At 63.6% G+C, this 55,153-nt stretch carries 51 protein-coding genes and 2 pseudogenes (1 of these 53 cut by a window edge); 32 read left to right on the top strand and 21 right to left on the bottom strand.

The features are described 5' to 3' along the window. A protein-coding gene (locus J4E58_RS21185) for an acetyl-CoA hydrolase/transferase C-terminal domain-containing protein (protein WP_087087552.1) crosses the window boundary here: on the top strand, positions 1-1,669 show its 3' portion. The gene continues 257 nt to the left of window position 1, outside the view; the window shows 1,669 of its 1,926 coding nt (coding positions 258-1,926); its start codon lies beyond the left edge, outside the window; its stop codon occupies positions 1,667-1,669. Positions 1,670-1,782: 113 nt separating this feature from the next. Here the strand turns inward: J4E58_RS21185 and J4E58_RS21180 are convergent, their stop codons facing one another. Beyond that, complete coding sequence (locus J4E58_RS21180) at positions 1,783-2,352, bottom strand: xanthine phosphoribosyltransferase (protein ID WP_007932417.1); 570 nt, start codon at positions 2,350-2,352, stop codon at positions 1,783-1,785. A gap of 89 nt (positions 2,353-2,441) precedes the next feature. Next, positions 2,442-4,451 carry a DNA helicase Rep gene (gene rep, locus J4E58_RS21175; RefSeq protein WP_007932416.1) on the bottom strand — a complete coding sequence of 670 codons (2,010 nt, stop codon included), beginning with the start codon at positions 4,449-4,451 and terminating at the stop codon, positions 2,442-2,444. A gap of 266 nt (positions 4,452-4,717) precedes the next feature. Here rep and J4E58_RS21170 point away from each other — a divergent pair, with 266 nt between their 5' ends. Then, positions 4,718-6,391, top strand: coding sequence for a bifunctional diguanylate cyclase/phosphodiesterase (locus J4E58_RS21170; protein ID WP_087087554.1), 1,674 nt, complete (start codon positions 4,718-4,720; stop codon positions 6,389-6,391). A gap of 34 nt (positions 6,392-6,425) precedes the next feature. Here the strand turns inward: J4E58_RS21170 and J4E58_RS21165 are convergent, their stop codons facing one another. Further along, positions 6,426-7,835, bottom strand: a complete 1,410-nt coding sequence (locus tag J4E58_RS21165) for a NorM family multidrug efflux MATE transporter (protein WP_172963043.1) — start codon at positions 7,833-7,835, stop codon at positions 6,426-6,428. Between the two features lie 157 nt (positions 7,836-7,992). Between J4E58_RS21165 and J4E58_RS21160 the strand changes: the two genes are divergently transcribed. The 3 genes from J4E58_RS21160 (at position 7,993) to J4E58_RS21150 (ending at position 12,164) form a co-directional block, all read left to right on the top strand. Then, the gene (locus J4E58_RS21160) at positions 7,993-8,913 is read left to right on the top strand and encodes a LysR substrate-binding domain-containing protein (RefSeq protein ID WP_053263096.1); all 921 of its coding nucleotides are present in this window, start codon (positions 7,993-7,995) and stop codon (positions 8,911-8,913) included. A 189-nt stretch (positions 8,914-9,102) separates the two neighbouring features. Then, complete coding sequence (locus tag J4E58_RS21155) at positions 9,103-11,079, top strand: methyl-accepting chemotaxis protein (RefSeq protein ID WP_087087558.1); 1,977 nt, start codon at positions 9,103-9,105, stop codon at positions 11,077-11,079. 113 nt (positions 11,080-11,192) lie between these two features. Then, entirely contained in the window at positions 11,193-12,164 is a 972-nt protein-coding gene (locus J4E58_RS21150) for a Ca2+-dependent phosphoinositide-specific phospholipase C (RefSeq protein WP_087087560.1), read from the top strand. A gap of 4 nt (positions 12,165-12,168) precedes the next feature. Here the strand turns inward: J4E58_RS21150 and J4E58_RS21145 are convergent, their stop codons facing one another. Continuing rightward, positions 12,169-13,095, bottom strand: coding sequence for an ABC transporter six-transmembrane domain-containing protein (locus J4E58_RS21145; RefSeq protein WP_007926634.1), 927 nt, complete (start codon positions 13,093-13,095; stop codon positions 12,169-12,171). A 114-nt stretch (positions 13,096-13,209) separates the two neighbouring features. Between J4E58_RS21145 and J4E58_RS21140 the strand changes: the two genes are divergently transcribed. Beyond that, positions 13,210-13,785 carry a TetR/AcrR family transcriptional regulator gene (locus J4E58_RS21140; RefSeq protein WP_087087564.1) on the top strand — a complete coding sequence of 192 codons (576 nt, stop codon included), beginning with the start codon at positions 13,210-13,212 and terminating at the stop codon, positions 13,783-13,785. 102 nt (positions 13,786-13,887) lie between these two features. Continuing rightward, positions 13,888-15,102 (top strand): aldose 1-epimerase family protein, encoded by a 1,215-nt coding sequence (locus J4E58_RS21135; protein ID WP_087087566.1) that lies wholly within the window; start codon positions 13,888-13,890, stop codon positions 15,100-15,102. A gap of 6 nt (positions 15,103-15,108) precedes the next feature. Here J4E58_RS21135 and J4E58_RS21130 read toward each other — a convergent pair whose 3' ends face one another. After that, entirely contained in the window at positions 15,109-16,602 is a 1,494-nt protein-coding gene (locus J4E58_RS21130) for a YifB family Mg chelatase-like AAA ATPase (protein WP_087087568.1), read from the bottom strand. Between the two features lie 188 nt (positions 16,603-16,790). Further along, positions 16,791-17,051: an accessory factor UbiK family protein gene (locus tag J4E58_RS21125; RefSeq protein WP_087087570.1), complete on the bottom strand. Its 261-nt coding sequence runs from the start codon at positions 17,049-17,051 to the stop codon at positions 16,791-16,793. Positions 17,052-17,467: 416 nt separating this feature from the next. Here J4E58_RS21125 and glnK point away from each other — a divergent pair, with 416 nt between their 5' ends. The 4 genes from glnK (at position 17,468) to sutA (ending at position 20,241) form a co-directional block, all read left to right on the top strand. Then, entirely contained in the window at positions 17,468-17,806 is a 339-nt protein-coding gene (gene glnK, locus J4E58_RS21120; protein ID WP_002555808.1) for a P-II family nitrogen regulator, read from the top strand. Between the two features lie 35 nt (positions 17,807-17,841). Beyond that, complete coding sequence (locus J4E58_RS21115; protein WP_007926649.1) at positions 17,842-19,179, top strand: ammonium transporter; 1,338 nt, start codon at positions 17,842-17,844, stop codon at positions 19,177-19,179. 210 nt (positions 19,180-19,389) lie between these two features. Further along, on the top strand, positions 19,390-19,815 hold the full coding sequence (locus J4E58_RS21110; RefSeq protein ID WP_007926650.1) for a secondary thiamine-phosphate synthase enzyme YjbQ: 426 nt from the start codon (positions 19,390-19,392) through the stop codon (positions 19,813-19,815). Positions 19,816-19,917: 102 nt separating this feature from the next. Further along, positions 19,918-20,241 carry a transcriptional regulator SutA gene (gene sutA / locus J4E58_RS21105; RefSeq protein WP_007926654.1) on the top strand — a complete coding sequence of 108 codons (324 nt, stop codon included), beginning with the start codon at positions 19,918-19,920 and terminating at the stop codon, positions 20,239-20,241. A gap of 95 nt (positions 20,242-20,336) precedes the next feature. On the opposite strand, the gene J4E58_RS21100 is transcribed toward sutA, so the two are convergent. The 6 genes from J4E58_RS21100 to J4E58_RS21075 are packed head-to-tail and all read right to left on the bottom strand — an operon-like array spanning position 20,337 to position 24,923. After that, complete coding sequence (locus J4E58_RS21100) at positions 20,337-21,041, bottom strand: HAD family hydrolase (RefSeq protein WP_087087572.1); 705 nt, start codon at positions 21,039-21,041, stop codon at positions 20,337-20,339. Continuing rightward, positions 21,041-21,937 (bottom strand): tyrosine recombinase XerC, encoded by an 897-nt coding sequence (xerC, locus tag J4E58_RS21095; protein WP_087087575.1) that lies wholly within the window; start codon positions 21,935-21,937, stop codon positions 21,041-21,043. Before xerC ends, J4E58_RS21100 begins: the two co-directional genes overlap by 1 nt. Before the next feature lie 2 nt (positions 21,938-21,939). Continuing rightward, a complete protein-coding gene (locus tag J4E58_RS21090) occupies positions 21,940-22,665 on the bottom strand; it encodes a DUF484 family protein (RefSeq protein ID WP_085532872.1) in 726 nt (241 codons plus the stop codon). A gap of 13 nt (positions 22,666-22,678) precedes the next feature. After that, on the bottom strand, positions 22,679-23,509 hold the full coding sequence (gene dapF / locus J4E58_RS21085; protein WP_087087577.1) for a diaminopimelate epimerase: 831 nt from the start codon (positions 23,507-23,509) through the stop codon (positions 22,679-22,681). A 4-nt stretch (positions 23,510-23,513) separates the two neighbouring features. Further along, complete coding sequence (gene lysA / locus J4E58_RS21080) at positions 23,514-24,761, bottom strand: diaminopimelate decarboxylase (RefSeq protein WP_087087579.1); 1,248 nt, start codon at positions 24,759-24,761, stop codon at positions 23,514-23,516. 9 nt (positions 24,762-24,770) lie between these two features. After that, complete coding sequence (locus J4E58_RS21075) at positions 24,771-24,923, bottom strand: LPS translocon maturation chaperone LptM (protein WP_007926668.1); 153 nt, start codon at positions 24,921-24,923, stop codon at positions 24,771-24,773. 239 nt (positions 24,924-25,162) lie between these two features. Between J4E58_RS21075 and cyaY the strand changes: the two genes are divergently transcribed. The 3 genes from cyaY (at position 25,163) to rnk (ending at position 26,294) form a co-directional block, all read left to right on the top strand. Next, entirely contained in the window at positions 25,163-25,495 is a 333-nt protein-coding gene (gene cyaY / locus J4E58_RS21070) for an iron donor protein CyaY (RefSeq protein ID WP_007926670.1), read from the top strand. 4 nt (positions 25,496-25,499) lie between these two features. Then, on the top strand, positions 25,500-25,733 hold the full coding sequence (locus J4E58_RS21065) for a DUF1289 domain-containing protein (protein ID WP_053263079.1): 234 nt from the start codon (positions 25,500-25,502) through the stop codon (positions 25,731-25,733). 147 nt (positions 25,734-25,880) lie between these two features. Next, a complete protein-coding gene (gene rnk, locus J4E58_RS21060) occupies positions 25,881-26,294 on the top strand; it encodes a nucleoside diphosphate kinase regulator (protein WP_007926672.1) in 414 nt (137 codons plus the stop codon). Between the two features lie 17 nt (positions 26,295-26,311). Here rnk and J4E58_RS21055 read toward each other — a convergent pair whose 3' ends face one another. The 3 genes from J4E58_RS21055 to J4E58_RS21045 form a co-directional block, all read right to left on the bottom strand. Then, positions 26,312-29,161, bottom strand: a complete 2,850-nt coding sequence (locus J4E58_RS21055; RefSeq protein ID WP_087087581.1) for a class I adenylate cyclase — start codon at positions 29,159-29,161, stop codon at positions 26,312-26,314. 176 nt (positions 29,162-29,337) lie between these two features. Further along, positions 29,338-29,583, bottom strand: a complete 246-nt coding sequence (locus J4E58_RS21050; protein WP_007926676.1) for a TIGR02647 family protein — start codon at positions 29,581-29,583, stop codon at positions 29,338-29,340. Positions 29,584-29,769: 186 nt separating this feature from the next. Beyond that, positions 29,770-30,066 (bottom strand): hypothetical protein, encoded by a 297-nt coding sequence (locus J4E58_RS21045; RefSeq protein WP_053263077.1) that lies wholly within the window; start codon positions 30,064-30,066, stop codon positions 29,770-29,772. Between the two features lie 125 nt (positions 30,067-30,191). Here J4E58_RS21045 and J4E58_RS21040 point away from each other — a divergent pair, with 125 nt between their 5' ends. Then, positions 30,192-30,848 carry a glutathione S-transferase family protein gene (locus J4E58_RS21040; RefSeq protein WP_087087583.1) on the top strand — a complete coding sequence of 219 codons (657 nt, stop codon included), beginning with the start codon at positions 30,192-30,194 and terminating at the stop codon, positions 30,846-30,848. 71 nt (positions 30,849-30,919) lie between these two features. Here the strand turns inward: J4E58_RS21040 and argH are convergent, their stop codons facing one another. Then, positions 30,920-32,314, bottom strand: a complete 1,395-nt coding sequence (gene argH, locus J4E58_RS21035) for an argininosuccinate lyase (protein WP_009046147.1) — start codon at positions 32,312-32,314, stop codon at positions 30,920-30,922. A 191-nt stretch (positions 32,315-32,505) separates the two neighbouring features. Between argH and J4E58_RS32335 the strand changes: the two are divergent. The 8 genes and pseudogenes from J4E58_RS32335 to J4E58_RS21000 all read left to right on the top strand — a co-directional run. Beyond that, positions 32,506-32,910 (top strand): annotated as a pseudogene (locus J4E58_RS32335) (sensor histidine kinase); the annotation flags it as partial. Further along, positions 32,907-33,653, top strand: a complete 747-nt coding sequence (locus tag J4E58_RS21030) for a LytTR family DNA-binding domain-containing protein (protein ID WP_016703190.1) — start codon at positions 32,907-32,909, stop codon at positions 33,651-33,653. The pseudogene J4E58_RS32335 and the gene J4E58_RS21030, both read left to right, overlap by 4 nt. Before the next feature lie 140 nt (positions 33,654-33,793). After that, positions 33,794-34,735 (top strand): hydroxymethylbilane synthase, encoded by a 942-nt coding sequence (gene hemC / locus J4E58_RS21025; RefSeq protein WP_007926692.1) that lies wholly within the window; start codon positions 33,794-33,796, stop codon positions 34,733-34,735. Next, on the top strand, positions 34,732-35,499 hold the full coding sequence (locus J4E58_RS21020; protein ID WP_087087585.1) for a uroporphyrinogen-III synthase: 768 nt from the start codon (positions 34,732-34,734) through the stop codon (positions 35,497-35,499). Before hemC ends, J4E58_RS21020 begins: the two co-directional genes overlap by 4 nt. Before the next feature lie 17 nt (positions 35,500-35,516). Further along, positions 35,517-36,656, top strand: coding sequence for a uroporphyrinogen-III C-methyltransferase (locus tag J4E58_RS21015; protein ID WP_087087587.1), 1,140 nt, complete (start codon positions 35,517-35,519; stop codon positions 36,654-36,656). Beyond that, a complete protein-coding gene (locus tag J4E58_RS21010; protein ID WP_087087589.1) occupies positions 36,653-37,891 on the top strand; it encodes a heme biosynthesis protein HemY in 1,239 nt (412 codons plus the stop codon). Before J4E58_RS21015 ends, J4E58_RS21010 begins: the two co-directional genes overlap by 4 nt. Before the next feature lie 164 nt (positions 37,892-38,055). Beyond that, the gene (locus J4E58_RS21005; RefSeq protein ID WP_053263071.1) at positions 38,056-38,577 is read left to right on the top strand and encodes a disulfide bond formation protein B; all 522 of its coding nucleotides are present in this window, start codon (positions 38,056-38,058) and stop codon (positions 38,575-38,577) included. Positions 38,578-38,785: 208 nt separating this feature from the next. After that, positions 38,786-39,244 (top strand): Rsd/AlgQ family anti-sigma factor, encoded by a 459-nt coding sequence (locus tag J4E58_RS21000; RefSeq protein ID WP_007926697.1) that lies wholly within the window; start codon positions 38,786-38,788, stop codon positions 39,242-39,244. 63 nt (positions 39,245-39,307) lie between these two features. Here the strand turns inward: J4E58_RS21000 and J4E58_RS20995 are convergent, their stop codons facing one another. After that, a complete protein-coding gene (locus J4E58_RS20995) occupies positions 39,308-39,973 on the bottom strand; it encodes an FKBP-type peptidyl-prolyl cis-trans isomerase (RefSeq protein ID WP_087087591.1) in 666 nt (221 codons plus the stop codon). 193 nt (positions 39,974-40,166) lie between these two features. Here J4E58_RS20995 and J4E58_RS20990 point away from each other — a divergent pair, with 193 nt between their 5' ends. Beyond that, positions 40,167-41,348 carry an AlgP family protein gene (locus tag J4E58_RS20990; protein WP_087087593.1) on the top strand — a complete coding sequence of 394 codons (1,182 nt, stop codon included), beginning with the start codon at positions 40,167-40,169 and terminating at the stop codon, positions 41,346-41,348. Here the strand turns inward: J4E58_RS20990 and J4E58_RS20985 are convergent. Continuing rightward, the gene (locus J4E58_RS20985; protein WP_087087595.1) at positions 41,345-41,809 is read right to left on the bottom strand and encodes a TIGR02444 family protein; all 465 of its coding nucleotides are present in this window, start codon (positions 41,807-41,809) and stop codon (positions 41,345-41,347) included. The genes J4E58_RS20990 and J4E58_RS20985 overlap by 4 nt on opposite strands. Positions 41,810-41,859: 50 nt before the next feature. Between J4E58_RS20985 and J4E58_RS20980 the strand changes: the two genes are divergently transcribed. From J4E58_RS20980 to J4E58_RS20960, 5 genes are all read left to right on the top strand, one after another. Beyond that, a complete protein-coding gene (locus tag J4E58_RS20980; protein ID WP_053263068.1) occupies positions 41,860-43,770 on the top strand; it encodes an ATP-binding cassette domain-containing protein in 1,911 nt (636 codons plus the stop codon). Next, complete coding sequence (locus tag J4E58_RS20975) at positions 43,770-44,351, top strand: mechanosensitive ion channel family protein (RefSeq protein ID WP_007926705.1); 582 nt, start codon at positions 43,770-43,772, stop codon at positions 44,349-44,351. The genes J4E58_RS20980 and J4E58_RS20975 overlap by 1 nt, the downstream gene beginning before the upstream one ends. 238 nt (positions 44,352-44,589) lie before the next feature. Further along, positions 44,590-45,222 carry a LysE family transporter gene (locus tag J4E58_RS20970; protein WP_007926706.1) on the top strand — a complete coding sequence of 211 codons (633 nt, stop codon included), beginning with the start codon at positions 44,590-44,592 and terminating at the stop codon, positions 45,220-45,222. Positions 45,223-45,482: 260 nt separating this feature from the next. Beyond that, positions 45,483-47,381: an FTR1 family protein gene (locus tag J4E58_RS20965; protein WP_087087597.1), complete on the top strand. Its 1,899-nt coding sequence runs from the start codon at positions 45,483-45,485 to the stop codon at positions 47,379-47,381. Positions 47,382-47,485: 104 nt separating this feature from the next. Beyond that, on the top strand, positions 47,486-47,941 hold the full coding sequence (locus tag J4E58_RS20960) for a YaiI/YqxD family protein (protein WP_087087599.1): 456 nt from the start codon (positions 47,486-47,488) through the stop codon (positions 47,939-47,941). Positions 47,942-47,988: 47 nt separating this feature from the next. On the opposite strand, the gene elbB is transcribed toward J4E58_RS20960, so the two are convergent. Continuing rightward, on the bottom strand, positions 47,989-48,657 hold the full coding sequence (elbB, locus tag J4E58_RS20955; protein ID WP_007926709.1) for an isoprenoid biosynthesis glyoxalase ElbB: 669 nt from the start codon (positions 48,655-48,657) through the stop codon (positions 47,989-47,991). 197 nt (positions 48,658-48,854) lie between these two features. On the opposite strand from elbB, the pseudogene J4E58_RS20950 reads away from it, so the two are divergent. Further along, a pseudogene (locus tag J4E58_RS20950) lies at positions 48,855-49,309 on the top strand (sterol desaturase family protein); the annotation flags it as partial. Here J4E58_RS20950 and J4E58_RS20945 read toward each other — a convergent pair. Next, complete coding sequence (locus J4E58_RS20945) at positions 49,290-49,922, bottom strand: DedA family protein (RefSeq protein ID WP_007926712.1); 633 nt, start codon at positions 49,920-49,922, stop codon at positions 49,290-49,292. The pseudogene J4E58_RS20950 and the gene J4E58_RS20945 sit on opposite strands and share 20 nt — an antisense overlap. Positions 49,923-50,129: 207 nt before the next feature. On the opposite strand from J4E58_RS20945, the gene hemB reads away from it, so the two are divergent. Together hemB and ppk1 are read left to right on the top strand one after the other, a co-directional pair. Beyond that, positions 50,130-51,143, top strand: a complete 1,014-nt coding sequence (hemB, locus tag J4E58_RS20940; protein WP_087087601.1) for a porphobilinogen synthase — start codon at positions 50,130-50,132, stop codon at positions 51,141-51,143. Positions 51,144-51,161: 18 nt separating this feature from the next. Further along, the gene (gene ppk1, locus J4E58_RS20935) at positions 51,162-53,381 is read left to right on the top strand and encodes a polyphosphate kinase 1 (protein WP_009046131.1); all 2,220 of its coding nucleotides are present in this window, start codon (positions 51,162-51,164) and stop codon (positions 53,379-53,381) included. A gap of 101 nt (positions 53,382-53,482) precedes the next feature. Here ppk1 and ppx read toward each other — a convergent pair whose 3' ends face one another. Beyond that, entirely contained in the window at positions 53,483-54,985 is a 1,503-nt protein-coding gene (gene ppx / locus J4E58_RS20930) for an exopolyphosphatase (protein ID WP_009046130.1), read from the bottom strand. Positions 54,986-55,153: the final 168 nt, after the last annotated feature.

Here is a 55,153-nt window from a genome sequence, read left to right as displayed (position 1 = left end):
CGAGCTGGACTTCCTCGCCGACCTGCACCGCAACCAGGTGCCGGCCAATATCCATATCGAACAGTTCTTCATGCAGCCCGGCAGCCTGCTCAACAGCCCGGCGGCGCAGCAGGATTATGTCTGCAGCAACTACAGCCACGCCGCGCGCGACATCAATGCCGCCGGCCTCAATCTGGTCGCGCAACTGGTGGCCCGGGACCCGCAGCAAGCCGACCGCCTGAGCCTGAGTTGCAACCCCGACATCACCCTCGACCTGTTGCCGATGATCGCCGAGCGACGTGCCGCCGGCGAAACCATCCTGCTGCTGGGCCAGGTGCATCGCGACCTGCCTTATATGCCAGGCGACGCCGAAATCGACGCCGCCACCTTCGACCTGTTGATCGACGAAGAGGAGGGCAGCACGCTGTTTTCCACGCCGAACATGCCGGTGGGGTTCCAGGATCACTTTATCGGCCTGCACGCCAGCACCCTGGTGCGCGACGGCGGCACCCTGCAGATCGGCATCGGCTCCATGGGCGACGCATTGACGGCGGCGTTGCTGGCGCGCCAGGCGGACAACGACGGTTATCGGGCGCTGCTGGCGGACCTGGAGATCCAGTGCTGGAAGCCGCTGATCGAGCGCGAAGGCGGGGTGGAGCCTTTCGCCAAGGGCCTGTATGGCTGCAGCGAGATGTTCGTCAACGGCCTGCTGGCCCTGGCCGATGCCGGCATCGTACGGCGCAAGGTCTACCCTTCGGTGGCCCTGCAGCAGCAGGCCAACGCCGGGACCCTGGATGAAAACCAGGCGCTGGGCGGGGTATCGGTACATGGCGGTTTTTTCCTCGGGCCGCGCAGTTTCTACCAGCGCCTCAGGGATCTGCCCAAGAGCAAGCTCGGCGAGTTCAACATGACCGCCATCAGCTACATCAACGAGCTGTACGGCCACGAAGAACTCAAGCGCCTGCAGCGCCTGGACGCGCGCTTTATCAACAGCTCGATCATGGTCACCCTGCTGGGGGCCGGGGTGGCGGATCAGCTGGAAGACGGCCGGGTGCTCAGTGGCGTCGGCGGACAATACAACTTCGTCGCCCAGGGCCATGCGCTGCGAGGCGCGCGCTCGATCCTGATCCTGCGCAGCTGGCGCGAATCCGCGGGCCTGGTCAGCTCCAACATCGTCTGGGAATACGGCCACTGCACCATCCCGCGGCACCTGCGGGACATCGTGGTCACCGAGTACGGCATCGCCGATCTGCGCGGCAAGACCGATGCGAAGGTCATCGAAGCGCTGCTCAATATCAGCGACTCGCGTTTCCAGCCGGGCCTGATCGAACAGGCGCAGAAGGCCGGCAAGCTGCCCAGGGATTTCCGCCTCGATCCGCGTTTTACCGACAACCACCCGCAACGCCTGCTGGCGATCCAGGCGCGGCACCGGCACCTGTTCCCGGAATATCCGCTGGGCAGCGATTTCAGCGCAGAGGAGCGGGATTTGCTGCGGGCGCTGAACTGGCTGAAGAGCAAGTTCAAGCTCAGCGAGATTCTCGAATTGGGCAAGGCGGCGCTGGATGCCCCACCGCCCGAGGCGTTTCTGGCGCATCTGCAGCGGATGCAGTTGGTGAAGCCCGATGGTTGGCGCGAGGAGATCTATCAGCGTTTGCTGCTGGCGGCGCTGCGGGAGACGGCGCAGGCATGAGGTAGACGCCTGGCGGCGTCATCGCGGGCAATCGAGCGTCGACCGGCTGCTCCTACAGAAGCGGGTGGTCTCTGTAGGAGCAAGGCTTGCCCGCGATCAAGAGGCGAAGCCTCTTAGATAAAGGTCACCACGCCATCGGCCAGGGACTTGACCCGGGCCAGGGATTCCACGCGGTAGCCTTGCGCGTCCAGTTCGGCGCGGCCGCCCTGGAACGACTTCTCGATCACGATGCCCAGGCCGGCCACGGTGGCGCCCGCCTGCTTGATGATCGAAATCAGCGCCTGGGACGCCTTACCGTTGGCCAGGAAGTCATCGATGATCAGCACACGGTCGCTGCTGGTCAGGTGGCGCGGGGAAATCGCCACGGTGCTTTCGGTCTGCTTGGTGAACGAGTACACGGTCGCCGACAGCAGATTCTCGGTCAGGGTCAGGGACTGGTGCTTGCGCGCGAAGATCACCGGTACGCCCAGGTTCAGGCCGGTCATGATCGCCGGGGCGATGCCCGAGGCTTCGATGGTGACGATCTTGGTGATGCCCGAGTCCTTGAACAGCGTGGCGAATTCGTCGCCGATCAGCTTCATCAAGGCCGGGTCGATCTGATGGTTCAGAAAGGCGTCGACTTTCAGGACCTGGTCGGAAAGCACGATGCCTTCTTCGCGGATTTTCTTGTGCAGTGCTTCCATGAAGCTTTCCTCTGTTGACGCCTTGTGCGCCTGAGCTCTGATAAAAGGTGTTCGGTTAAATGAATGCTGCGGTTAAAAAGTGCTCGATTCTAGCGCTTTAACATCGCCCGTATATCCGCCAGTGCGTTGTTGCCACGCACGGCTTTGACTTCGGTCGGGGTGTCGTCGTTGCCTTCCCACGCCAGGTCGTCCGGCGGCAGTTCGTCGAGGAAGCGGCTGGGCGCGCAGTCGATGACTTCACCGTACTGCTTGCGCTTGGCGGCGAAGGTGAAGGCCAGGGTCTGGCGCGCGCGGGTGATGCCCACGTAGGCCAGGCGGCGTTCTTCCTCGATGGTGTCGGCTTCGATACTGGAGCGGTGGGGGAGGATTTCCTCCTCCATGCCCATGATGAACACATAGGGGAATTCCAGGCCCTTGGAGGCATGCAGGGTCATCATCTGCACGCCTTCGGCGCCGTCTTCCTCTTCCTGCTGACGCTCCAGCATGTCGCGCAACACCAGTTTGCCGATGGCGTCTTCGACGGTCATTTCGCCGTCTTCGTCTTTTTCCAGGGTGTTCTTCAGCGCTTCGATCAGAAACCACACGTTACCCATGCGGTAGTCGGCGGCCTTGTCGCTGGAGCTGTTGGTGCGCAGCCAGTTCTCGTAGTCGATGTCCATGACCATGCTGCGCAGGGCGGAAATCGGGTCTTCGCCGGCGCACTGCTCGCGCACCTTGTCCATGAAGCGCTTGAAGCGCGCCAGGCGGTCGGTGAAGCGGCTGTCCAGGTGCTCGCCCAGGCCGATTTCGTCGGTGGCGGCGTACATCGAGATCTTGCGTTCGGTGGCGTAGTTGCCGAGTTTTTCCAGGGTGGTGGAGCCGATTTCCCGGCGCGGCACGTTGATCACCCGCAGGAAGGCGTTGTCGTCGTCCGGGTTCACGATCAGGCGGAAGTAGGCCATCAGGTCCTTCACTTCCTGGCGCCCGAAGAAGCTGTTGCCGCCCGACAGGCGATAGGGAATCTGGTGATGCTGCAGCTTCAGCTCGATCAGCTTGGCCTGGTAGTTGCCGCGATAGAGGATCGCGAAATCGCTGTAGGGCCGGTCGGTGCGCAAGTGCAGGCTGAGGATTTCCATCGCCACCCGCTCGGCCTCGGCGTCCTCGTTGCGGCAGCGGATCACGCGGATCTCGTCGCCATGGCCCATCTCGCTCCACAGCTGTTTCTCGAACTCGTGGGGGTTGTTGGAGATCAGCACGTTGGCGCAGCGCAGGATGCGGCTGGTGGAGCGGTAGTTCTGCTCGAGCATCACCACCTTCAAGGACGGGTAGTCTTCCTTGAGCAGCATCAGGTTTTCCGGGCGGGCGCCGCGCCAGGCATAGATCGACTGGTCGTCGTCGCCCACCACGGTGAACTGGTTGCGCTTGCCGATGAGCATTTTCACCAGCAGGTACTGGCTGGCGTTGGTGTCCTGGTATTCGTCCACCAGCAGGTAGCGCACCTTGTTCTGCCACTTCTCCAGGATGTCGGCGTGTTCCTCGAACAGCTTCACCGGCAGCAGGATCAGGTCGTCGAAGTCCACCGCGTTGAACGCCTTGAGCGTGCGCTGGTAGTGGGTGTAGACGATGGCCGCGGTCTGCTCCTTGGGGTTGCGCGCGTTTTCCAGGGCCTGGGCCGGCAGGATCAGGTCGTTCTTCCAGGCGCCGATCATGTTCTTGATCTCGTCGACGCCGTCGTCGCCCGAGTATTCCTTTTGCATGATGTCGGTCATCAGGGCCTTGACGTCGGTCTCGTCGAAGATCGAGAAGCCCGGCTTGTAGCCCAGTCGCACATGCTCCTTGCGGATGATGTTCAGCCCCAGGTTGTGGAAGGTCGACACGGTCAGGCCGCGGCCCTCGCCACTGCGCAGCAGGGTGCCGACCCGTTCCTTCATCTCCCGCGCGGCCTTGTTGGTGAAGGTCATGGCGACGATGTACTGCGCGCGAATGCCGCAGTTCTGGATCAGGTGGGCGATCTTGCGCGTGATTACACTGGTCTTGCCGGAGCCAGCACCGGCGAGCACCAAAAGAGGGCCGCCGACGTAGTTCACGGCTTCTTGCTGCCGGGGATTGAGTCGGGACATGACGAAAAAAGGGGTCTGTAGCGAAATGGGCGGGCATTTTAACAGGATGGACGGATTCTGCTGCTCTCTCCGACTTGTGACGCAGCACGCTATCTAAATTTGCCGGTTTTGATACTTTCCCTCAGGATGCGCGCTGAATATGCGTCTAATGTTCGAGTTAGAGCGGTACAAGAAATTGCGTTTGATAATCAATATCATTTGTCATTGTTTATCTACGCGTCATAATGCCCGCCGCCAACTTCTATTACAGAGTCTAGGGAGCTAGCTTGTCCAAGCCTGTCGAACCCTTGCGCTTGCTGCTGCTGGCCGAAGAGCCGGCGTGGGCAGCGTTGTTGCGCGAGTGTCTCGCTCCGTTGGGAGACTCGGTGGTGCTGATCAGTGCGCCGACCTGGGAATCTGTCAGCCGTCTGTTCGATGAAGACCGCTCTGCGATTCTGTTAACCGTTCCCCAACTGCAACCGGCTCCCGGTCGTTGCAGCCTGCCCACGGTATTGCTGCTGGAGCAGGAGCCGTTGAACACGCCCGCCGGCGCCAGCGACTGGCTGGTGAATAAAAACCTCACTGCCGATACGGTGCGCCGTTGCCTGCGCCATGTGCGCGAGCGCGGGGTGCTGGAAAACACCCTGTTGCGCCTGGCCGAGCAGGACCCGCTGACCGGCATCGCCAACCGCCAGGGCTTCCAGACCCTGTTGGCGGCGCGCCTGGCGGAAAATGAAGGACGCGGGCTGGCCCTGGGGCACCTGGACCTGGACAACTTCCGCCATGCCAACGATGCGCTGGGCCACCAGGCCGGCGACCGGTTGATCCTGCAAGTGGTCTCGCGGCTCAAGAGCCAGCTTGAGGCCGGCGACCAGCTGGCGCGCCTGGGCAGCGACGAATTCGCCCTGCTGATCGATACCCGCCGGGCGCCGCAACGCGCCGAGTGGATGGCCGAACGCATCGCCGAAGTCATGGCCGAGCCGTACTGGATCGATGGCGAAAGCCTGCTGATCGGTTGCAGCCTGGGCATCGCCCACGCGAGGGCGAATGCCGGCGCCGACCCGCTGATGTGGCACGCGCACATCGCCATGCAACAGGCCAAAAGCACCCAGGGCTGTACCTTTCACATCTTCAACGAACGCATCAATCGCAATGCCCGCAGCCTCGCCGACCTGGAAAGCGAACTGCGCCGGGCCTTGCGCCGCGACGAGCTGGAGTTGCACTACCAGCCGCGCCTGAACCTGCATGACGGGCAGATCGTCGGTCTGGAGGCCCTGGTGCGCTGGCGCCACGGCGAGCGCGGGCTGTTGCCGCCGAGCGAGTTCGTGCCCCTGGCCGAGCAGAGCGGCCTGATCGTGCCGCTGGGCTACTGGGTGATTTCCCGGGCGCTGCGCGACATGCAGGCCCTGCGCGAACGCGGCCTGGCGCCGCTGCACATGGCGGTCAACCTGTCGTTCCGCCAGTTCCAGGACAGCCAGCTGCTGTCGACCCTCAGCCGGCTGATTGCCGAGCGTGGTGTCGAGGCGCAATGGCTGGAATTCGAGCTGACCGAAACCGCGGTGATGCGCCGCAGCGACCTGGTCAAGCAGACCATGGACGCGCTGGGGCGGCTGGGGGTGCGGTTTTCCCTGGACGATTTCGGCACCGGGTTCTCGTCCTTCGTGCACCTCAACAGCCTGCCGATTGCCTTGTTGAAGATCGACAAGAGCTTCGTCGGCGGCATGGAGCAGCGCGAAGAGAACCGCAAGCTGGTGCACGCCATGATCAACCTGGCCCACAACCTCCACCTCGAGGTGGTGGCCGAAGGCGTGGAAACCCCCGAGCAACTGACCTTGCTGCGCAGCTTCGGCTGCGACCAGGCGCAGGGCTACCTGATCAGCAAGCCGCTGCCGCTGACGGAACTGGTGGAGTACCTCACCTTCGGCAGGAGCCAGCAGGTCCTGGTCGGCGAGGTCATCTGACGGCAACCTGCCGTAGTGGCAGGAGAACCTGCCGCTACAGGGAATCCCGGGCGGTCTGGAAGTTATCCCGCGCGGCAGGCTCCGCGCTTTCCCGGCGAATCATCCGGCGCATCTTCCATTCGAAAGCCAGGGTCAGGCTGATGGCGGCGCACGCCAGCCCCGATGCCAGGCCCCACCACACACCAGTCGCGCCCCAGCCCAGGGTGAATGCCATCAGCCAGGCCGCCGGCGCACCGATCAGCCAATAGCAGCCCAGACCCACGAGGAAGGTGGTCTTGGCGTCCTTGAGCCCGCGAATCGCGCCCATGGCGATGGTCTGCGTGCCATCGAACAGCTCGAACCAGGCCGCGACCGCCAGCAGGCTGACCGCGAGGTTGATCACGTCGCGAAAGGCTGGGTCGTTATGGTCGAGGAACAGGCCGATCAACTGGTTCGGCAGCAGCCAGAAGACCATGGCGAAACCCAGCATGGCCGCGCCGCCAAAGGCGATCCCGACCCGGCCGGCCATACGCGCGTGCAACAGCTGCCCGGCACCGTAGTGCTGGCCGATGCGCATGGTGATCGCGTAGGAGATCCCGGCCGGCACCATGAAGGCCACGGAAACGATCTGCAGGGCGATCTGGTGCGCCGCCAGCTGGGTGCTGCCCATGGTGCCCATGCATAGCGCGGCGAAGGCGAACAGCCCGACTTCCACCGCGTAGGTGCCGCCGATGGGCAGGCCCAGGCGCCAGAGTTCCCGCAGGTAGTGGCGATTGGGCCGCGCCAGGCCCTGGTGCAGCGGGTAGGCGGCATAGGCCGGGTGGCGCTTGATGTGCCAGGCCAGCGCCAGGGCCATGCAGTTGGCGACGATCGCGGTGACCAGGCCGATCCCCACCAGGCCCAGCTTCGGCAGGCCGAACATGCCGGTGATCAAGGCGTAGTTGAGCAGGAAGTTGGCCACGGTGCCGGCCAGGCTGATGACCATCACCGGCGTGGCGCGGCCGATGGCGCTGGTGAAGCCGCGCAGGGCCATGAAGCTCAGGTAGCCGGGCAGGGCGAACGGCAGGATCAGCAGGAACTGGCCGGCGGACTGCACGTTGGTTTCGGTCTGGCCGAACAGCAGCAACACCGGCTTGAGGTTCCACAGCAGCAGGCCGGCGACCAGCGCCATCAGCCACGCCAGCCAGAGGCCGGCCTGGGTCAGGCGCGCGGCGCCTTCGATGTCGCCGGCGCCCTGGCGAATCGCGACCAGGGTGCCGACCGCTGCGATCACGCCGATGCAGAAGATCGACACGAACGAATAGGTGGCCGCGCCCAGGCCACCGCCGGCCAGGGCTTCCGGGCTGAGGCGGGCCATCATCAGGGTGTCGGTCAGCACCATCAGCATGTGCGCCAACTGTGAGGCGATCAGCGGCCCGGCCAGCCGCAGGATGGCCCAGAGTTCGGTGCGTGCTGGATGCTGCATGGTCATCGGTCTCGATAGGGGAGGAGGGAGTCAAGAGGGTTGATTCTCGGCGCTCTGGGCGACTTTCACAAAGGGATAAAAACGATTGGTGGCATGATTAAAACTCATGCTTGCGGATTCTGGTAAGTTGGCGCCATTGCGCCTGTGGAGTGCTGCCATGCCCCGTCGTCTTCCACCCCTGTATGCCTTGCGCGCCTTTGAAGCCGCGGCGCGATACAGCTCGTTCACCCGCGCGGCCGAGGAGCTGTCGATCACCCAGAGTGCGGTCAGCCGGCATATCCGTACCCTGGAAGACCACTTCGCCTGCCGGCTGTTCCAGCGCAGCGGGCGCAACCTGCAACTGACCGAAGCCGCGCGCCTGCTGCTGCCAGGCATTCGCGAGGGCTTCACTGCTCTCGAGCGCGCCTGCAATACCTTGCGCGCCGAAGACGGCATCCTGCGCATGAAGGCGCCCTCGACCCTGACCATGCGCTGGCTGCTGGCGCGCCTGAGCCGGTTCCGCCATCTGCAACCGGGCAACGAAGTGCAACTGACCAGTGCCTGGATGGACGTCGATTCGGTGGACTTCAACCAGGAGCCCTTCGACTGCGCGGTGCTGCTGAGCAATGGCCACTTTCCGCCGGACTGGGAGGCCAGCTACCTGTTTCCGGAACTGCTGATCCCGGTGGGCGCGCCGAACCTGCTCAACGACCAGCCGTGGGATGTAGCGCGGCTGGCGGCCACCGAGCTGCTGCACCCGACCCCGGATCGCCGCGACTGGCGCAACTGGCTGGAGCGCATGGGCCTGTCCGAGCAGGTCTCGCTCAAGGGCGGGCAGGTCTTCGACACCCTGGAGCTGGGCATGATCGCCGCGGCCCGCGGTTACGGGGTTTCCATGGGCGACCTGCTGATGGTGGCCGAGGATGTGGCCCAGGGACGCCTGAGCCTGCCCTGGCCGACGGCGGTGGCCAGTGGCGAGAATTACTACCTGGTCTGGCCCAAGACCCGGCCTGGAGGTGAACGTTTGCGCCGCCTCAGCGATTTTCTCCAGAACGAGGTCCGCGCCATGCAATTGCCCGACGTAGAGCGTCTCGGCTGAAACGATGAAGGCCCCGTGACCAGGGGCCTGCGCGATACCCGTCCGGCGCGCTCAAGTATTGATCGGTGCCGCCGAATCCTTGGAAGTGGAGCCTTCGTTCTGAAAGGTTTCGACATCTCATTCTTATTAGAACCATTGCCGAGCGTGTGACGCGATCAGGACGATCCGGTCTCTCGGCCAGGAGCTGTCATGCCTCAACCTCGTGCCCGGATCGCCTCGCAGCTTGGTCTCGCACTCGCCGTGGTACTGGCGATCGTGATCAGCGGCAGTACTGTCTTCGCCCTGCGCTCGCTGGACGCCGCCAACCTCGCCACCCGGGAAGAACACCTGGCCAGTGAGGCACGGCTGCTGGCCGACCAGCTCAATACTTTCCACGGCACCCTGCGCGAAAGCACCCAGCGCCTGAGCGGGTTGTTCGAAAAGCGTTTCAGCGGCGGCCTGAGCCTGCACCCGGACCAGCCGGTGACCGTGGCCGGTACCCAGACCCCGGGCCTGCACCTGGGTGATGTTGTGCTGAACAACAATTTCGAGGAGGTCGACGAGTTCAAGCAGATGACCGCCGGCGTGGCGACGGTGTTCGTGCGCAGCGGCGACGACTTCATCCGCGTCAGCACCTCGCTGAGCAAGCAGGACGGCAGCCGCGCCATCGGCACCCTGCTGGACCACGCGCACCCGGCTTACCAGAAACTCATGGCGGGGCAGAGCTACGTCGGCCGCGCGCTGCTCTTCGAGCGCCTGTACATGACCCAATACACGCCGGTGCGGGACAGCGCCGGCCAGGTGATTGCGGTGCTGTTCGTCGGCTTCGACTACACCGACGCGCAGAACGCCCAGTTCGACAACCTCAAGCGCTTCCGCATCGGCCAGACCGGTTCCCTGGCGTTGCTCGACGAACAGCAAAAGTGGCTGGTGCCGCCGGCCGGCGTGCAGGCCCTGGAACCGGCGGGGGCGACCATCGCTGAACTGGCCAGGCAGCCGGGCAAGGGCCACTTCTGGAGCGACAAGAACGAGGACTTCTACAGTGTCGCCGTCCCTTTCGAAGGCGGGCCCTGGTCGGTGGTGGCGAGCATGCCGAAGGCCGAGATTCGCGCGGTGACCTGGAGCGTCGGTCTGCGGCTGGTCATCGGCAGCCTGTTGGCAATGCTGCTGGCGGTGGGCGCCACGGTCTGGCTGCTGCGCAGCAAGCTTGCGCCGCTGGGCGACCTGGTGCGCCAGGCCGATGCCTTGGGTAAAGGCGACCTGAGTGCGCGCCTGAATGTCTCCAGCCAGGATGAGATCGGCCAGTTGGCAGGCAGCTTCAACCAGATGGGCCAGGCCCTGTCGACCATGGTCGAGCACATCCGCAAGGCCGCCGCGGAGGTCAATGGCCGAGCCCAGGCGTTGTCCGGGTTGTCGGGCGGGGCGTACGAGGGCATGGAACAGCAGTCGGGCGAGATCAGCAGCATGGCCGGGGCGGTGGAGGAGTTCAGCGCCACCTCGCTGAACATTGCCGACAACATGGGCAACACCGAGCGCCTGGCCCAGGAAAATGCCCAGCAAACCCGGATCGGCCGCACCTCGATGGAGGAAGCCTCGGCGTCGCTGGAGCAGATCGCCGGCGCCTTGAACAGCACGGCCACGGTGATCAATACCCTGGGCCAGCGCTCCGAGGAAATCGGCGGCATCGTCGGGGTGATCACCGCGATTGCCGACCAGACCAACCTGCTGGCGCTCAACGCCGCCATCGAGGCCGCACGCGCCGGCGAGCAAGGCCGCGGCTTTGCCGTGGTCGCCGACGAGGTACGCAACCTGGCCTCGCGCACCCGCGAAGCCACCGACGAAATCTCGGGGATGATCAACAGCATCCAGCAGGAAACCGGCAACGCCATCGCCACCATGGAGCAGGGCAATGTGTTGATGCAGGAAGGCCTGTCGCGCAACGCCAATGTCGCCTCGGCCCTGGCGCGCATCGATGAGCAGAGCCGCTCGGCCGGCCAGCAGTTCGCCGCGATCACCACCGCGACCCAGGAGCAGAGCAGCACGGCGACCCTGCTCAGCAGCAACCTGCAGAGCATTGCCCTGGCCAACAGCGAACAGCGTGAAGTGGTATCGAACCTGGCGATCACCGCCAAGGAGCTGGAGAAGCTGGCGGCGGACTTGCGCCAGGAGGTCGACCGCTTCCGTTGATAGCGGTTGCGTGGCCGTTGGCCACGGCTGGGGAGGCAGATTGCAAATGCGCGGGGCTGGGCTAAACCATAGGGGCGATTTCCCTACAGGATGCCTTCCCGGCAGGAGCTGACATGTCCCGTCTCACTCGTTTTGCCCTCCGTACCGCCGTGCTGCCCCTGGCATTGGCCAGCCAGATGGCATCCAGCCAGGAGGCCGTGGGATTCATTTCCCCGGCGTCCTGGTACACCGCCTTCAACGCTATCGCCCAGGTGGCATGCCATAACTGCTACGAAAAACAGTACGCCGGCACCTTTACCAGCGTGCTCGACAGCGTGCGCACCCTGGAGCTGGACTTCTGGGACCAACGCGATGCGGTCACCGGAGGTTCGCCCCGCCACTGGTTCGTGCGGCACAACCCCGGCAGCCTGTTCCAGTCCGGCAATGACAACAATTGCACCGGCGACGGCAACGGCACCAACGACCTCGAGGCCTGCCTCAACGACATCAAGCTCTGGAGCGACAGCCATCCCGGGCACTTCCCGATTACCCTGATCCTCGACAAGAAGCAGGGCTGGTCGAAGGAAAGCTCCGGGCGTACGCCGAAAGACTTCGATGACCTGGTCAGCCGGATTTTCCAGGGCAAGCTCTACACCCCGGGCGACCTGGCCCAGCACCTGGGTGTCAGCAGCAGTGCCTTGCAGGGCTCGCTCAAGGGCAAGTCCTGGCCGACCGCCAGCCAACTGCAGGGCAAGGTGCTGCTGGTGCTCAACCACTCGGAGAACCAGAAGCTCTCGCAATACGCCGAGGCCCGCACCACCAGCGCCAAGGTGTTCATTTCCCCGGTCACCAACGGCCAGAACGATGTCAGTGGCGAGGTCAGCGGCATGTCCAGGACGTCGTCCGGCTACGTGGCCATGAACAACATGGGCAAGGGCGACAAGCAGTGGGCCGCGCAAGCCTTTGCCTACAGCCACATCGGTCGGGTGTGGGGCGATGACGGCGTGTCATTCACCCAGCACATCGCCGAGAAGGTCAATCTGTCGGCGTATTACAAATTCGCCGAGGCCAAGGATGGCAACGGCTATCGCATCCGGCCGTTCTGAGGTTTCAGCGGGGCTCGGCCGGTTCGGCGAGCCCCGGGTCCACCCGCTTGCCGATATCCCGCAGGCGCGCGAGTTGGTCGACCATGGTCGGCGCTTCATCCAGGCTGCTGACAAAGGTCCACAGGTAGGTCATCACCGCGTACACATGCCCGGCCTTGACCCCCTCGGTCAGAGCCAACTGGCTGATGGCGATCACGAACAGCAGCGCGGCCGCCGAGCCAAGCAGCAGATAGGCCGCCGCCTCGCGGTCCGACAGCCAGATCCGCAGCCGCGACAGTACCCGGTAGTGCCGTTGCAGGGACGTGGCGCCGACCTTGGCCACCAGGCCGATTTCCTTTTCCAGCCGGTCGTTCAGGCGCTCATGCAGCTCCTGATTGCGCCGGGCGAAGCGCGGCAGCAGGGTGACGCACAGCAGCAAGGCCACCAGGCAGGCCAGGCCGACCCAGGGTTCGATCACCAGCAGCATCACCGCCGCGCCGACAATCGAGACCAGCGCGGTGGCGATGGTCGGAACGTGTTTCTCGAAGAAGTCGACGAACTCCCGGGCCAGCACCACCCGCGCCGCGGCGGTGGAGGTGCTCTGGTTCTGCAGGCGCTGGTTGAGGATCACCGGCACCGCGAGGTCGGCGTAGATCCGCGTGAAGGTGCGGGTATCCACTGCCCGCCGCGCGGCCCCGACCACCCAGAACGCCAGCACCACCAGGGCATAGACCAACGCGCTGCCGGCGTCGCCGCGAATGATCGAGTCCACGGCGAACCCAGCAAACAATGGGTAGGCCAGCAGCAACGCGTTCTCCAGCGCCACCAGCGACAAGGTGCAGAACAGCTTGCCGGGGTAGGCGCGGGCGATGGCTTTCAGGGTCTGGCTGGCGGATTGCTGGCCGATTTTCTTGCTTTCATCGATCAGGATTTGTGGGGTAACGGCTGGCATGAGTGCACCGGAGGGAAGATAAGCGTTATTATTGAGCGACTGCTCAATAGTATTTGAGCGATCGCTCAAACCGCAAGCGCCGTCCATCTACCGGTGCCCAGAGGTAATGCCCGCATGTCCCGTACCGACCGCAAAGACCAGATCATCGCCGCCGCCCTGGAGCTGTTCCACAGCAAGGGTTTCGCCGATGTTTCCACCCGCGACCTGGCGGACCACGCCGGCTTGTCCCGCAGCCACATCTATCACTACTTCAGCGACTGGAAGGAGCTGCGCCGCGAAGCCTTCCTGAGCTTTGCCAACGAGCAGCTTGACGAAGTGCGCGGCTCCCTGGGCGATGCGCCGCCGCTACAGGCCCTACAGGAGTTCCTGCGTTATTGCCTGCCGGACTCTGCCGACGACGGCTGGGCGCTATGGCTGGATGCCTGGGATGAAGCCATGCATGACAGTGTCATGGCCGAGACCTACCTGGCGGTGAACATGCAGTGGCAGGCCTTGCTCGGCGGCATCATCGAGGCCGGGGTGCAGGCGCAGGTGTTCCATTGCGCGTCGTCCGCTCGCGCGGCCCGGCAGATCTTCGCCCAGACCATGGGTTATGGCGACGACCTGCTGCTGCAACCTTCGGCCGAGGCCGCCGCAGCGGCACTGGATGAGGTGCTGGAAGTGGCGGGGCTATTGCTGAAGATTCGCTGAGTTCCTGAGTGGCGTTGTCCCGGCATTGGTGCGGAAATTAAGTTGCTGAAACGATTCATCAGCGCTATAAAAATCCCACAACTCCAATAAAGGCACACGCCCATGACTCCGCTCCGACTGCTGGTCGCTCTTTCCGCGTTCACCGCTGCTTCCCACGCCATGGCCTGGGACTACGTCCTGCTCGATACCGACAAGGCCGCCCAGGATTTCCATATCACCAGCGCGCAGCTGGGAGTAAAAACCGCCAAGCCTTTTTCCGTGACCCTGCGCACCCTGCATGGCGGGCGGCAGGAGGGGGTGAGCATCGTCGATATCGACAACGGTGCGATGAAGCTCTCGGTGGTGCCGACCCGCGGCATGAATGTGCTGCAGGCCTCCGTCGGCAAGGTGCGCATGGGTTGGGATTCGCCGGTCAAGGAGGTGGTCAACCCGGCGTTCATCGAACTCAACGGTCGCGGCGGCCTGGGCTGGCTGGAAGGGTTCAACGAACTGGTGACTCGCTGCGGTTATGAGTGGGTCGGGCACCCGGGGATGGATAACGGTGAGCTGCTGACCCTCCACGGTCGCGCGGCGAACATCCCAGCGAACAAGGTCACCCTGCATATCGACGAGAAGCCGCCGTACGCCATCAGCCTGCGCGGCGAGCTCAAGGAACAGGCGTTCAAGAAGGTCGATTTCTCGGTGGCTACCGAGCTGGTGACCGAGCCGGGCGGCGTCAGTTTCGCCCTCAACGACACCCTGACCAACAACGGCGACTATCCGAAGGAATACCAGGCGCTGTATCACAGCAACTTCAGCACGCCGTTCCTCGAAGAGGGGGCGAAGTTCGCCGCTGCGGTGAAGCAGGTGTCGCCGTTCAATGACAAGGCCAAGGCCGACCTTGCCGATTGGCAGACCTACCGCGGCCCGACCCGGGATTACGACGAGACCGTCTACAACGTGGTGCCGTACGCCGATGCCCAGGGCGACACCCTGACGGTGCTGCACAACAAGGCCGGCAGCCTCGGTGTGGCGGTGGGCTTCAATACCCGGCAGTTGCCGGTGTTCTCCCTGTGGAAAAACACCGATACCCAGGGCCAGGGCTACGTGACCGGCCTGGAGCCGGGCACCAGTTTCTCCTACAACCGTCGCTACCAGCGCCCGCTGGGCCTGGTGCCGACCATCGAGGCCGGGCAGAGCAAGCAATTCCAGATCCGCTACAGCCTGCTGGCCGACAAGGCGGCTGTGGATAAGTCCCTGGCCGAGATCAGCCAGATCCAGAACGGTCGGCAGGCCGAAGTACGGCCGACGCCACTGGTGGACCTGAGCAAGGAGTGATTCTCCTCAACTCGCGGCCGGCCGGTATTGCAGCGCTTCGGCCAGGTGCTCGCGGCTGATCTGCTCGGCCTGCTCGAGGTCCGCCAGGGTACGGGCGACCTTGAGCAGGCGGTGGGCGGCGCGCAGGGACAGGGTCAGGCGTTCGCAGGCGGTTTCCAGCCAGCGCTCGTCGGTTGTGGATAACTGGCAATGCCGGCGCAGGCCCGGCAGATCGAGAAAAGCATTGGCGCAACCCTGGCGCCGTTGTTGCCGCTCCCTGGCGCGGGCCACCAGGGCCGCGGCTTGCGCGGTGTTATCCCCAGCCTGGGGCTTGGGGTTGAGGGCGGTACTTTCCCGGGCCACGGTCAGGTGCAGGTCGATGCGGTCGAGCAGCGGCCCGGAGAGTTTGTTGCGATAACGCTGGATCTGCTCCGGGGTGCAGCGGCAGCGGCCACTGGGCTCGCCAAGATATCCACAGGGGCAAGGGTTCATCGCCGCCACCAGCTGGAAACGCGCCGGAAAATGCACCCGGTCGCGAGCTCGGGCGATGACGATCTGCCCAGACTCCAGCGGCTCGCGCAGCACCTCCAATACCTTGCGATCGAATTCCGGCAACTCATCGAGAAACAGCACACCGTGGTGGGCCAGGGTAATTTCCCCGGGTTGTGGTTTTGAGCCTCCGCCCACCAGGGCTGGCCCTGACGCAGAGTGGTGCGGCTGGCGAAACGGCCGCTGCGGCCAATGGCTCAGCGGAGTGTGGCTGGTGACCGACTGGATGGCGGCCACTTCCAGGGCTTCCTGCTCCTCCAGCGGCGGCAACAGGCCGGGCAGGCGGCTGGCCAGCAAGGTCTTGCCGGTGCCCGGCGGACCACTGAACAGCAGGTTGTGCGCACCGGCCGCGGCTACCAGCAGCGCGCGTTTGGCGGCCAGCTGGCCCTGTACTTCATTCAGGTCGGGGTAGGGGCGGTTCTGGTAGAGCAGGCCGTCCGAAACATAGGGGGCGATCGGCGTATGGCCGTTGAAATGCGCAACGGCTTGCAGCAAGTGCTCGACCGCGATCACCTTCAGTCCCGACGCCAGGCAGGCTTCCTCGGCATTCGCGCGCGGGACCATCAGCGTGCGTCCGGCCTGGCGCGCGGCCAGGGCTGCCGGCAGCACACCGCGCACCGGACGAACCGCGCCGGAAAGCGCCAGCTCGCCCAGGCATTCGACTTCCTCCAGGGCCAGGGTCGGCACCTGCACGCTGGCGGCGAGAATGCCCAGGGCAATGGCCAAATCGAAGCGCCCGCCGTCCTTGGGCAGGTCGGCCGGGGCGAGGTTGAGGGTGATGCGCCGGGCCGGAAAATCGAAGCCGGCATTGAGAATAGCGCTGCGCACCCGGTCCTTGCTTTCCTTGACCGCCGCTTCGGGCAGGCCCACCAGGGTCAGGGCCGGCAGGCCGTTGGCCAGATGGACTTCGACCGACACAGCCGGCGCTTGCACGCCGGTCTGGGCACGGCTGTGGACAATGGCCAGAGACATGACTCGTTCCTTGAGATGCGCTTACCGCTTCCTGCGGTCTTGGAAGGATAGTCAGGTGGCAGGGACTGGATAGGGGGGAATGCAGACAGGATGTGTCGTTTATTGCAGGGCTGACGCGCACAAGCTCACTGCTACAGGTTTGATATGGCCTGGGTAGGAACGAGCTTGTTCACGATGTGTAGGTCAGGTTACTCGGCGGACGGTGTCAGCTTGGCTTCCAGCTCGGCGACCTTCGCCTCCAGGCTTTCCAGGCGGGCCCGGGTGCGGGCCAGGACGACCATCTGGCTGTCGAATTCTTCCCGGCTGACCAAGTCCAGCTTGCTGAAGCCGCTTTGCAGCAGGGCCTTGAACTGGCTTTCGATTTCGGCGCGGGGCAGTGGGGTATCGCCGCTGAACAGGCGGGCGGCATGGCCGCTCAGGGCATCGAGGAGGTCTTTGGGCGCGAGCATGGGGAGTGTCCTGAAAACAATGGCGGGCAGTGTATCACGCACTGTCTATAGTCAATCGGCAGGCGGGGATGCACGCTTTTCGCGCATCGCGCCGGGCAGTGGCGCACTGTTGTTGTGCGTATCCGTGGCGATGATGGCGAAGTGGTTTCTGTCGTGGCGGCCAAGGGACTGAAATCAGTGGGTTTTCGCGAGATGGCAAGGTTTCTGCTTAGTCCCCGATGACCCATGCACTGATGCAGTCGCTGTGACGAATGCAGTGCGGCAGGCGGAGCGGGGAAGTGTTTCGTCAGGAGCGGTTAGCTGGCGTCGGTCTGGTCGAGGAAGGCCGACGATGCGTTACAAAGCCAGGCACTGCGCTTAGACTTGAGTCGGGTTTGTTTTCCTGGGGCAAGTCCACCAATTCGGGAGAAAGTTTCATGAAGCTAGTCACTGCCATCATCAAGCCGTTCAAGTTGGACGACGTGCGCGAGTCGCTGTCCGAGATCGGCGTGCAGGGCATTACCGTTACTGAGGTCAAAGGCTTCGGCCGGCAGAAGGGGCACACCGAGCTGTATCGCGGCGCGGAGTACGTAGTCGACTTCCTGCCCAAGGTGAAGATCGACGTCGCCATCGACGACAAGGATCTTGATCGGGTCATCGAGGCGATAACCAAGGCCGCCAACACCGGCAAGATCGGTGACGGCAAGATCTTCGTGGTCAATCTGGAACAGGCTATTCGCATCCGTACCGGCGAAACCGATACCGACGCCATCTAAGCCGCCCCAAACCCAACGCCCCAGGAGAAAACAATATGACTCTGCGTAAAATCGCAGGGCTAGGAGCCCTGTTGTCCCTCGTAATGCCTGGCCTGGCCATGGCGGCGGACGAAGTGGCAGCCCCAGTCCTCAACTCCGGCGACACCGCCTGGATGCTGACCTCGACGGCCCTGGTGCTGTTCATGACCATTCCCGGCCTGGCGCTGTTCTACGGCGGCATGGTGCGTTCGAAAAACATTCTTTCCGTGATGATGCAGTGCTTCGCCATTACCGGCCTGATCAGCATCCTGTGGGTCATTTATGGCTACAGCATTGCGTTCGACACCACCGGCATGGAGCAGGGCGTCGTCAACTTCAACTCCTTCGTCGGCGGCCTGGGCAAGGCCTTCCTGGCCGGCGTCACCCCGGCGAGCCTGACCGGCCCGGCGGCGCTGTTCCCCGAGGCGGTGTTCATCACCTTCCAGATGACCTTCGCCATCATCACCCCGGCGCTGATCGTCGGTGCCTTCGCCGAGCGGATGAAGTTCTCCGCCATGCTGATCTTCATGGCCATCTGGTTCACCCTGGTCTACGCGCCGATCGCGCACATGGTCTGGTCCGGCAACGGCGGCTTGATGTGGGACTGGGGCGTGCTGGACTTCGCCGGCGGCACCGTGGTGCACATCAACGCCGGTATCGCCGGCCTGGTGGCCTGCCTGGTGCTGGGCAAGCGTAAAGGCTTCCCGACCACCCCGATGGCGCCGCACAACCTGGGTTACACCCTGATGGGCGCGGCCATGCTGTGGATCGGCTGGTTCGGCTTCAACGCCGGTTCCGCCGCCGCCGCCAACGGCACCGCCGGCATGGCGATGCTGGTAACCCAGATCGCCACCGCCGCCGCGGCGCTGGGCTGGATGTTCGCCGAATGGCTGACCCACGGTAAGCCAAGCGCCCTGGGCATCGCCTCGGGTGTGGTTGCCGGCCTGGTGGCGATCACGCCTGCCGCTGGCACCGTAGGCCCGATGGGCGCCCTGGTGATCGGCCTGGCAGCGGGCGTGGTGTGCTTCTTCTGCGCCACCACCCTGAAACGCAAGTTGGGCTACGACGACTCCCTGGACGCCTTCGGCGTGCACGGTATCGGCGGTATCCTCGGCGCGATCCTCACCGGCGTGTTCGCCGCGCCATCGCTGGGCGGCTTCGGCACCGTGACCGACATCGCCGCGCAAGTGTGGATCCAGTGCAAAGGCGTGGGCTTCACGGTGATCTACACCGCGATCGTGACCTTCATCATCCTCAAGGTGCTGGATGTGGTCATCGGGCTGCGTGTCACCGAGGAAGAAGAGTCGGTCGGCCTCGACCTGGCGCAACACAACGAGCGCGGTTACAACCTGTAATCCCGCCAGAAAAAATGCCCGGCTTGCCGGGCATTTTTTTGTCTGCGTTTTGTCATTGAGAGATGGCTGAAAGGTTTTTTCCAGAGCTTGTCAGCCAGTTTGATGACTGCTTTTTTTTCGGGTCAATGACTTACAGCATTGGAGGAATATTCGGCACTTTGTTTTTTCCCAGAGCGCGCTAGAATGCGCGCCGAATGTGCGGAGAACTGTATGTGGCAACAGACTCTGATTACCCTGCGGGCAAGGCCCCGGGGCTTTCATCTGGTAACGGACGAGTTACTCGCCGGCCTGCCTGAACTGAAGGCATGTCGGGTCGGTCTGTTGCATTTGTGGCTGCAGCATACCTCGGCCTCGTTGACCATCAACGAGAATGCCGACCCTGCGGTTCGTCGTGACTTCGAGCGTTTCTTCAACTCCCTGGTGCCTCAAGGCATGGCCGGGTATGAACATGACGACGAAGGGCCCGATGATCTGCCGGCGCACTTCAAGGCCAGTTTGCTAGGCTGTCAATTGAGCTTGCCGGTATCGGCGGGTCGCTTGGCGTTAGGCAGCTGGCAAGGCGTTTATCTGGGCGAGCATCGCGATCATGGCGGTGCCCGCAAAGTCCTTGCCACCTTGCACGGTGATAAGGCATAAGCCGCTGGTTATCAGTGGATGTTGATTTTTTTCCAGCGGCCTTCGACAGTCGGCTCAGCTGGGCTATAACTAATCTGCTTTTCGCAAGTCATGAGGTAGAACATGAGCGACGATGATCTGGAAAACGACGACCTCGAAGTAGGCGACGAAGACGAAACCGAAGAAGGTCTTGAAGCGGCCGCCGACGATGTGGCGGAAGACGATGGCAGTGATGTTCCTGCCCCGACCGCCAAAGGCAAGGCCAAGGCTGCCGTCTCGGTAGACGAGTTGCCGAGTGTCGAAGCCAAGAACAAAGAGCGTGATGCACTGGCGCGTGCCATGGAGGAGTTCCTGGCCCGTGGCGGTAAAGTGCAGGAAGTCGAGGCCAATGTGGTTGCCGACCCGCCCAAGAAGCCTGATAACAAGTACGGTAGCCGGCCTATCTAAGCGCCCGCCACTTGCTTGCTGAAAAAGCCCGCCGTCGCTGCGGGCTTTTTCATGGGCGTTTGTTGGGTGATGACACTGTGTTGCGGTGAGCGCTATCAGGCGCCGCTGTGCCAGCGCGCCAGCAGTTTTGGCAGCTCGGTCAGGCTGCGGATTTCCGCGTCTGGCAGCCGCTCGGCCTCCCAGGCCTTGCCGGCCGGGTTGAACCAGATGGCCCGCAAGCCGGCCTGCTGCGCCCCGGCGATGTCGTCGCCCGGGTGGTCGCCGATGTGCACGGCGGTGTCCGGCGTGGCTTCGCCCCGTTGCAGGGCCTCGTGAAACAGCCGTGCATCGGGCTTGGCGATGCCGATGTCTTCGGCGCACAGGGCGAACTTGAAATAATCCGCCAGCCCCAGGCGGCGCACATCGGCGTTGCCATTGGTGACCACGCCCAGCGCGAAGTGGTTGGCCAGCGCTTCCAGGGTCGGCTGCACCTCGGGAAAGATATCCAGCTGGTGCCGCGCATGCAGGAACACTTCAAAACTCTGGTCGGCCAGGGCATTGGCCTGGCCCTGGTCGTAGCCGGCTTCCTCCAGTGCATGAAACAGCACCCGTCGGCGCAGCGCGCTGATGCGGTACTTGAGCCCCGGCTCGTGGTTCAGCACCCGCTCACGGATAGTCCAGAGATGCTCCACCGGTACGCCGCCCAGTTGCGGAGCGTGGTCGGTCAGCCACTGGCGCAGCACGGCTTCGGCGCTGACGATCACGGGTGCGGTATCCCACAGCGTGTCGTCGAGGTCGAAGGTGATCAGCTTGATCGTCATTACTCACCGCCTTTGTTGCGTTTGGCCCGTGGGTGGGCGCTGTCGTAGACCGCTGCCAGGTGCTGGAAGTCCAGGTGGGTATAGATCTGGGTGGTCTTGATATCCGAGTGCCCCAGCAGTTCCTGTACCGCGCGCAGGTCCTGGGAGGATTCCAGCAGGTGGCTGGCGAAGGAGTGTCGCAGCATGTGCGGATGCAGGTTCTGTCCCAGCTCGCGCTCGCCGGCGGCCTTGACCCGCAGCTGGATCGCCCGGGGGCCCAGGCGCCGGCCCTGCTGGCTGACGAATACCGCGTCGTCCGGCGGATTGCTCAGCGCCCGCAGCGGTAGCCACAGCTGCAGCGCCTCGCGGGCCTTCTTGCCAATCGGCAGGACCCGGGTCTTGCTGCCTTTGCCGTGGACCTGCACCAGGCCATCGGCCAGGTCCAATTGTTCGAGGTCGAGGCTGGTCAGCTCCGACAGGCGCAGCCCGGAGGAATAGAACAGCTCGAGAATCGCCTGGTCGCGGTGCGCGAGGAAATCATCCTCCACCGCGCCATCGAGCAATTGCAGCGCGCGATCGGTGTCCAGGGTCTTGGGCAGGCGGCGCTCGCCCTTGGGTGGCGCCAGTCCGTTGGCCGGGTCGTGATTGCACAGGCCTTCGCGGTTCAGGTAGTGGTACAGGCCGCGTACGGCGGAGAGCAGGCGCGCCAGGCTGCGAGAGGATTGGCCCTGCTGGTGCAGGCGCGCAATCATGCTGCGCAGGCCCTGGATGTCCAGGTCGGACCAGCTGCAAACCTGCTGCTTGGCGCAGAAGGCCAGCACTTTTTCCAGATCGCGGCGGTAGGCTTGCAGCGTATGGGGCGACACTTGGCGCTCACTGCGCAGGTGCTCGCAGTAGGCGTCCAGTTGTCGTTCCATGGTCAGCGAACCGAGCGTAGCGAGTGAGTGAAGCGCGGCAGCACGCGGCCCATGACTTCGGCGATATAGCTGAGGAACAGCGTCCCCACCGAGCTTTTGTAGTGCTGCGGGTCGCGACTGGCGATGGCCAGCACGCCGTGAATGCCCTGATGGGCGATGGCGACCACGGCGCTCGAGCCGATCTGCAGGCGCTGCTCTTCGCCGAACAGGAAGTCCAGCTCATGCTCGCGCAGGCTGCCGCTGACGCTCTTGCCTTCGGTCAGCAAGCCGCCGATGGCGGTCTGGGCATCGGCCGCGGTGACCCAGCGGCCCACCGGCATGGCACTGTCACTGAACAGGATCAGGCTCACGAAAGGCACCTGGAAGTCCTGGCGCAGGCTGTCTTCGACGCTCATCACCACGTCTTCCAGGCTGTTGGCATCCATCAGCGCGAGAATCAGGCGGCGGGTCTTCTCGAAGAGCCGGTCGTTGTCCCGGGCCACGTCCATCAACTGCGAAAGCCGGTGGCGCATCTCGATGTTGCGCTCGCGCAGGATCTTCATCTGCCGCTCCACCAGCGAGATGGTGTCACCGCGCTGATGGGGAATGCGCAACGCCGGGAGCAGTTCTTCATGCTCGACGAAGAAGTCCGGATGAGCCTCCAGGTACGCGGCGATCGCCGCCGCCTCGAGGTTTTCGGCAGGAGATTCGTCGGGCTTTTCGGCTGGAACCTGAGGCTGATCAGTCATGGTTTTCGCTCATTCAAAGACGCACCTGTCCTTCGTATACGCGCACTGCCGGGCCGGTCATCTTCACCGGTTGGCCAGGGCCTGCCCATTCGATGGACAGGCGCCCGCCCGGCAGGTCGATCAATAGCGGCGAATCCATCCACCCCTGGCTGATCGCGGCCACTGCGGCAGCGCAGGCGCCGGTACCGCAGGCCTGGGTTTCCCCGGCGCCACGTTCCCAGACCCGCAGCTGCGCGCGCTGACGGTCGATGACCTGGATGAAGCCGACATTGACCCGGGCCGGGAAGCGCGGGTGATGTTCGATCTTCGGCCCCAGCTCATGCACCGGCGCGCTGTTGATGTCGTTGACCCGCAGTACCGCATGGGGGTTGCCCATGGACACCGCGGCCAATTCGACGGTCTGGCCATCGACTTCGACCTGGTAACTCAGGGCCTGGGCCGGTGCCACGAACGGAATCTGCTCGGGCGCCAGGCGCGGCGCGCCCATGTCGACGCTGATCTGACCGTCATTGCGCACATCCAGTTCGATGATGCCGCTTTTGGTCTCGACGCGGATCTGGCGCTTGGTTGTCAGGCGCTTGTCCAGCACGAAACGGGCGAAACAGCGCGCACCGTTGCCGCATTGCTCCACTTCGGAGCCGTCGGAATTGAAGATCCGGTAGCGGAAATCCACGTCCGGGTTGCTCGGCGCCTCGACGATCAGCAACTGGTCGAAACCGACTCCGGTATTGCGATCGCCCCATTGCTTGGCATGTTTGGGCAGGATGTGCGCGTGCTGGCTGACCAGGTCGAGGACCATGAAGTCATTGCCCAGGCCGTGCATCTTGGTAAAACGCAGCAGCATGGTTTTACTCCGGCAGCAGGCTTTCGCCAGCAAACAACTCGGCTACCGTCTCGCGGCGACGCACTTCAACAGCCTGTTCACCATCGACCAGCACTTCAGCAGCGCGACCGCGGGTGTTGTAGTTGGAGCTCATGACGAAACCGTAGGCACCGGCCGAATGCACGGCCAGCAGGTCGCCCTCTTCCAGGGCCAGCTGACGTTCCTTGGCCAGGAAGTCGCCGGTTTCGCAGATCGGGCCGACGATGTCGTAGGTACGTGCCTGGCCATCGCGCGGGCGTACGGCGCTGACGTCCATCCAGGCCTGGTACAGGGCCGGACGGATCAGGTCGTTCATCGCCGCGTCGACGATGGCGAAGTCCTTGTGTTCGGTGTGCTTGAGGTACTCGACCCGGGTCAGCAGTACCCCGGCGTTGGCGACGATGAAACGGCCGGGTTCGAAGACCAGTTCCAGGTCGCGGCCGTCGAGGCGTTCGCGCACGGCCTTGACGTAGTCGGCGGCCAGCGGTGGCTCTTCATCGCGATAACGCACGCCCAGGCCGCCACCGAGGTCGATGTGGCGCAGGTAGATGCCGCACTCGCCCAGGCGGTCGACCAGGTCCAGCAGACGGTCGAGGGCATCGATGAAGGGGGCCAGGGTGGTCAGTTGCGAACCGATATGGCAATCGACGCCGACCACTTCCAGGTTCGGTAGCTGTGCCGCGCGGATGTACACGTCTTCGGCATCGGCGATGGCGATACCGAACTTGTTTTCCTTCAGGCCGGTGGAAATGTACGGGTGGGTGCCAGCATCGACATCCGGGTTGACCCGCAGCGAAACCGGCGCGCGAACCTTGAGTTCGGCGGCGACCTGTTGCAGGCGTTCCAGCTCGTCGCTGGACTCGACGTTGAAGCAGTGCACGCCGACTTCCAGGGCGCGACGCATGTCGTCACGGGTCTTGCCGACACCGGAGAAGACAATCTTGTCGGCCGCGCCGCCAGCGGCCAGGACGCGTTCCAGCTCGCCCCGGGAGACGATGTCGAAACCGGCGCCCAGACGCGCCAGGACATTCAGTACACCCAGGTTGGAGTTGGCCTTTACCGCGAAGCAGACCAGGTGCGGCATGCCGGCGAGGGCATCGGCGTACGCGCGGTACTGCGCTTCGATATGCGCTCGGGAATAGACGTAGGTCGGCGTGCCAAAGTGCTCGGCAATGGCGGACAACGCTACACCTTCCGCGAACAGCTGCCCGCCGCGGTAGTTAAAAGCGTCCATGGGGTTCCCTTAGTTGGTGTCGTGCTTGTGCGACTGCGAGTGACCTTGGTCTTCAGGGGATTTGCTGTCATCGGGAAGATACAGCGGGCCTTTTTGACCGCAGGCAGTGACAAGGCAGGCAACCGCGACGAGCGCAGCAAGGGAAGAGATCAGGCGCTTCATGGCGAAATCCTTGAGAATGCGTTAATTGCGCCCGAGTATACCGGCCACCCGACGGCTTGCCTATGCGCTGGAACACCCGTCCGGCGGGCCTTTGCCCCGGGCACGGGCGCTGGGCGCGGCGGTTGCGGGGATATTTTCCCTGCTGCCCGCGCCCTTGATCGGTATCCTTTGCATTCGCCCGGATGCGCCCGTATCTTGCGGCGCTTGAGCGTGAGTAGACACTTTTCGAGGTTCCCGCAATGAGTTTGACTGAAGCCCGTTTCCACGACCTGGTCGATGCCACCCAGCAGACGCTGGAGGACATTTTCGAGGAGAGTGACCTGGATATCGATCTGGAGAGCTCCGCCGGTGTGCTCACCGTCAAGTTCGAAAACGGCAGCCAGGTGATCTTCAGCCGCCAGGAGCCGCTGCGCCAGCTGTGGCTGGCCGCGCGCTCCGGTGGTTTCCACTTCGACTACGACGAAGAAAGCGAGCGCTGGATGTGCGACAAGAGCGAAGAGCAGCTGGGCGAAATGCTCGAGCGCATCGTCCTCGAGCAGGCCGATATCAAGCTCGAGTTCGAAGGGCTCTGAGACTGTGACGCCAACCGCCCCGGCGCGCCCGCCCAAGCCGCTGTACAGCAATGTCAGCCCGGCCGTGGCCTCGCCCTGCATCAGCCTGTGCCGGCTGGATGAGGAAAAAGTCTGCAAGGGCTGTTTCCGGCATGTGGAAGACATTCGCGAATGGCGCTCGGCGGACGATGAGCGACGGCGCGTCATCTGTCGCCAGGCGCTGGAGCGCAAGCGGGCGGCGGCGCCCGGTATGGGCTAGCCCGGGCACAAAAGCCCGGCGGCTTGTTTATTTGTGCTGCTGTGGTAGTGTCCGGTTACGCCTCGCCACATCGAGGCCAGTGAAAACCCCGTCTTATCTGGACGGGGTTTTGCTTTTTTGTGCCGAAAAAAGGAGTCTGCCTGGATCATGAGCACCGCACCTTCCATCATTCTCACCCGCCTCGACGTGCAGCGTCTGGAGCGCCTGATCGACAGCCTGGACGACACGCTGCCTGGCGTCATTGCGTTGCAGACCGAGCTGGATCGCGCCGAAACCCTGGTGGGCCACGATGAAGTCCCGCCTGGTGTCGTGACCATGAATTCGCGTGTGCATTGCCGCGAAGAGGGCAGCGGCAAGGACTATCACCTGACCCTGGTGTATCCGCAGGACGCCAACGCCGACGAGGGCCGGATCTCTATCCTGGCGCCGGTGGGCAGCGCCTTGCTCGGTTTGCAGGTCGGGCAGTACATCGACTGGCCGGCGCCCGGCGGCAAGACCCTGAAGCTGACCCTGCTGGAAGTGGAATACCAACCCGAAGCGGCTGGCGACTTTCACCTCTGAAGGGCGCCGCTGACCGGCTAGACCTGCTCGAGCGCGTCGTTCAAGGCGCGCTCCAGGTCGGCTTTGTAGCGCAGGTAGAGATTGCTTGAGCCATGGTGGTCACCGAGCAGGCCAGACAGGTCCAGGTCGGTGATATAGCAGCGATAGCGCTCGGTTTCGCGACGCTGGCCGACAATCTCCTGGGCGACCGCGGCGAACAACTGGTCGCCATGCTCCAGCTCGGAAAACTCCCGTTGATTGCAATACAGAGTGACCTGCACCTGCCCCGGTGCGGCTTTGCCGATGATGCCCTGCACGTCATAAAAGGCTTTGTTCGCTGGTGTCTGGGGTGCCGGGCGTGGCTCGATTCGACGGGCTCTTGTGCTGCCTGAGGGCAATATCTGGTAATACAAAATATCCAGCGGCACCAGAGCCTGGGAGGCCTCCATCGGCAGTTGGGCATCGCGCCGGTAGAGGATCGACTGCAGGAAGCGTTGCAGGGGGACCAACAGGCTCTGTTCGTCGTGGTAGGGCAGGCGTTGCTGCCAGAGCGCATCGAATTCATCCAGCACGTACAGCTCGGCCTGAGCCTCGACGACACGGTAGAACACCTGGATGCAGTCGGGCTGGCCCATCGGCAGGATCAGCGCCAGGTCGTGTTCTTCCAGGGCCATCGGGTCCAGGTGCAGCGGGCTGTAGCTCGACTGCTCTTCGCCGAGGTAGTCGATCAGCGCCGGCAGGCTTGCCAGCGCCACATGATTGACCTGGCCCGGCACCAACTCCAGCACGTGGTAATGCTGCTGGACCTGGATCAGGTAGCGTTGGTTGAGCTGGCTGAGCAACAGGTTCTGCGCCGTGTCGAACAGCTCTTCGACCCGTTGGGCGATGAACTGCGCGCGGTTGTGGCAGAAGCAGCGCACTCGCAGCTTCGGTTGCTCAGGGCCGCGCGGCAGGTTGTTGAGGTAGTCGCGCAGGCAGTCGAGCAGGGCATGGGCGCCGTCGTAACGGCCGACTAATACCTCGTTCCAGCTGTTGAGCGTCACCTGGTCGAGGGTCAGCACCAGGTTCTCCCGCACCCCGGCGTAGCTCAAAGAGTCGGTGCGCTCGGTGGTCATCAGGATGTTCAGGTCGCGGTGATGCTTGAGCGGGTCGCGGCCGACATTCACCAGGATCAGCACTTCGCTGGGCACGCTGCTGTGCAGCAGGCGTTCTTCGCTGACGGTGCCCAGGGGCAGGGCGATGGTCTGTTGCAGGCTGCCCAGCAGATTGAACAGCTCGAACTCGCTCAAGTCGCTGCTGCCCGGGTGCAGCGCCAGGCGCGTGCTGCTGTCGATCACGCCGTTGCGATGGCACCAGGTCAGCAGCTCCAGCAGTTCGCGGCTGCGCTTGATCGGCGCGAAGTGTTCCCACTCCAGGGCATTCAGGCTGCCGTTGTACAGGCCCCAGTGAGTTTGCCCCGGTTCTTTCTTGTTGGGCGACTGCACCAGGGTCAGGGTGTCTTCGGCCAGGTCCGGGGCTATGCCGGGGTTGATGAATTCGATCTTGCCGGCCTTGCGTTCAAAGGCTGCGTACAGGCGGCGGCCGAGGATATTCAGGTCGCGCTTGTTGACCAGGCCGAGGGTCTGCTCGGTACGGGCGAACTGGGTCAGGAAGCGGTAGCTGTAGTTCAGCTCATTGACCAGGGCCCGGCGTTCGGCGCTGACCTGGCGGACTTTCCACTGGCTGCGGCTGTCGAGCATTGCCAGCTGGCGTTGATCCCAGCCCCATTCGTGGGCCAGCCGTTCGAGCAGCGAGCGCTGCCAGCTCGGGTTGCGCGCGCCGTTGTTGCCGGTGAGCTTGCGGTTGACCTTCAGGTACAGGCTGCGCCGTACCAGCTCCAGGCGCTCCGGTTCGCCACGGGCCTTGAGGTATTCCTCGATGCGCCGGTAGACCACGATGTACGGATCCAGCTCGTCGAGGTCCAGGCGATTGGCGAACACCGCCTGTTTGAAGCGCAGGCTCAGGCATTCCACCCGCGGGTGTTCGCTGGCGTAGACCTCGGTCAGCAGCAGCTTGAGCACCGACTTGTACGGCGACTCGATGCCCTTGAACAACTGCCAGAGCCCGGCGCCGATGAATTCGCCCGGCGGAATATGGGCCAGATGGCCAAGGTCGAGGTTTTCGTCGGCAGGGATGAAACGCTTGGACAGCAGCGTATGGGTGTACTGCTGGTAGCGGGCTTCTTCGTACACCGGCACCAGCCACCACAGTGGCGTACGCCCGGCCAGCCAGATGGCCGTGCGATAGAACTCGTCCAGCAGCAGATAGTGCTGAGTGGTGCCGCAATCGTCCGAGCTCAGCTGGGTGTCGCGATCGCCACGGACAAAGCGGCTCGGGTCGATCAGGAAGAAGTGCGCCTCGGCACCCTGGCTGGCGGCCCAGGTTTCCAGCAGCAGGCATTTCTTGCGCAGTTCGGCGAGTTCGTTTTCGCCGAGATCGGGCGCATGGCAGACCCACACATCCATATCGCTCTGGTCAGCCTGGGCCAGGGTGCCCAGGCTGCCCATCAGGAACAGGCCATGGATAGGTCGCGGTGCATTGCCGGGCCGGACCTTGTAGGAAAACGAGCGGGTCAGGCGCTGGGCTTCGTTGAGCGTTGAGGTGTCGGGTTCGTAGTTCGACAGCCCGGCGGGTGTGCCGCCCGACACATAACCCGGCAATAACGGGTGGTTGACGTGAAAGAACAGCGGCAACAGGTTGAGCACCAGTTGCTGGCGCGGCGATAACCCCTCCATGGCCCGATCCAGACGCCCTTCGTTGAGCTTCAGAAAGCGCGCACGCAGCTGGCTGAGAACCTTGCGATCGATTCCCTCGTCCAGATCTGGGCGGATTTCATGGGTGCGGGTCATTCAAACAGGCTCGCGAAGCTTGAACGTGGGAGGTCTTATAGGTGGAGGAGTTTACAGCCAGTCGAGGGCGAGCTTTAAGCTGAATTTTATTTTTGACGTCAGATTTCCAGCGGACAACTGGAGCTTGCCCGCGGAATCCGACAGGCGGGGATTCCGAGGGCCGTAGGGGAAAGCGTTCAGGCGGCTTCTTTGACCGTCAGAATGGTCAGCAGGCCTTGGGCATGCTCGGCGGCATCGCGGCCCAGGCTGGTCAGGTAACCACCATCGGGTTGGGTAATGAGCTCTTTTTCGAATAGGCGTCGTGCGGCGGCGATAGCTTGGGGGGCAGCGGTCTGATGGATTTTCAGGCCTTCCTGGGAACTGTCCAGGTTGAAGAGTGCAAGGATTTCCAGTTCGGCAACCAACTCAGGGGTATACGACATAAGGACTCCAGACTTTCTAGGAATTAGGCGACAGCGTCCTTAAGGTGACCGCAGTTGGGCAGCCTGTCTAGTGTCCGCTGCGGACTTTTACGCCCCTGGGCGGCGGTATTTGGCCGCAGGGCGCGTACCAGTGTAGTCAAGGCTCGCCATCGCGCCGGCCAGGGGCGGACGCGAGGCGTGGCGGGCTTATTTCTTCTCGGGCGGCAGCTCGGGCAGGGCGCGCAGCGCGGCTTCGTACCATTGGGTGTCGAACGCGCGGTCTTCTTCGAGGATCGCGTCGATTTCCACTGCCAGGACGTGAGCCATGAGGTTGAGGATTTCGTCACGCTCATAGCCGACCAGGGTCAGCTTGTTGAAGGTGGCCTTGGCCGCGGGCGGGTTGTCGCTTTCGATCTGGTTTTCGATCGCTTCGATCAGGGTGTTTTCGGCGAACGCTTCTTCGTCGCTGTCGTCGTTGCTGATACCGGGGGTTGGCTCGCTCATGGCAGGCTCCTCAAGGAAAGGTCGCCAGTTTACCCGTATTCAGGAGTCTGATGCTGCTGGCCAGTCGGCTGTCGAGGATCTATAAGAGTGGCTGCCAACCCCGCACCCGGCCTGGAGGCTATGTGATGCTCAAGCTTTATGGATTCGCCGTCAGCAATTACTACAACATGGTGAAACTGGCATTGCTGGAAAAAGATCTGCCTTTCGAAGAAGTGCCGTTCTACGCCGGGCAAAGCCCTGAGGCGTTGGCCATCAGCCCACGCGGCAAGGTGCCGGTGCTAAGGGTGGCGCAGGGCTTTATCAATGAAACCAGCGTGATCCTCGAATACCTTGAAAGCCAGCCTGGGCCGGCGCTGCTGCCCAGTGACCCGTTCGCGCGTGTCCAGGTGCTGGCGCTGGCCAAGGAGATCGAGCTTTACATCGAGTTGCCGGCGCGGGCCTGTTATGGCGAGGCGTTCTTCGGTATGGCGGTCCCCGAGGCTATCAAGGAGAAGTCCCGCAACGAGCTGGTGCAGGGGTTCGCCTCGTTGGCCAGGCACGGCAAGTTCGCCCCTTATGTGGCGGGCAGCAGCCTGAGCGTGGCGGACCTGTATTTCCTGTACAGCGTGAGCCTGGCCTGCGCGGTAGGGCAGAAGCTGTTCGGTGTGGATTATCTGGCCGAGATACCGGCAGCCAAGGCCTTGATGGCACGCCTGGAGCAGATGCCCAATGTGCAGCGGGTCGCGGCGGACAAGGACGCGGCGATGCCGCAGTTCCTGGCGATGATCGCCAGCAAGAAGTAGGAAGGTTTCAGGTCACTGACTGCGGGCAAGCCGCGCTCTTAAGCTGGAGCGTGGCTTGCCCGCACTAGCTTTTAGCGGCTGCTCAGCAACGCCTGGCCGCGAACCACCGCCGCCTTGACTTGAGCCGGGGCCGTGCCGCCGATGTGGTCACGGGCGTTGACCGAGCCTTCCAGGGTCAGCACGGCAAACACGTCCTGGTCGATCTGGTCGCTGAACTTGCGCAGTTCCTCCAGGCTCATTTCCGCCAGGTCCTTGCCGGTCTCCACGCCATACTTCACGGCGTGGCCGACGATCTCGTGGCAATCGCGGAATGGCAGGCCACGGCGCACCAGGTAGTCCGCCAGGTCGGTGGCGGTGGAGAAACCGCGCAGTGCCGCTTCGCGCATCATCGCGTGCTTGGGCTTGATCGCCGGGATCATGTCGGCGAAGGCCCGCAGCGAGTCGCGCAGGGTGTCGGCGGCGTCGAACAGCGGTTCCTTGTCTTCCTGGTTGTCCTTGTTGTAGGCCAGGGGCTGGCCCTTCATCAGGGTCAGCAGGCCCATCAGGGCACCGAACACGCGGCCGCTCTTGCCACGAACCAGCTCCGGAACGTCCGGGTTTTTCTTTTGCGGCATGATCGAGCTGCCGGTGCAGAAGCGGTCGGGCAGATCGATGAACTGGAACTGCGCGCTGGTCCACAGCACCAGCTCTTCGGAGAAGCGCGAAAGGTGCATCATGGCCACGCTGGCGGCGGCGCAGAACTCAATGGCGAAATCGCGATCAGACACATTGTCCAACGAGTTGCCACCGACGGCGTCGAAGCCCAGCAGTTGGCAGGTCAGCTCGCGGTCGATCGGGTAGGTGGTGCCGGCCAGCGCGGCGCTGCCCAGCGGCATGCGGTTGGTGCGCTTGCGGCAATCGACCAGGCGCTCGTAGTCGCGGCTGAGCATCTCGAACCAGGCCAGCATGTGATGACCGAAGGTCACAGGCTGCGCGGTTTGCAGGTGAGTGAAGCCCGGCATGATGGTGCCGGCTTCGCGCTCGGCCTGTTCCAGCAGGCCTTTTTGCAAGCGGGTGATTTCCGCCAGGATCAGATCGATTTCGTCGCGCAGCCATAGACGGATATCGGTGGCCACCTGGTCGTTGCGGCTGCGGCCGGTGTGCAGCTTCTTGCCGGTGACGCCGATGCGGTCGGTCAGGCGTGCTTCGATGTTCATGTGCACGTCTTCCAGGTCGACGCGCCAGTCGAAGGTGCCGGCTTCGATTTCGCCCTGGATGGTTTTCAGGCCGTCGATGATGCTGTCGCGTTCGGCATCGGTCAGTACGCCGACCTTGGCCAGCATGGTGGCGTGGGCGATCGAGCCCATGATGTCGTGACGATAGAGGCGCTGGTCGAAAGTGACGGAGGCGGTGAAGCGGGCGACGAAGGCGTCGACGGGCTCACTGAAGCGGCCGCCCCAGGACTGATTGGTCTTGTCAGTGCTCATGAATTCGCTCGTGATCGGCTGGAAGGGAAATGAGGTGAAAAGTTGCCGCGGATAATAACAGGGTTGCCAATCCTGTAGCTGGCGCCGGTCGGCAGGTTTTTATTTCTGCCATGGAGGGCGTGGGCGCTTGTAGCCGACCTCGAGCGCGCAGAGACTAGGCGAGCGAAGGCGGGGTGCGAGGAGTGATGTAACGATATTTATCGATAGAGCAATATCGTCTTGGCAACCGTCTACAGTTGGACTGAAGGAACAGCGCAATCCCGGATGTTTCATCGAGTCTGGTCGCTGATCACGCAACCGTTGTCGCATGCGCTCCGGTCCCGCCGCCACCTCGCGATTCGCGAGGGAGGCGGTCGGGGTGGAAGCCGACTATAAGAAAGGGGGTGTTTGTGTCCTGTATCAGCAGTCCCCATGACCATGTCGTGCAGTGGCGGGCCTTGAACGGCATCGAGCAGGCCCGGGTAAATAATGGTGCCCGTCGTGGGGCACTTTTTGGCCCTCGCACTAGTCTTAGCGTGGATCGCCGTGACGGACGTCACTTCACCTGTCTACGCTATCCTTGTGCGAGACTCACGCAGGAATCCAGCGCAATATGAATGTCCTGATCGTTGATGACGAACCCCTAGCCCGCGAGCGACTGAGCCGCATGGTCAGTGAGCTTGAGGGATACAGTGTCCTGGAGCCCAGCGCCACCAATGGCGAAGAGGCATTGGCCCTGATCGACAGCCTGAAGCCGGATATCGTGCTTCTCGACATCCGCATGCCGGGTCTCGATGGCCTGCAGGTTGCCGCCCGTTTGTGTGAGCGCGAAGCGCCGCCAGCCGTGGTGTTTTGTGCCGCCCCTGATGAATTCGCCCTCGAGGCTTTTGATGTCAGCGAGGTAGGTCACCTGCTCAAACCGGTGCGTTCCGAGCATCTGCTCGAGGCGCTGAAAAAGGCCGACCGCCCCAACCGGGTCCAGCTGGCGGCCCTGACTCGGCCCGCCGCGGAAAGCGGCAGCGGCCCTCGCAGCCATATCAGTGCGCGGACCCGCAAAGGCATCGAGCTGATCCCGCTGGATCAGGTCGTCTATTTCATTGCCGACCACAAATACGTGACCTTGCGCCATGAAAGCGGCGAAGTCCTGCTGGACGAACCCCTCAAGGCGCTGGAGGACGAGTTTGGTGAGCGTTTCGTGCGCATCCATCGCAACGCCCTGGTGGCCCGTGAACGCATCGAACGCCTGCAGCGTACGCCGCTGGGGCATTTCCAGCTGTTCCTCAAAGGCCTCAATGGCGATGCGTTGATCGTCAGCCGACGGCATGTGGCCGGCGTGCGCAAGATGATGCAGCAGCTCTAGATCCGGGCGGCCGGGCGGGTCATGCGCCCCGCCCACAATGTTCCTGCAGCCAGGGAGGGGCTGTAGTTCCTGATACAAGTCAAAGCTGATTTGGCTGAGCTGTTATCATCTGCCGTATTTTCATCAGTACGGATTGATCCATGTCCTCTCGCGAAATCCGCATCGCTACCCGCAAAAGTGCCTTGGCCTTGTGGCAAGCCGAATACGTCAAAGCTCGTCTGGAAGCCGCTCACCCAGGGTTGATCGTGACGCTGGTGCCCATGGTCAGTCGCGGCGACAAGCTGCTCGACTCGCCGTTGTCGAAAATCGGCGGCAAGGGACTGTTCGTCAAGGAGCTGGAAACCGCGCTGCTGGAAAACGAAGCGGATATCGCCGTGCATTCGATGAAAGACGTGCCCATGGACTTCCCTGAAGGCCTGGGCCTGTTCTGCATCTGCGAGCGTGAAGACCCGCGCGATGCCTTTGTCTCCAATACCTATTCCAGTCTCGACGACCTGCCCGTGGGCAGCGTGGTGGGCACCTCCAGCCTGCGTCGCCAGGCGCAGTTGCTGGCTCGTCGTCCGGACCTGCAGATCCGCTTCCTGCGCGGCAACGTCAATACTCGCCTGGCCAAGCTCGACGCCGGTGAGTACGACGCCATCATCCTGGCCGCTGCGGGCTTGATCCGTCTTGGCTTCGAAGATCGCATCAGCTCTTCGATCAGCGTCGACGACAGCCTTCCGGCTGGCGGCCAGGGCGCGGTGGGCATCGAATGCCGCACGGCCGACAGCGAGATCCATAAGCTGCTGGCGCCACTGCATCATGTCGATACCGCGGATCGAGTCACCGCCGAGCGGGCCCTCAACAAGCATCTGAATGGCGGCTGCCAGGTACCGATCGCCTGCTATGCGGTACTCGAAGGCGATCAGCTGTGGCTGCGTGGCCTGGTCGGTGAACCGAGCGGCGGTGTGCTGCTCAGCGCCGAGGCCCGTGCTCCACGTAGCGCTGCGGCGGCCCTCGGCGTGCAGGTCGCGGAGGATCTGCTGGCCCAGGGCGCCGACGATATTCTGCGCGCGGTCTATGGCGAGGCTGGCGAAGAGTGAGCGACTGGCGTGTGCTGCTGACCCGGCCCACGGACGAGTCGGCGCTGCTGGCTGAGGTTCTGGGCGAAGCGGGGGTGTTCAGCAGCAGCCTGCCATTGCTGGAAATCCAAGCCCTGCCTGTTGGCGATACCCAACGCGCCAGGATGCTTGAGTTGCACCGGTACTGCGCGGTGATCGTGGTCAGCAAGCCGGCCGCGCGAATGGCTGTGCAACTGCTCGAGCAGTTCTGGCCGCAGCCGCCGAGCCAGTGCTGGTTCAGTGTGGGCGCCGGCACGGCGCAGATTCTGGCCGATCACGGCCTGGATGTTTTTTTCCCCGAGCAAGGCGATGACAGCGAAGCCTTGCTTGAACTTCCCCAGTTGCGCGAGGCTATTGCACGGCCCGACCCGCGGGTGCTGATTGTGCGCGGGGAGGGTGGCCGCGAGCTGCTGGCTGAGCGTTTGCGCGGCCAAGGTGCTAGTGTCGATTATCTGGAGCTGTACCGCCGCGACCTGCCGCGCTATGCCGACGGGGTCCTGATGCAACGCATTCGAGCTGAACGCTTGAATGGGCTGGTGGTCAGCAGTGGGCAGGGTTTCGAGCACTTGCAGCAGTTGGCCGGCGAGGCCTGGCCACAGGTGGCGCGGCTGCCGTTGTTTGTACCGAGCCCCCGAGTTGCCGAGATAGCGCGTGCCGCCGGGGCCGAGAAAGTTGTGGATTGTCGTGGCGCCAGCGCCGCGGCCTTGCTAACGGCGCTACGGGAGCAACCCGTGCCCGTTCTCTAAACGCAAAGGATGGATACGTGAGCGAAACAGCCTTGCCTAAAGATGATGTCCAGCCGGTAATCGATGCACCGGCTGAACCCGCAATCCCTGCTCCGCAGCGCCGTGGCAACGGGTTGGCGATCCTCGCCCTGCTGCTGGGGGCGGCCGGCGTCGCTGCCGGCGGCTGGGGTGTCTGGCAGGTGCGCAGCCTGCAGGCCAACAATCAACAGCAGCTGGGGCAGTTGCAGGCCCTGGGTGACGAGGCGCAGAGCCTGAAGCTCAACGAGCAGCGCCTGACGGCGCGTCTGGAGCAGTTGCCGGCGGCCGATGAGCTGGAAGAGCGCCGTCGTCTGGTCGCGCAGTTGCAGGGCGACCAGCAGCGACTCAGTCAGAAGCTGGAGAGCGTGCTGGGTGCCAGCCGCAAGGACTGGCGTCTGGCCGAGGCGGAACATCTGTTGCGTCTGGCCAGCCTGCGTCTTTCGGCCTTGCAGGACATCAGCAGCGCCCAGGCCCTGGTGCAGGGGGCTGACGAGATCCTGCGCGAGCAGAACGATCCCGGTTCTTTCGCCGCGCGCGAACAGCTGGCCAAGAGCCTTGCGGCGCTGCGCAGTACCGAACAACCGGATCGCACCGGGCTGTTCCTGCAACTGGGCGCACTGCGCGATCAGGTGACCGAGCTCACCGAGCTGGCCCCCGAGTACCGCGACCGTGGCGATTCGTTGCTGGGCCTGACCGCCGACGGTGACGGCGCCAGCCGCTGGGCGCAATGGTGGGACCAGATCTCGCGTTACATTCGTATCGACTTCAACGCGGACAAGAATGTGCGGCCGCTGCTCGCCGGGCAAAGCCTGACGCAGGTGCGCCTGGCCTTGAGCCTGGCCCTGGAGCAGGCGCAATGGGCGGCCCTGAACGGCCAGGCGCCGGTGTACACCCAGGCCCTGGCGGAAGCTCGCGACGTGTTGAAGGGCAACTTCAATCAGGACAATCCGCAGAGCAAACTCATGCTCGAGCGCGTGTCCGAACTGAGCAAACAGCCGGTCACCGTGCAGACGCCGGACTTGGCCAAGACCCTGAGCGCCGTTCAGGCCTACCTTGAGCGACGCAACCTGAGCGCTGAAGAGTCGGTGAAACCACTGGCCAAACCTGCTGCGAATGCCCCGCAGGAGACCAGCCCATGAAGCGCCTGTACGTGATTCTGTTCCTGGTGATCGCCGCCTCGGGATTGCTGGGGTTGGCGATTGCCGAGCATTCCGGGTACATCCTGATTGCCTACGACAGCTTCCGCTATGAGTCGAGCCTATGGGCGACCCTGGCACTGATCGCGGTGATCTGGCTGGTGATCTGGGGTATCAAGGCACTGATCGAACTGGTGATGGCCTCCAGCGGCGTGGTCAATCCCTGGTCGCGGCGCAACCGCAGCCGTCGCGTGCAGATTGCCATCGAACAAGGCCAGATGGATCTTGCCGAAGGCCGCTGGGCCAGCGCCCAGAAGCACTTGCTTCGTGCCGCAGAAGCCGAGCGTCAGCCTCTCCTTTACTACCTCGGCGCGGCGCGGGCGGCGAACGAGCTGGGAAATTACGAGCAGTGCGACAGCCTGCTGGAGCGTGCCCTCGAGCGCCAGCCCCAGGCTGAGTTGGCGGTGGCCTTGAGTCATGCCCAACTGCAGACCGATCGCGGTGATACCGAAGGCGCCCTGAGTACCCTGCAAGCCATGCACGAGCGTCATCCGCATAGTGTCCAGGTGCTGCGGCAGTTGCAGCGTCTGCATCAACAGCGGGGCGACTGGTCGGCGGTGATTCGCCTGTTGCCCGAGCTGCGCAAGGACAAGGTCCTGCCCGCTAATGAACTGGCCGAGCTGGAACGTCGGGCCTGGGGCGAGAACCTGACCCTTGCGGCACATCGCGAAGAGGACGGTACGGTCGGCCTGCAATCGCTCAACCGCGCTTGGCAGCAACTGACCGCGGCTCAGCGTCAGGAACCGCAGCTGGTGCTGGCCTACGCCGAGCAACTGCGGCAATTGGGCGCCGGGGCCGAGGCCGAAGAAGTGCTGCGCGTCGCTCTCAAGCGCAAGTACGACAGCCATCTGGCGCGGCTTTACGGCTTGCTGCGGGGCAGTGACCCGGCGCGGCAACTGCAGTTCGCCGAGCAGTGCCTCAAAGACCACCCGAACGACCCGAGCCTGCTGCTGACCCTGGGCCGCCTGTGCCTGCAAACCAGTCTCTGGGGCAAGGCGCGGGACTACCTGGAAAGCAGCCTGCGCCTGCAGCGCAACCCTGAAGCTTGTGCCGAGCTGGCCCGGTTGCTGGCGCAGCTGGGCGATACCGAGCGCAGCAACCAGCTGTTCCAGGAAGGTCTGGGGCTGTTGGACGAGCGCCTCCTGGCATCGCCGCTGCCGGTGCCCGCCAGGGTATAAACCCGCAAGGCTGGGCCGTCCCCGGAGGGGCGGCCCGTCCAGCGACTCCCCCCCGATCTGGCCTCTGTGCCGGTTTGCCGCGCTCGATCTTGTCATGGCGCGCCTTGAAAGGGCCGAGCGCTTTCTCTACCGTGGCAGCCTGTTTCTTCCGTTGTGGATACACCATGTCGCTGGCCGGCTCACGCTTGCTGTTCTCCCTTGTGTTTTTTACCGGTGCCTTGGCCCTGTGGGCTTCGTTTCACCTGGAGTTCGGGGTTGGGCTCGAGCCTTGCCTGTTGTGGGTGGCGCAACGTTTCTTCGCGTTGCTGTTGACCTCGATCAGCCTGGTCGCGGCCCTGCAGGGGCCACAATACCCGGCGAGTGCCCTGTACTGGATGCTGGAGCTGCTCTGCAGCCTGGCGGGTGTCGTTACGGCAGGGCGCCATGTGCTATTGCAGAACATTCCTTCGGATCAGTTGCTGGCGTGCTTGCCGGACATGCCGTTCATGCTCGGCAACCTGTCCTGGGGGCGTGCCTTGCAGCTGGTTTTCACCGGGACCGCGCAGTGCGCGGAGGTCACCTGGACGTTGCTGGACATGAGTGCCGCGGAGTGGAGCCTGCTGTTTTTCATCGCTGTGATGATTTTGAGCGCCTATCGTCTGGCGCGGCTTCTACCATGGGGCCGGCGCAGGGCGGCCGCGACCTGAGTCGTCGATTTGCGATGGGGCGCAAGATTAAACACTTGTATGAACTTTATCTCCTGCGTACCTTGAAGCGGCTGTCGAGCGGGCATAATCTGGCCCGCACGTGTCACCGCAATTACGTTGCTCGATGCTGTTCTGCCTGGCCGGATGCTGATGTTCAGTCCAGTGGCGGATTCAGAGCGGCATGACCCATAAGGGAAGAGAGATCGCCATGCTCGAAAGTTGTCAGAATGCTCAGGAACGCTGGGGTGGAGTGCATCTGCTGATCGATCGCTGGTTGCAGGAGCGTCACGAACTGGTTCGGGCCTATGATGCTCTCGGCGCGGAGCCTGAGACGCTGGCTGAAAATCGACAGCCGCTGCAGGAGTTCTGCGCAATCCTGGTGGACTACGTCTCCGCCGGCCACTTTGAAATCTACGAGCAGTTGACCGGCGAGGCCAAGGCCTTCAATGACCAGCGCGGGCTCGAACTGGCCGAAACCATTTATCCACGGATCGATGTCATCACTGAAAAGTTGCTGGCGTTCAACGATCTGTGCGACGAAGGAAAATGCGTGGCGGAGAAATTCAAGGAGCTGGGTGGTCTGCTGCATGAACGCTTCGAGTTGGAAGATTGCCTGATCGAAGTGCTGCACAACGCTCACAAGGAAGAGGCCGCCGTTCAGGCCTGACTTGCAGCGAAAGCTTTACCGAAACGGTGCGCATTGCGCACCGTTTTTCGTTTCTGCGCCCCCCTAACCGGTAGCCCCCAGCAGCTCGATTTCAAACACCAGGGGGGTGTAAGGCGCGATCAGGTCGCCCGCGCCGTCGGCGCCGTAAGCCTGGGCCGAAGGAATCACCAGGTGCCACTTCGCCCCCGTCGGCATCTGCTGTAAGGCGCTGCGCCATCCGGCAATCACACTGTCCAGGCGAAACCACTGCGGCTGCTGATTCTGATCGAACACCGTGCCATCAGGCAGGCGTCCGGTGTAGCGAACCTGTACCGAACCATTGGCTCCCGGCCGTACTCCGTTGCCGGGTGCCAGCTCGGTCAACAGGATGCCGTTCTCCAGTTCGCGTACGCCCGGCTTGGACTTTTCGGCCGAGAGAAAACGCTGTTCGTTTTCCAGCGCCACTTCGATTCGCGGCTTGTCCGCTTGCTCGCCGACCTGTGCTTCATGCTGGGCGAGGATCTGTTCGATACGCTCGTCCTTGAGTGCCAGGGGCTTGCCTTGGTAGGCCTGTTTCAAGCCCTCCACCAATGCCTGGATCTGCAGGTCCGGCACCTCCTGGCGCAGGCGTTCACCGAGGCTGGCGCCCAGGCTGTAGGCGAGATCGTGAGCATCGTTTTTCTGCGAATCTTCGGCGGCCTGAGCCAGTGGCAACAACACACATAAGGATAAAAAAAGGTAACGCGACATGGGCGTTCTCCGGCCTGAGACGAGGTGGATTATGCCAGTGTGGATGTGGCGGCTGGTGAGTAACTTTCTTGTGCGCGAAGAACATTTTCGATCCTCTGCAACGCATGGCATTCGATACTGTCAACATGCCCTAGCGGCGGTAGCAGCAGAGGTCTAGTATGAGCCGCAACTCACGTCAGCCAGGAGGTAAACCATGTCGGCCAATAAGAAGCCTGTAAATACTCCGTTGCATTTGCTCCAACAGCTTTCGAGCAGCCTGCTCGAACATTTGGAAAACGCTTGTTCCCAAGCCTTGGCTGATGCTGAAAAACTGCTCGCCAAACTGGAAAAGCAACGCGGTAAGGCACAGGAAAAACTGCACAAATCGCGCACCAAATTGCAGGACGCCGCGGCGGCCGGCAAGGCCAAGGCACAAGCCAAAGCCAAGGACGCAGTGAAAGAACTTGAAGACCTGCTCGATGCACTCAAGGCACGTCAATCCGAAACCCGCGCCTACATTCTGCAACTCAAGCGCGACGCTCAGGAAAGCCTGAAACTGGCCCAGGGCGTCGGTCGTGTGAAAGAAGCCGCAGCCAAGGTGCTGAGCACTCGCTCCGCCAAACCGGCCGCCGCTCCAGCACAGAAAGCCGCAGCCAAGCCGGCGGCAAAAGCACCGGCAAAAGCTGCCAGCAAACCGGCTGCCAAACCTGCCGCCAAGCCAGTGGCAAAAACCGCCGCAGCCAAACCTGCAGCTGCCAAGCCAGCGGCTAAACCGGCTGCTGCAAAAGCACCTGCGAAACCTGCTGCCAAACCCGTTGCGAAAACGGCGGCTGCCAAACCGGCTGCAGCGAAACCCGCTGCCAAGCCAGCAGCAAAACCAGCGGCCAAACCCGCCGCCAAGCCAGCGGCCAAACCCGCCGCCAAGCCAGCGGCTAAAACCGCAGCGGCCAAGCCTGCAGCGGCCAAGCCAGCGGCTAAACCGGTAGCGGCAAAAACGGCTGCGAAGCCGGCCGCCAAACCGGCTGCGGCCAAAGCTCCGGTGAAGGCAGCAGCGAAACCCGCGGCCAAACCGGCAGCTAAACCTGCAGCAGCCAAGCCAGCGGCTTCCACTGCCGCCAAGCCAGCAGCCGCTAAACCGGCTGCAGCAAAACCAGCCGCCAAGCCTGCGGTGAAACCTGCTGCCAAGCCGGCTGCAAAACCAGCCGCGAAGAAGCCAGTCGCCGCCAAGCCTGCTGCTGCCAAACCGGCCACCGCTCCAGCGGCCGCCAAACCAGCCACCCCGGCAACTCCGGCAGCCAAGCCGGCGGCACCGGTCTCTTCGCCAGCTCCAGCGGCGACTGCTGCGCCAGCTCCGACTGCCGCTCCCGCCAGCACCACGCCAACCAGCGCTTCCTAAGCGCCGGTCACCGCGACGCGCAGCGCCTGCAGCGCGTCGCGGTTGAGGTTGGCGGCTTCGGCCGCCAGTCCTTCCAGCCAGTCCGTCAGATCCTGCGCTTCACCCTCCGACCATTCTCCCGCCAGCGCCTCCAGGCGCAGCAGCAGTTGCCGCTCGGCCTCCAGTTCCAATGCCTTGACCTGTTCGCGCAAGATCGCCAGTTCCGGATCCGCGCTCGCGGCCGGGCGCCATTGCGTGCGCAGCTCGCGCAGCGGCCTGACGACTTCGTCGTGCCAGGGCTGGCCCAGGGTTCGCAGCTGTTGCAGGCGCTGCGAAGTGCAGGCCACCCCGCGTGCGCCGAGCCAGGCCGCGCAGAGTAGAAGGCAGACATTGGCCCCGGCCGCCTGAAGGTTCAGGCAGGCTTCTTCGACGCCCGGGCGGGCGTAGGTCTTGAGGGTGAAGCTCCACAGGTCAGAGGACATAGTGCTACTCGCGCCAGTTGCGAACGAAGCTGGTAGACTCCGCCGCCATTATGATTCGACTTCAGAACCTGACTTTACAGCGTGGTCCGCAACGTCTGCTAGAAGACGCCGAGCTGACCCTGCACGCCGGCCAGAAAGCCGGCCTGATCGGTGCCAACGGCGCCGGCAAATCCAGCCTGTTCGCCTTGCTGCGTGGCGAGTTGCACCCGGATTCGGGCGACTGCTTCCTGCCCGCCGACTGGCGCATCGCCCATATGCGCCAGGAGGTCGATACCCTCGAGCGGCTGGCGGTCGACTACGTGCTCGATGGCGACCTGCGCCTGCGTCAGGTGCAGCGTGAGCTGGCCGCCGCCGAAGCGGCCCATGACGGTGCGGCCCTGGCGCGCCTGCATGCCGAGCTGGACAGCGCCGACGGTTATACCGCCGACGCCCGGGCGCGCAAGCTGCTGGCCGGCCTGGGTTTCAGCAACGAGCAGATGGACCGCCAGGTCGGCGACTTCTCCGGTGGCTGGCGGATGCGCCTGAACCTGGCGCAGGCGCTGATGTGCCCGTCGGACCTGCTGTTGCTCGACGAACCGACCAACCACTTGGACCTCGATGCGATCCTCTGGCTGGAGGACTGGCTCAAGGGCTACCCCGGCACCTTGCTGCTGATTTCCCACGACCGCGATTTCCTCGATGCCGTGGTCGACCATGTGGCTCACGTCGATCAGCGCAAGATCACCCTTTATCGCGGTGGCTACAGCGCCTTCGAGCGCGCCCGTGCCGAACGTCTGGCGCAACAGCAGCAAGCCTACGAGAAGCAGCAGGCGCAACGCGCGCACATGGAAAAGTACATTGCGCGCTTCAAGGCCCAGGCCACCAAGGCCCGCCAGGCCCAGAGCCGGATCAAGGCGCTGGAGCGGATGGAAGAGCTGTCCGCCGCCCACGTCGACTCGCCGTTCGACTTCGTTTTCCGCGAGTCGGAAAAGATCTCCAGCCCGCTGCTCGATCTGTCCGATGCCCGCCTGGGTTACGGCGAGAAGACCGTACTGGAGAAGGTCAAGCTGCAACTGACCCCGGGTGCGCGCATCGGTCTGCTCGGCCCCAACGGTGCGGGCAAGTCGACCCTGATCAAGAACCTCTCCGGCGAGCTGTCGCCGCTGGGCGGTCGCCTGACTCGCGGCGAGAATACCGTGGTTGGTTATTTCGCCCAGCATCAGTTGGACTCGCTCGATGCCAAGGCCAGCCCGTTGCTGCATTTGCAGCGCCTGGCGCCGACCGAGCGCGAGCAGACCCTGCGCGACTTCCTCGGTGGTTTCGACTTCCGCGGCGCGCGTATCGACGAGCCGGTGCTGAATTTCTCCGGTGGCGAAAAGGCGCGCCTGGCCCTGGCCCTGATTGCCTGGGACCGCCCGAACCTGCTGCTGCTCGACGAACCGACCAACCACCTGGACCTGGAGATGCGCCTGGCCCTGACCATGGCCCTGCAAGAGTTCAGCGGCGCGGTGCTGGTGGTCTCCCACGACCGTCACCTGCTGAAAAGCACCACCGACAACTTCTACCTGGTGGCCGACGGCAAGGTCGAAGAGTTCGACGGCGACCTGGACGACTACGCGCGCTGGCTGGTGGACTACCGCCAGCGCAACGCGCCGGTCAGCACGACCACGGTCAATCCGGACAAAACCGACAAGAAGGCCCAGCGCCAGGCCGCCGCGGCCCTGCGCCAGCAGCTGGCCCCGCACAAGCGCGAAGCCGACAAGCTGGAAACCGAGCTGGGCAAGGTCCACGAGCGGCTGGCGAAAATCGAAGCCAGCCTCGGCGACAGTGGTATCTACGAAGCCGCGCGCAAGGACGAGTTGCGTGATCTGCTGGCCGAGCAGGCCAGGCTGAAGGTGCGCGAAGGCGAACTGGAAGAGGCCTGGATGGAAGCCCTGGAACTGCTGGAAAGCATGCAGGCGGAACTGGAAGCCTTGTCCTGATGGAAGCGTTCAAGTTGCCTGTGCCTATCACGTGGGTCGAGCCGCTGTGGGTCACCGTGCAAATCCTGCTGATCCTGCTGGCTGGCTACGTCACCCAGCGGTTTGTCGCCCGCTGCCTGACCCGCCTGGGTGAACGTTACCCGTTCCCGCCGCAGTTGCTGATGCCGCTGCGCGGCGGCTTGCGCTGGCTGATCATGGGCAGCGCGCTGATCTTCGTCCTGGAGCGGCTCGGGGTGTCGGCGACGGTGCTCTGGACTGCCCTGTCCGGTTTTGTCGCCGTGGCTGCGGTGGCCTTCTTCGCCATGTGGAGCGTGCTGTCCAACCTGCTCTGCGCCATCCTGATCTTCACCGTGGGCCCGTTCCGCATCGGCGATGTGGTCGAACTGGTGGATACCCTCGACAAACCTGGCATCAAGGGCCGGGTGGTGGCAATCAACCTGCTGTACACCTCGTTGATCGAGGCCGAGGAAGCCGGCACCGGCGGCGTCATGGTGCAAGTGCCCAACAGTCTGTTCTTCCAGCGTTCGGTGCGCCGCTGGCGCGGTAGCGATGCGCTGTCGATAGGCTCCGGCGAGAAATAGTCCTGCTGCGCCGTCTCTGTAGCCGCTGCCGAGCATCGCAAGGCTGCGATCGGCTGCGATGCAGACGTGCTCTTGAGATCGCAGGAAGCTCCTGCGTGTCGAGCGCGACCCCGGCCTATCGCAGCCTTCGGCAGTGGCTACAGTCGGTCGGCGATGCCTGTCCGACAAAAATCTATGGTCATCCGCCCGCCGGCGCATTAGCTTAGGCGTCTACGACGAATTCGAGCCGAGGTGTGCGATGGTTCTTGAGACATGGCTGGCGTTTTTTGCCGCCTGCTGGGTGATCAGCCTTTCCCCGGGGGCCGGCGCGATTGCGTCAATGTCCTGCGGTCTGCAATACGGTTTCTGGCGCGGTTACTGGAACGCCCTGGGCCTGCAACTGGGCCTGGCCATGCAGATTGCGATTGTCGCGGCCGGCGTGGGGGCGATTCTCGCGGCATCTTCGACCGCCTTTTACGCGATCAAATGGTTCGGCGTGGCTTACCTGGTCTACCTCGCGGTCAAACAGTGGCGCGCGCTGCCCAGCGACCTGAGCGACGACGCCGCGATCCGGCCGATCGGCAAACCCCTGGCGCTGGTGTTCCGCGGGTTCCTGGTCAACATCAGCAACCCCAAGGCGCTGGTGTTCATGCTGGCGGTCCTGCCGCAGTTCATCGATCCCCACGCACCGCTGGTGAAGCAGTACCTGATCCTCGGCGCGACCATGATTGCCGTCGACCTGATCGTCATGGCCGGCTACACCGGCCTGGCCTCCAAGGTCCTGCGCCTGCTGCGCACGCCTACCCAGCAACGGCGCATGAACCGCACCTTCGCCGGTCTGTTCCTTGGCGCCGCCGGGTTGCTGGCGACCATTCGCAAAGCGCCGGTCTAAGAGGCTGGTCACATAAAAAAGGCGCCCATCGAGGGCGCCTTTTTTGTGCGTGCGCCTCAGGGAAACCGCGAGCATTAACCCGTCCCGGCCGCGCCCGGATTTATTTCATCTTTGTTCAGGAAACCCCGGACCCCAGGTGATTCAAGGCTTTGGCCCGGCATCAGGAACCACGGCGCCTGGGTGTCTGTATGACAGAGCTTGAGTGAAACTCATTGGAAGTGAACAATGTGTTACTTCGTATTTCCATTTGAGATTCGTTCATGACTGCCCCCTCCCGTTTCCTGGCGTGGCTCGTGCTGCCGGTATTGGCCCTGTGCAGCGTCAACCTGCTGGCGGACACCGTAGAAGGCGCGCCCAAGGCGCTGCACCTGCTCGACTACATTGGCGCGGACTACCCACCGACGGTCGAGGCGGGCAAGGTCATTGACGACTCCGAGTACCGTGAACAGGTCGAGTTTCTCGGCGTGTTGCAGGGGCTGGTCGCCGATTTGCCGGCCAAGCCGGAGAAGGCCGAGCTGGAGCAGGGCATCGCTAGCCTGAACGACGCGGTCAAGGCCAAGGCGGACGGCGCTCTCGTCGCCCGCCAGGCGCGGCAGCTGGGCGCCAAGCTGGCGGTGGCCTATGAGGTCAGCCAGGCGCCGATCATCACTCCAGACCCGAGCCGTGGCGCGCCTTTGTATGCCCAGCATTGTTCGGTGTGTCACGGCGACACCGGTGCCGGCGATGGCCCGGCTGGGGTCGGCCTGACGCCGCCACCGGCCAACCTGCGGGATGCGGCGCGCACGGATCACCTGAGCCTCTACGCGATCTACAACACCCTTGGCCTGGGCGTCGAAGGCACCGACATGCCGTCGTTCGCCGATCAGCTGGATGACCGCCAGCGCTGGGACCTGGCGACCTATATCGCCGGCTTCACCGCCGACCCGACCGCGGCGAAGGGTGACAAGAGCTACAACCTCGCCGACCTGGCCCGCCAGACCCCAAGCGAAGTGCAGGTCGCCGAAGGGCCGCAGGCCGCGGCCACCTTCCGTGCCCAGCGCGCCCAGCCGCCACAGGTCAAGCGCGGCCCGGCGCAACTGCTCGACTACACCGCCTCGACCCTGGACAAGAGCCTGGCCGCCTACCGCGCCGGTGACCGCGAACAGGCCTACGACCTGTCGGTGGCGGCGTACCTGGAAGGCTTCGAGCTGGTGGAAAGCTCCCTCGACAACGTCGATGCCAATGTGCGCAAGGACACCGAGAAAGCCCTGATGGCCTACCGTCAGGCGCTGCAGGACGGCTTGCCGGCAGAGCAGGCCGGGCAGCGCCTGGATGCCGCCAAGGCCAAGCTGAAAGAGTCGGCGGGCCTGCTGGGCAGCGACGGCCTGAGCTGGTCCCTGAGCTACATTTCCGGCCTGCTGATCCTACTGCGCGAAGGCCTGGAAGCGATTCTGGTGCTGGCGGCGATCCTGGCCTTCTTGCGCAATACCGGCCAGCAATCGGCGGTACGCAGCGTCAACGTCGGTTGGGGGCTGGCGTTGCTGGCCGGCCTGGCGACCTGGGCGCTGGCGGCGTATGTGATCGACGTCAGCGGCTCCCAGCGCGAGTTGCTGGAAGGCGCCACGGCCTTGTTCGCCAGTGTCATGGTGCTGTGGCTCGGCGTGTGGATGCACGACCGCCGGCACGCGGCGGCCTGGCAGGACTACATCAAGAGCAGCCTGGTGGGCGGCGGCGGCCGTTTCGGTTTTGCGGTGCTGGCGTTCTTCTCGGTCTATCGCGAGCTGTTCGAAGTGATCCTGTTCTACGAAACCCTGTGGTTGCAGGCCGGCCCGGCAGGCCACAACGCAGTGCTGGCCGGCGGCGCCACGGCGCTGGTGCTGCTGGTCGGCCTGGCCTGGGTGATCCTGCGCGGTTCGGCCAAGCTGCCGCTGGCGCTGTTCTTCGGCATCAACGCGGCGTTGCTGTGCGCCTTGTCGGTGGTGTTTGCCGGGCATGGTGTCAAGGCGCTGCAGGAGGCCGGAATCTTCGGTACGCGGCCGGTGGCGTTCTTCGACTTCGACTGGCTGGGCATTCACGCCGATGCCTACTCGCTGACGGCCCAGGCGGTGGCGATCGTGGCGATCATCGTGCTCTACAGTCGCAGCCGCATCGCCGAGAAACGGCGGACCCAGGTTTCCTGAGGCATCCGTTTCGCTCATTATCGCGGGCAAGCCTTGCGCCTACGGTTCATCGAGAACTGTAGGCGCGAGGCTTGCCCGCGATGCTTTTCAGGAGGAGTCACGCAATGCGTGTGTGGATCGATGCCGACGCCTGCCCCAAGGCGGCGAAGGATCAGGTGGTGAGGTTTGCCCTCAAGCGCCAGTTTGAGCTGGTGCTGGTGGCGGGGCAGCCGCAGATCAAGCCGGCCTTTGCCTGCGTCAAGCTGATCGTGGTGCCCAGCGGCCCGGATGCGGCTGACGATTATCTGGTGGAACACGCGATGCCGGGCGAACTGGTGATCTGCAGCGATGTGCCCCTGGCCGACCGGCTGGTGAAGAAGGGCGTCGCCGCCCTCGACCCGCGGGGCAAGGAGTTCGATGCGCAGAACATGGGCGAGCGGCTGGCGGTGCGTAACCTGTTTACCGATCTGCGCGAGCAGGGGCAGGTCGGTGGCGGGCAAGGCGCTTATGGGGATCGCGAGAAGCAGGCCTTCGCCAATGCCCTGGACCGGATCCTGACGCGGCTGGCGCGTCAGGCCTGACAATTCCCGCGAGGCGAGGGCGTTTGCCGCTCGCCACGGCTTTTGGGTTATTCGTCGTTTTCGTGGGTCAGTTCCAGCACCCGATCCACCAGCTTATTGATTCCGGCCGCGGCTTCGCTGATGGACTGCGCGAGCATGTAGGCCGGGGTGCTGACCAGCTTGCGCGCCTTGTCCTCGATGATGTCGCCGACGGTGCACTCTGCATGGGTCGCGCCCATCTTGCTGACGGCGGCCGCGGTGTCGGCGTCGTTGCCGATGGTGCAGGTGACGCCCGGGCCATAGATCTTCGCCGCCAATGCCGGCGAGATGCAGATCAGACCCACCGGCTTGCCGGCTTCGGCGAAGGCTTCGGTCAGCGCCAGGACATCCGGCTGGACCGTGCAGCCGGCCCCTTCCACGGCGAAGTTGGAAAGGTTTTTCGCCGCGCCAAAACCGCCAGGCACGATCAGTGCGTCGAAGTCTTCGGCGTTGGCCTCGCGGATGTCTTTGACCTGGCCGCGGGCGATGCGCGCCGATTCCACCAGGACATTGCGCGATTCGGGCATCTCTTCGCCGGTCAGGTGGTTGATCACATGCAGCTGGGCGATGTTCGGGGCGAAGCACTGCACCTGGGCGCCACGCTGGTCCAGGCGCAGCAGGGTGATGACGCTTTCATGGATCTCGGCACCGTCGTAGACGCCACAGCCGGAAAGGATCACTGCAACTTTTTTGCTCATGGTTTTTTCTCCAGATTCATGGCGTTAAATGTCCACTAATTTGTCGCCCGTTGCCATAGGGTTATCCCGCCGCCCGACCTAATCTTCGATCAGGATTGCGATCAGGTCGTGTGATGAATTTCATTCTGTATGCGGCGCAGTTCTTCTTCGTGCTGATAGTCCTCGAGCTGCTGGCCGACCGCTGGCGGGGGAACAACTATCGGGTCGCGGACGCTCTCTACATGGATCGCAACTACGGCGGCGTGTTCATTATTTGGGACCGGCTGTTCGGCACCTTTCAGGAGGCGGACGACAACGAGCCGGTGGTCTTCGGCGTCACCACGCCCCTGGCCAGCTGGAACCCGGTGTGGGCCAATCTGCAGTTTGCTGACGATGCGCGGTGTACGCGGCTCTTGGCAGCTACCTGATGCTGGGCTGGAGCGCCGTGGCCTTTGGTCTGTTCGTATTGGGGGTGGTGCTGGAGAATCGCCCGTGGGCGCTGAAGAGGGAGCCGCTGCGGCTGGCGTCGAACCTGCCGCTGGTGTGGCTGGCGCCTCTGGTCGGGCTGTGGCCGGCCAGCGCCTTGGGCTGGGTCGGCCTGATCAGTTACAGCCTGCTCAGTGGCATTGCGTTTTACTGCTGCCGGGGTCGTCTTACTCGACTGGCGTCTTAGACTTGCAGCAATCGCTCTGCTCGTTCTGCTTGACCTGTTCGGCTTCGTAGATCGCCTTGGCCAGTCGCGCATTCTTGAAGCGGCGGCGCAGCCACAGGGCAAAACCCAGGACCAGCAAGGCGCCGAGTACCCACAGTTCGTACTTCTTGATGCTGCCCAGCATGCCTTCGAGCACGGCGCCGAAGTGATAGGCCGCGGCGGCCAGGGCGGCGGCCCAGATCGCCGCGCCAATGCCGTTGAGCAACAGATAACGTCCCGGCGGATATCCCGACAGGCCGATGGCCACCGGCATCACGGTACGCAGGCCGTAAACGAAGCGGAAACTCAGCACCCAGATGTCCGGATGCTTGCGGATATGCTCCAGCGCCCGATCGCCCATCAATTGCCAGCGCGGCTTGCGCGCCAGCAGCTTGCGCCCGTGCTTGCGTCCCAGGAAGTACCACAGCTGGTCGCCGGCATAGCTGCCGAAGAACGCCACGACCACCACCAGGTTGATGTCCATGTATCCGCGAAACGCGAGGAAGCCGGCCAGGACCAGGATGGTCTCGCCTTCGAAGAATGTGCCGAGAAAGAGGGCGAAGTAGCCGAATTCCTGAAGAAATTGTTGGAGCATTGTCTGGATGCTGGCGAAATGAACGCGCAGCCTAACCCTTCGGGCCCATGGAGGAAAGTATCCAAATGTGTCTCGACGTGAACAAATGCTGGCTGGACAATAGCTGCGACTACCGGTCACAGGGTTAAGCACAACTGTCATCCGTTCGTCATAATGGGCGCTTATAACTGTCACGCTCGCCCGCCTGTGCGGGCTCAGGAGTCTGTCGTGAGCTTTACCCCAGCCAACCGTTTGTTTCCCGCCACTCGCCTGCGTCGCAATCGCCGTGATGATTTTTCTCGTCGCCTGGTGCGTGAAAACGTCCTGACCACCGATGACCTGATCCTGCCGGTATTCGTGCTCGACGGTGAGAATCGTCGGGAAGCGGTGGCCTCGATGCCGGGCGTCGAACGCCTGACCATCGACCTGCTGCTGGAGGAAGCGGCGAAGTGGGTCGAGCTGGGGATTCCCGCGCTGGCGCTGTTCCCGGTGACCCCGGCGCAGCTCAAGTCGCTGGACGCCGCCGAAGCCTGGAACCCGGAAGGCATTGCCCAGCGCGCCACCCGCGCGCTGCGTGAGCGTTTCCCTGAACTGGGGGTGATCACCGACGTGGCGCTCGACCCGTTCACCACCCACGGTCAGGACGGCATCCTCGACGAAGAAGGCTATGTGCAGAACGACATCACCGTCGATGCACTGGTCAAGCAAGCCCTGTCCCATGCCGAAGCCGGCGCCCAGGTGGTCGCGCCTTCGGACATGATGGACGGCCGCATCCAGGCGATCCGCGAAGCCCTGGAGCTGGCCGGGCACGTCAACGTGCGGATCATGGCCTATTCGGCCAAGTACGCCAGCGCCTATTACGGTCCGTTCCGCGATGCGGTCGGCTCGGCGCTGAACCTGGGCAAGGCCAACAAGGCCTCCTACCAGATGGACCCGGCCAACAGCCACGAAGCCCTGCATGAAGTGGCCGCCGACCTCGCCGAAGGCGCGGACATGGTCATGGTCAAGCCGGGCATGCCGTATCTGGACATCCTTTTGCGGGTCAAGGATGAATTCAAGGTGCCGACTTTTGTCTATCAGGTCAGCGGCGAATACGCCATGCACATGGCGGCGATCCAGAATGGCTGGTTGAGCGAAGGGGTTATTCTCGAATCCTTGACCGCCTTTAAACGCGCGGGTGCCGATGGCATCCTGACTTACTTTGCCGTTCGTGCTGCTCAATTGTTACGAGAGCAAAAATAGCCCTCCCAGGAACACGCGATGAATACCGAAGGACTCACTGAAGTTGCCGTAAAAGAAGCTCAACCCGTGGTCGAGCAGGTCGTTGAAACACCACCGGAGCTGGAAGCCCCGCCGGTGCAAGCGGACGCACCGCATGTGGCGATGCCGACCCTGGTCATCCCGAGCCTGGATGACAGCAGCCTGTATATCCATCGCGAGCTGTCGCAACTGCAGTTCAACATCCGCGTGCTGGAACAGGCGCTGGATGAGTCCTATCCGTTGCTGGAGCGCCTGAAGTTCCTACTGATCTTCTCCAGCAACCTGGACGAGTTCTTCGAGATCCGCGTCGCCGGCCTGAAGAAGCAGATCACCTTCGCCCGTGAACAGGCCGGTGCCGATGGCCTGCAGCCGCACCAGGCCCTGGCGCGCATCAGCGACCTGGTGCACGGTCACGTCGACCGCCAGTACGCGATCCTCAACGACATCCTGTTGCCGGAGCTGGAGAAGCATCAGGTCCGCTTCATCCGTCGCCGTTACTGGACCACCAAGCTCAAGACCTGGGTCCGTCGTTACTTTCGCGACGAGATCGCGCCGATCATCACCCCGATCGGCCTCGACCCGACGCACCCGTTCCCGCTGCTGGTGAACAAGAGCCTGAACTTCATCGTCGAACTCGAAGGGATCGACGCCTTCGGTCGCGACTCCGGCCTGGCGATCATCCCGGCGCCGCGCCTGCTGCCGCGGATCATCAAGGTGCCGGAAGAAGTCGGCGGCCCTGGCGACAACTATGTGTTCCTCTCGTCGATGATCCACGCCCACGCCGATGACCTGTTCCAGGGCATGAAGGTAAAGGGCTGCTATCAGTTCCGCCTGACCCGAAACGCCGACCTGGCGGTGGACACCGAGGACGTCGAAGACCTGGCCCGCGCCCTGCGCGGCGAGCTGTTCTCCCGTCGTTACGGCGATGCGGTGCGTCTGGAAGTGGCCGACACCTGCCCGAAGCACCTGTCCGACTACCTGCTCAAGCAGTTCAACCTGAGCGAGACCGAGCTGTACCAGGTCAACGGTCCGGTGAACCTGACGCGCCTGTTCAGTATCACCGGCCTGGACAGCCACCCGGAGCTGCAATACACGCCGTTCACCCCGCAGATTCCCAAGCTGTTGCAGAACAGCGAGAACATCTTCAGCGTGATCAGCAAGCAGGACATCCTGCTGCTGCACCCGTTCGAGTCCTTCACCCCGGTGGTCGACCTGCTGCGTCAGGCGGCCAAGGATCCGCACGTGCTGGCGGTGCGCCAGACCCTGTACCGCTCCGGCGCCAACTCGGAAATCGTCGATGCGCTGGTGGATGCGGCGCGTAACGGCAAGGAAGTCACCGCGGTGATCGAGCTGCGCGCGCGCTTCGACGAAGAGTCCAATCTGCAACTGGCCAGCCGCCTGCAAGCGGCCGGCGCGGTGGTGATCTACGGCGTGGTCGGCTTCAAGACCCACGCCAAGATGATGTTGATCCTGCGGCGCGAAGCCGGCGAGATCGTGCGCTACGCCCACCTGGGCACCGGCAACTACCACGCTGGCAACGCCCGCCTGTATACCGACTACAGCCTGCTGACCTCCGACGACGCCTTGTGCGAAGACGTCGGCAAGCTCTTCAGCCAGTTGATCGGCATGGGCAAGACCCTGCGCATGAAGAAACTGCTGCACGCGCCCTTCACCCTGAAGAAGGGCATGCTCGACATGATTGCCCGGGAGACCCAGTTCGCCCTGGACGGCAAGCCGGCGCACATCATCGCCAAGTTCAACTCGCTGACCGATCCGAAGATCATCCGCGCGCTGTACAAGGCCAGCCAGTCGGGCGTGCGCATCGACCTGGTGGTGCGGGGCATGTGCTGCCTGCGTCCGGGGATCGCCGGCGTGTCGCACAATATCCATGTGCGCTCGATCATCGGCCGCTTCCTGGAGCACACCCGGGTGTTCTACTTCCTCAATGGCGGCGAGGAGCAGATGTTCCTCTCCAGCGCCGACTGGATGGAGCGCAACCTCGACAAGCGCGTCGAGACTTGCTTCCCGGTCGAGGGCAAGAAGCTGATCCTGCGGGTCAAGAAGGAGCTGGAAAGTTATCTCACCGATAACACCCACAGCTGGAGCCTGCAGTCGGACGGTCGCTACATCCGCAACACCCCGACCGGCAACCAGAACCCGCGCAGCGCCCAGGCCACACTGCTGGAGCGCCTGAGCAACCCGGTGCTGGCGGTGCGCTGAGCCCGGGGCTTATTCAGCCCATGAAAAAGCCGGCTTGCCGGCGATGGTGCCCTTTAGAAGGAGCCCATCGCCGGCAAGCCGGCTTTTTTGTGCGGGGCGTTTCAGTGCACGTTGAGGGTGATCCCGACCCGGGTCAGCCATTCCGCTTCCAGGGCGAAGTCGGCCTGGGTCAGCTGGTTCTCGTCGAGCCAGTTTGCCGGGAACATCACCTCCAGGCTGTCGCCAGCGGCGTGCAGCTTCACCTGGGGCATTTCCTGGGTGCCGCGGATGTGGTGGAACAGGATGGCGAAACGCAGCAGCACGCACAGGCGGATCAGCTTGCTGCCTTCCTCGCCGAATTCGGCGAACTTGTCCTTGGGAATGTTGCGGCGGTGACCGCGTACCAGTAGCGCGAGCATTTGCTGGTCTTCGCGGGAGAAGCCGGCGAGGTCGGAGTGCTCGATCAGGTAGGCGCCGTGCTTGTGATAGTGGTAGTGGGCGATATCCAGGCCCACTTCATGGACCTTGGCGGCCCAGCCCAGCAGTTCGCGCCAGACGCCGTCCTCCAGGTCCCAGTCCTCGGCCACCTGGTCGAAGGCGTGGAGCGCCTTGCGCTCGACCCGGGCGGCCTGTTCCAGGTCGACGTGATAACGCTCCATCAGCGAGCCCAGGGTGCGCTCGCGCACGTCTTCGTGGTGATGGCGGCCCAGCAGGTCGTAGAGCACGCCTTCGCGCAGGGCGCCTTCGCAATGGTCCATGCGCTGCAGTTCGAGGGCGTCGAAGATGGCTTCGAGAATCGCCAGGCCGGCGGGGAAGATCGCCCGGCGATCCGGCTTGATGCCTTCGAAGTCGATTTTCTCGGCATCGCCCAGCTTGAACAGCCGACGCTTGAGCCAGGCCAGGCCTTCGGCGTTGACTTCGCCACTGCCGTGGCCGCCGGCCTTGAGCGCCAGGCCAATGGCGCGGATGGTGCCCGAGGAGCCGATGGCTTCATCCCAGGTCAGGCGATGCAGGGCGTGTTCGATGCTCATGATTTCCAGGCGCGCCGCGGTGTAGGCCTGGGCGTAGCGCGCCGGGGTGATCTTGCCGTCGCGGAAATAGCGCTGGGTGAAGCTGACGCAGCCCATCTGCAGGCTTTCGCGCAGCAGCGGCTCGAAGCGCTGGCCGATGATGAATTCGGTACTGCCGCCGCCGATGTCGGCGACCAGGCGCTTGCCCGGGGTATCGGCGAGGGTATGGGACACGCCCAGGTAGATGAGGCGGGCTTCTTCACGACCGGAGATGACTTCCACCGGGTGGCCGAGGATTTCCTCGGCGCGGCGGATGAATTCGCCGCGGTTGCGGGCTTCGCGCAGGGCGTTGGTGCCGACGATGCGCACCGCGCCCAGGGGCATGCCGTTGATCAGTTGGGCGAAGCGCTTCAGGCAATCGAGCCCGCGTTGCATGGATTCTTCGTTGAGTTGACGGTCTTCGTCGATCCCGGCGGCCAGCTGAACCTTTTCACCGAGCCGCTCGAGAATGCGGATTTCATTATGGTGAGCCTTGGCCACGACCATGTGAAAGCTGTTGGAGCCCAGGTCGATGGCGGCGATCAGGGACAGATTCTTGGCTTGGGTTTGCGGCATGGTTTGGGGGTCTCGGTCGATAACCTTGCCATCCTGCCACGATCAATCGCTCGCGCCAACGCGCAGCAGTGGCCGAAGGCGCGATCCTTGATGCAAGGCAGGCAAAAGCGCCGAACCCTGCGGGTTCGATCGCGAGCGAGCTCGCTCCTACAGGGGAATGCGGGCCAC

Origin of the sequence: Pseudomonas sp. FW305-25 (genome assembly GCF_017351415.1) — a bacterium.
Classification (GTDB): domain Bacteria; phylum Pseudomonadota; class Gammaproteobacteria; order Pseudomonadales; family Pseudomonadaceae; genus Aquipseudomonas; species Aquipseudomonas chlororaphis.
The sequence above is the reverse complement of the archived record's forward strand: the minus strand, read 5'-3'. Positions and strand labels throughout refer to the sequence as shown.

What these genes read in the sequence shown, in the direction of transcription:
- J4E58_RS20970 (WP_007926706.1), top strand. Translation starts at nt 44,590, where the DNA reads ATGGTTCTTGAGACATGGCTGGCGTTTTTTGCCGCCTGCTGGGTGATC.
- J4E58_RS20960 (WP_087087599.1), top strand. Translation starts at nt 47,486, where the DNA reads ATGCGTGTGTGGATCGATGCCGACGCCTGCCCCAAGGCGGCGAAGGAT.
- xerC (WP_087087575.1), bottom strand. Translation starts at nt 21,937, where the DNA reads ATGGAACGACAACTGGACGCCTACTGCGAGCACCTGCGCAGTGAGCGC.
- J4E58_RS21075 (WP_007926668.1), bottom strand. Translation starts at nt 24,923, where the DNA reads ATGAAGCGCCTGATCTCTTCCCTTGCTGCGCTCGTCGCGGTTGCCTGC.
- ppx (WP_009046130.1), bottom strand. Translation starts at nt 54,985, where the DNA reads ATGCCGCAAACCCAAGCCAAGAATCTGTCCCTGATCGCCGCCATCGAC.
- J4E58_RS21110 (WP_007926650.1), top strand. Translation starts at nt 19,390, where the DNA reads ATGTGGCAACAGACTCTGATTACCCTGCGGGCAAGGCCCCGGGGCTTT.
- J4E58_RS21140 (WP_087087564.1), top strand. Translation starts at nt 13,210, where the DNA reads ATGTCCCGTACCGACCGCAAAGACCAGATCATCGCCGCCGCCCTGGAG.
- rep (WP_007932416.1), bottom strand. Translation starts at nt 4,451, where the DNA reads ATGTCCCGACTCAATCCCCGGCAGCAAGAAGCCGTGAACTACGTCGGC.
- J4E58_RS21145 (WP_007926634.1), bottom strand. Translation starts at nt 13,095, where the DNA reads ATGCCAGCCGTTACCCCACAAATCCTGATCGATGAAAGCAAGAAAATC.
- J4E58_RS20945 (WP_007926712.1), bottom strand. Translation starts at nt 49,922, where the DNA reads ATGCTCCAACAATTTCTTCAGGAATTCGGCTACTTCGCCCTCTTTCTC.
- J4E58_RS21100 (WP_087087572.1), bottom strand. Translation starts at nt 21,041, where the DNA reads ATGACGATCAAGCTGATCACCTTCGACCTCGACGACACGCTGTGGGAT.
- lysA (WP_087087579.1), bottom strand. Translation starts at nt 24,761, where the DNA reads ATGGACGCTTTTAACTACCGCGGCGGGCAGCTGTTCGCGGAAGGTGTA.
- J4E58_RS20975 (WP_007926705.1), top strand. Translation starts at nt 43,770, where the DNA reads ATGGAAGCGTTCAAGTTGCCTGTGCCTATCACGTGGGTCGAGCCGCTG.
- J4E58_RS21010 (WP_087087589.1), top strand. Translation starts at nt 36,653, where the DNA reads ATGAAGCGCCTGTACGTGATTCTGTTCCTGGTGATCGCCGCCTCGGGA.
- elbB (WP_007926709.1), bottom strand. Translation starts at nt 48,657, where the DNA reads ATGAGCAAAAAAGTTGCAGTGATCCTTTCCGGCTGTGGCGTCTACGAC.
- sutA (WP_007926654.1), top strand. Translation starts at nt 19,918, where the DNA reads ATGAGCGACGATGATCTGGAAAACGACGACCTCGAAGTAGGCGACGAA.
- J4E58_RS20980 (WP_053263068.1), top strand. Translation starts at nt 41,860, where the DNA reads ATGATTCGACTTCAGAACCTGACTTTACAGCGTGGTCCGCAACGTCTG.
- J4E58_RS20990 (WP_087087593.1), top strand. Translation starts at nt 40,167, where the DNA reads ATGTCGGCCAATAAGAAGCCTGTAAATACTCCGTTGCATTTGCTCCAA.
- rnk (WP_007926672.1), top strand. Translation starts at nt 25,881, where the DNA reads ATGAGCACCGCACCTTCCATCATTCTCACCCGCCTCGACGTGCAGCGT.
- ppk1 (WP_009046131.1), top strand. Translation starts at nt 51,162, where the DNA reads ATGAATACCGAAGGACTCACTGAAGTTGCCGTAAAAGAAGCTCAACCC.
- J4E58_RS20995 (WP_087087591.1), bottom strand. Translation starts at nt 39,973, where the DNA reads ATGTCGCGTTACCTTTTTTTATCCTTATGTGTGTTGTTGCCACTGGCT.
- J4E58_RS21030 (WP_016703190.1), top strand. Translation starts at nt 32,907, where the DNA reads ATGAATGTCCTGATCGTTGATGACGAACCCCTAGCCCGCGAGCGACTG.
- J4E58_RS21180 (WP_007932417.1), bottom strand. Translation starts at nt 2,352, where the DNA reads ATGGAAGCACTGCACAAGAAAATCCGCGAAGAAGGCATCGTGCTTTCC.
- dapF (WP_087087577.1), bottom strand. Translation starts at nt 23,509, where the DNA reads ATGCTGCTGCGTTTTACCAAGATGCACGGCCTGGGCAATGACTTCATG.
- J4E58_RS21125 (WP_087087570.1), bottom strand. Translation starts at nt 17,051, where the DNA reads ATGCTCGCGCCCAAAGACCTCCTCGATGCCCTGAGCGGCCATGCCGCC.
- J4E58_RS20985 (WP_087087595.1), bottom strand. Translation starts at nt 41,809, where the DNA reads ATGTCCTCTGACCTGTGGAGCTTCACCCTCAAGACCTACGCCCGCCCG.
- J4E58_RS21160 (WP_053263096.1), top strand. Translation starts at nt 7,993, where the DNA reads ATGCCCCGTCGTCTTCCACCCCTGTATGCCTTGCGCGCCTTTGAAGCC.
- J4E58_RS21130 (WP_087087568.1), bottom strand. Translation starts at nt 16,602, where the DNA reads ATGTCTCTGGCCATTGTCCACAGCCGTGCCCAGACCGGCGTGCAAGCG.
- glnK (WP_002555808.1), top strand. Translation starts at nt 17,468, where the DNA reads ATGAAGCTAGTCACTGCCATCATCAAGCCGTTCAAGTTGGACGACGTG.
- argH (WP_009046147.1), bottom strand. Translation starts at nt 32,314, where the DNA reads ATGAGCACTGACAAGACCAATCAGTCCTGGGGCGGCCGCTTCAGTGAG.
- J4E58_RS21005 (WP_053263071.1), top strand. Translation starts at nt 38,056, where the DNA reads ATGTCGCTGGCCGGCTCACGCTTGCTGTTCTCCCTTGTGTTTTTTACC.
- J4E58_RS21040 (WP_087087583.1), top strand. Translation starts at nt 30,192, where the DNA reads ATGCTCAAGCTTTATGGATTCGCCGTCAGCAATTACTACAACATGGTG.
- J4E58_RS21135 (WP_087087566.1), top strand. Translation starts at nt 13,888, where the DNA reads ATGACTCCGCTCCGACTGCTGGTCGCTCTTTCCGCGTTCACCGCTGCT.
- J4E58_RS21155 (WP_087087558.1), top strand. Translation starts at nt 9,103, where the DNA reads ATGCCTCAACCTCGTGCCCGGATCGCCTCGCAGCTTGGTCTCGCACTC.
- J4E58_RS21000 (WP_007926697.1), top strand. Translation starts at nt 38,786, where the DNA reads ATGCTCGAAAGTTGTCAGAATGCTCAGGAACGCTGGGGTGGAGTGCAT.
- hemC (WP_007926692.1), top strand. Translation starts at nt 33,794, where the DNA reads ATGTCCTCTCGCGAAATCCGCATCGCTACCCGCAAAAGTGCCTTGGCC.
- J4E58_RS21050 (WP_007926676.1), bottom strand. Translation starts at nt 29,583, where the DNA reads ATGTCGTATACCCCTGAGTTGGTTGCCGAACTGGAAATCCTTGCACTC.
- cyaY (WP_007926670.1), top strand. Translation starts at nt 25,163, where the DNA reads ATGAGTTTGACTGAAGCCCGTTTCCACGACCTGGTCGATGCCACCCAG.
- J4E58_RS21045 (WP_053263077.1), bottom strand. Translation starts at nt 30,066, where the DNA reads ATGAGCGAGCCAACCCCCGGTATCAGCAACGACGACAGCGACGAAGAA.
- J4E58_RS21115 (WP_007926649.1), top strand. Translation starts at nt 17,842, where the DNA reads ATGACTCTGCGTAAAATCGCAGGGCTAGGAGCCCTGTTGTCCCTCGTA.
- J4E58_RS21055 (WP_087087581.1), bottom strand. Translation starts at nt 29,161, where the DNA reads ATGACCCGCACCCATGAAATCCGCCCAGATCTGGACGAGGGAATCGAT.
- J4E58_RS20965 (WP_087087597.1), top strand. Translation starts at nt 45,483, where the DNA reads ATGACTGCCCCCTCCCGTTTCCTGGCGTGGCTCGTGCTGCCGGTATTG.
- J4E58_RS21150 (WP_087087560.1), top strand. Translation starts at nt 11,193, where the DNA reads ATGTCCCGTCTCACTCGTTTTGCCCTCCGTACCGCCGTGCTGCCCCTG.
- J4E58_RS21090 (WP_085532872.1), bottom strand. Translation starts at nt 22,665, where the DNA reads ATGACTGATCAGCCTCAGGTTCCAGCCGAAAAGCCCGACGAATCTCCT.
- J4E58_RS21165 (WP_172963043.1), bottom strand. Translation starts at nt 7,835, where the DNA reads ATGCAGCATCCAGCACGCACCGAACTCTGGGCCATCCTGCGGCTGGCC.